Genomic DNA, 57,671 nt, shown 5'->3' on the forward strand with positions numbered 1-57,671 from the left:
TAACTCTTCACCCAACTCAGTACGCTGAAGTGCTTGTGAAGCGTATGGAAGCAGCTGGCGCTGAAGCTTACCTAGTGAACACAGGTTGGAACGGTACTGGTAAACGTATCTCTATCCAAGATACGCGAGGCATCATCGACGCTATCCTAGATGGCTCAATCGACAACGCTGAAACTAAGGTTATCCCTATGTTTAACCTAGAAGTGCCACTAGCGCTGCACGATGTTGACCCAGCGATCCTTGACCCACGCGATACGTACACTGACCCTCTACAATGGGAAAGCAAAGCGAAAGATCTAGCCGAGCGCTTCATCAACAACTTTGATAAGTACACAGACAACGCTGAAGGTAAGTCACTGGTTGCAGCTGGTCCTCAACTGGACTAATCCAACCATCTGCTCGGGCTTAGCCAAAAGCAAACGCCCAATTTAAAATGATATTTTTGTAGCAAGCCCCTCTTTTGAGGGGCTTTTTTGTTGATGCTTGACCCTTTTTGTTCCACTCTGTTTTAAGACTATTGAAATTTAAGGCTTTCAGGGAATGAAAAAGGTATTCATGGTGTTCGGCATTGTGTTGGCTATCGCCGTTGCAACTATCGCAGCGCTGCTATTAAGCCTGCAGACCCAATACCGTGCGGATGTTGCCAACTTTTTTATCAAACATACGATTGAACAACCTGTATTCATTGAAGATGTTGAGTATCAGGCGCCTTATCACATCACCTTAATGGGCATTACCCAAAGCCAACCAGAAAAGCAAACACCTCTGTATATCGACAAGATCGATCTTTGGTTCAGCCCCAGCTCGATGACAGAGGCCAAACTGGTCTTTGAATCTGTTTTGATCAGCGGCCTACAATTAGAGGCAGACGATCTAAAAACACTGACTTCTTTATTTACCCAACCAAACATCAAGCTCCACCAGCTGGCCATCAACAATCTCGACTTTTCGACGCCAGAGTTTAATGCGCGAGGCATCGACCTGCAGATCTCCGCCCCAACGTGGAACAACGATAACTCGCTGCTACCTTATGGAAAAACCCAACTCTCTGCCTCACAACTGTATTGGCAAGGTGAGGCATTCGATAATCTGTTGATTGACCTAGACTTAAAACCTAGCGACAGCACCCTTTATGGTGCTTCGTTTGACTGGCGTGGCGCCAAGATTTCCGGACAAGCAGAGCAGTATCAACAAGATTGGTCGTTGGTGAATGTGACCGTCGATGGCTTACGACTCAATCAGAAACAGACCCAAAACCTACTAAGCAAAGAGTGGGATGTTGCAGGCATTAAGATTAATCACATCAATAGCTTAGATATTCTGCGTAGCGACGTAGAGTGGCAAGATGGCCACCTCGCTGCCTTTGATGCCTCATTAGAAAATATCCAACTGCCTTTTGAAATCTGGAAACAACAGAAAGCCATTTTTTCTCTACAGGCAGAAGGAGTGACCATTGATGATGACATGTTCATCGAGCCAAGCCTCAAGCTCAACCTAGAAGCAAACCGGATTCTGATTGAGGATTTCTATACTCAATTCCTGCAGGGCACTGTTCAGCTCAATGGCGAAGTCGCCCCTAGCAGCATTCAATTGGCGCAGCTCGACCTGCAAGGCATCAAGTGGATTACCGAAAACCAAGATAGCCCTCTACCGGCCGCTCGCCTATTGCCTTGGCTCACACAGCTCCAGAACGTCGAGATTAACCGACTTAATATAGAACGCAGCCAACTTATCCAACTAGCACAAACGCCTTACTGGCAGGTCTCTGGATTACATGTCGAGGGGCATCAAGTTCAACTGCTGCAAGATAGAAAACTGGGCTTGTGGCAAGGGAAGCTGATGGCGAGCGCCAATGATGCCAGCTACCAAAATATTCTCAGCGCACAGCCTGTGGTTGAGATGAATAGCGAACAAGGAAAATGGACGCTGACTCGTCTGTTTGCACCACTCAGGAATGGCTACATTGAAGCCAATGCAACGCTCGATTTTAACCAAATCAGCAAGCCATGGAGCTTAGATATTTCTGCCGATGGGTTACCCATTGCGCCTATGCTGCAGCGACTTGAATTACCACTCGATGCAACCGGCTATGGCGAGTTTGAACTTCAAGCCGCAGGTTTATATGGCGACTCACTGATGCTCGGTTACTCAACCACAGGGCAACTCACTGGCAGCGTTCGCCAGGGTGTGATGACCTTTAACGATAAGCTTTCTGAAACATCGACTGATAACGTGTTTGAAATTCCAGAGCTTAATGCGCATTTTGACCGTGGGCGCTTCACTCTCGAACCGATGCACATTATTGGTACGTCAGCAGCAGAGCAAGGCGAACAAAGGGTTCAAACGCTCAATGGCGAGGCTTCTGGAGAACTCGACTTGCTTAAAGCCGAGCAACACACCCTCTCGATTACCCTATCGGACCCATGTCATCAAATCTCAGGAAAGCTCACCCAAGCTGAGTATTCGGAGATTAACGACTGCCAACAAAAAAGCGCCACTCCACAGGAGTAGCGCTTTTAATCAATATCTTACCAAATCAACGGAGTGCTAGATGTGGGCTATTCGCTCACATTAGAATCTGTCGAGAGTATCTTTTTATAATCAGGGATCAGCATATAGGTTCCCGTAAACTCAACCGCTTCCACATCGCCACTGTTAATGGTCACATGAATGATGATACGAGCTTTTCTGCCAGACGCGAGGCGATCTAAATCGCCACTGATCCCATCCAATGAAGTAGAGGCAACAGGGTTTTGCTCGACTGGGTGACGATAACGAATATTACTGTCTGCCAGCACGATATCACCGGTCAACCCACGCTCTTTCATCAATAGCCAAGTCATACCCCAACCAGTTAAGGTCGCTAAGGTAAAGGCAGATCCTGCAAACATGGTGTTATGAGGGTTCAAGTTAGGATTCAGCTGAGCACTACACTCAAATTGGTAACCCGTGTATTGGTTGATCTTGATGCCCATCTTGTCACTGATCGGGATCTGATGTTCCCAGCGCTGCTGAAGCTCATTACACCACTCAGGCTTGCGTAGAACGTCTGCCATTGGGTCAAGATGCTTAACCATCTGTTGGTGACGCACAGGGCCACGTTGATCGTTAATCTCACCGCGACGTTCAAATTCATTCTTCTCATAGAATGAGATCGCATCTTCACGTGCATTACACACCAAGCGCTTAGCACCCTCTTGGCGAGCCAATGACTCAAGTGCGACTAGAATCAACGAACCCATGCCTTTACTTTGGCGAGATTTCTTCACCGCCATATAGCGGATCTGACCTTCCAGATCTGGGGTGATATACAGACGACCAATCGCCATCGGGCGACCACGACCATCAACAATCATGCGATGGTGACTCATTGGGTCATATTCATCGCGCTCAGAACCTACCGGCATTCGCCAAGGTTCACGGAGCATCTGCCAACGAAAATGGTAATACTTGTTTAGCTGATTTTCGGTGGTTGGTGTTATGAGTTTAAACATGCTTATTCCTTTAAGCCTAAACCTGCAGCCAGAATGTCACTGGGCCATCATTAACCAAAGACACTTTCATGTCGGCTGCGAATCGGCCACGTTCCGTTGGTAACACTGATTCACACTGGTCAGAGAAATAGTTATAAAGACGCTCAGCATCTTCTGGGTGAGCACCACGAGAGAACCCTGCTCGAGTCCCTTTCTTGGTATCGGCCGGCAGAGTGAATTGAGACACCACTAATACCTTACCTTCTACCTGCTTCACGTTGAGGTTCATTTTATCGTCTTCATCTCCAAAGACACGATAAGTGGTCACTCGTTCCATCAAACGTTTGGCTTTGGCTTCGTCGTCACCTTTTTCTACGCCTAACAAAACTAATAAGCCTTGTTCAATCTCACCAACTACTTCGCCATCAACACGGACGGCAGCTTCACTTACTCTCTGGATCAGTGCTATCACTGTTGTTTCCTTGCTCTGTGATTTTGTCGTTATCCGAAGAGTGTACCATTTCTTGCGTGTCACTCCACTGTTCGTGCTCACCCAATGCAGCCGTCACTTCAGCGCCCACCAGCACGATCAACCAACACAAATACACCCAAACAAAAAGAATCGGAATCGCCGCTAAAGCGCCATAGATCAGCTGATAAGAAGGGAATTGAGTAATGTAGGCCGCAAAGCCTTTCTTACTGAGTTCGAACAACAGAGCTGCAACCAGAGAACCTGCCGCTGCGTGAGAAAAATGTATCTTTTTGTTGGGAACCAACAAGTACAAACCGAAGAACGCAAAGAAAGAGAGAATCAAAGGCAGTTTGCGAATTACGGTATTAAAGGCGCCAGATACGACTTCATTTTGTAGCAGACTGAGCGATGTCACATACGAAGTGGCAGCAATACTCGCCCCAACCAAGATCGGCCCAAGTGTTAGCACCATCCAGTACATAGAGAACGACAATACCGCACGTCGCTTCTCATTAACACGCCAGATGTAGTTTAGGTTCTTATCGATATTCGAGATCAACATCAGCGCTGCAATGAATAAGAACACACTACCGACCGCCGTCATTTTTCCAGTATTGGCAACGAACTCTAACAAGGCACCGTGTACGGCATCCCCAGACGCGGGAACAAAGTTTGTAATAACGAAGTTTTGAATCACGATACCAACATCAGCAAAGATGGAGAATGACGACAAGATAGAGAGCAGAACCGTCAACATCGGTACGATCGAGAGCAAAGTAATGTACGCCAAGTAGCCCGCATTCACGTTGACTCTATCATGCGTCATTCGCGCCAAAAGATAGCGAGAAAACTGAATACTGAGTGTGGCGACCTTTTTTATCTTCAACTTGTAACTCCCTTGTAACTCGTTCATAGTCCTAATTAATATTCCGTTACTTAACTATAGGAAACTAGGATGCCTTATTTAATAGTTATAGTCCTCTCTATTTTTACTCTTACTGGATGCCAGTCAGCTTATTACTCCGCCATGGAACAAGTGGGTTACCACAAGCGTGACATTATGGTCGATAGAGTGGAAGACGCTAAAGAGTCGCAGCAGGATGCTCAGGAAGAGTTTACCAGCGCACTTGAAGCCTTGAGTAGCCTGACTAATTTCAGTGGCGGCGACCTTGAAGACATGTACAACCAAATCAACGATAAATACCAAGACAGCGAGAAAGCCGCGCAAAATGTCAGTGACCGGATTGCTGCGATTGAAGATGTGTCGGATGCGCTGTTTGAAGAGTGGCAGAGTGAGTTAGATCTCTACACCAGTGATTCACTGCGCCGCTCGAGCGAGCAAAAGCTTCGTGAAACTAAATTGTCTTACCAAACGATGCTGTCAGCAATGAAGCGCGCCGAGAAGAAAATGGACCCAGTGCTCAATACCCTTCGCGACAACACGCTTTACTTGAAGCACAACCTCAATGCGAGCGCTGTCGGTTCACTGCAAGGTGAGTTTATGAGCTTAGAAAAAGACATCGCGTACGCGATCAAACAGATGAATGCAGCGATTGCCGAGTCGGATAAATTCCTTGCTCAGCTAAATCAGAAGTAACGCCTGAAAAGACAAAACAAGATAAGCCCGTATGAACCCAATCATTATAACTGGCGGCCCTGGTGCCGGAAAAACCACACTGATAAATGCGTTGGCTGGTGCGAGTTACCCCACCTTCGCAGAGTCCTCTCGCCAGTTAATAGAACAGCAAAGTCAGCTTGAAAACGGTATCTTGCCTTGGGTAGACCTTCCCGGCTTTGCTGAGCTTTGTTTAGGTGTGATGAGCGAGCAAAAAGACCAAGCCAATCAACATCCGATTGCCTTTCTCGATCGCGCTATTCCAGACATTTGTGGCTATTTGGCTCAGGCTAACCTAGAGATAGATGCGGCCTACCGAGAAGCAAGCAAAGGCTACCACTCACAAGCCTTGTTCTGTCGCCCTGAGGCTTCAATTTATGTACAAGATGATGTGAGACCTTATCCGTTTGAGGAAGCGCTAGAGATTCACCACGCTTTAGAAAGAGTCTACCAAGAACTTGGCTATGAGGTGGTTGAAGTGCCGTTTATGCCAGTCGAAGAACGGCTTCAATTCGTTGAGCGTTACTTATGTATCAAAAGCTAGATCCCCAACTCGGTCGTTCCTCCCTCTTGAGGATGACGAAATCTCGTTTAACCGTATCTAAACAAACTAAAAAACAAAAGCCCCGAGCAGCTAGGCTACTCGGGGCTTTCTTATCTACTTAGCTAGAAGCTAGTCAGCTGGCAATTAAGCCTTAGCTGGACGTGCTGCACGCTTACGTTCGTTTTCCGTAAGAAGCTTCTTACGGATACGAATGCTTACTGGCGTTACTTCTACTAGTTCGTCTTCGTCGATGAACTCAAGAGCTTGCTCTAGAGTGTGACGGATAGGTGGCGAAAGAACCTGTGCTTCATCAGTACCAGATGCACGAACGTTCGTTAGCTGCTTACCTTTCAGACAGTTTACTGTTAGGTCGTTTGAACGGTTGTGAATACCGATGATTTGACCTTCGTATACTTCATCCGCGTGCTCAGCAAATAGACGACCACGTTCTTGTAGGTTGAATAGTGCGTAAGTCAGAGCTTTACCAGTTGCGTTCGAGATTAGAACACCGTTGTTACGTTGACCGATTACGCCGCCTTTGTGAGGACCGTAGTGATCAAATGAGTGGTAAAGAAGACCAGAACCAGACGTTAGAGTTAGGAACTCAGTTTGGAAACCGATAAGACCACGAGAAGGCATCATGAAGTCCATGCGAACACGGCCTTTGCCATCTGGAGACATATCAGTTAGCTCACCTTTACGTAGACCGATGTTTTCCATGATGCCACCTTGGTGCTCTTCAAGCACGTCGATAGTCACAGTTTCAAACGGTTCAGTTAGGTTGCCATCTTCGTCTTTCTTGATGATAACTTCTGGACGAGATACAGCTAGCTCGAAACCTTCACGACGCATGTTTTCGATCAGGATAGATAGGTGAAGTTCACCACGACCTGAAACACGGAAACGATCTGGGTTATCAGTTTCTTCAACACGTAGTGCAACGTTGTGTACTAGTTCTTTCTCTAGACGCTCAAGGATGTTACGTGAAGTAACGAACTTACCTTCTTTACCCGCGAACGGAGAAGTGTTTACTTGGAACGTCATTGTTACTGTTGGTTCATCAACAGAAAGCGGAGTCATTGCTTCAACATTGTTTACGTCACAGATAGTGTCTGAAATTTTCAGCTCACCAAGACCAGTGATTGCAATGATGTCGCCAGCGTTAGCTTGCTCAACTTCGTGACGGTCAAGACCTAGGTAACCAAGAACTGTACCTACTTTACCGTTACGTTTTTTGCCTTCTGCATTGACGATAGTTACTTGTTGGTTTGGTTTAACAGAACCACGAGTAACACGAGCAACACCGATAACACCTACGTAAGAGCTGTAATCAAGTTGCGAAATTTGCATTTGTAGTGGACCGTCAAGGTCAACTGCAGGCGCGTCTACTGTATCAACAACAGCTTGGAACAATGGTTCCATGTTCTCGCCAGTTTCGCCTTCAGTCATTGTTGCCCAGCCGTTTAGAGCTGAAGCGTAAACAACTGTGAAGTCTAGTTGCTCATCAGTAGCACCTAGGTTGTCGAAAAGGTCGAATACTTGATCCATAACCCAATCAGGACGAGCGCCTGGGCGGTCAATCTTGTTGATTACAACGATTGGCTTAAGACCGTGTGCGAATGCTTTTTGCGTTACGAAACGAGTTTGAGGCATTGGGCCATCAACTGCGTCAACGATAAGCAGAACAGAGTCAACCATAGACATGATACGCTCAACTTCACCACCGAAGTCCGCGTGTCCCGGAGTATCTACGATGTTGATGCGGTAATCATTCCAGTTGATTGCTGTGTTCTTAGCAAGAATGGTAATGCCACGCTCTTTTTCGATGTCATTCGAATCCATGACACGCTCTTCAGCTTCACCACGAGACTCAAGAGTGCCTGACTGTTGTAGCAGTTTATCAACCAAAGTCGTTTTACCGTGGTCAACGTGCGCGATGATCGCGATATTTCTTAACTTATCAATCTGTGGAGTAGACATGGATTCTCGATTCACTCATAAAAGTAGCCGTCACTTATCTCAAAAGTTTGGATAATAACCGCTAGCTTGATTTAAAAAACGGTCAATAATATACCAGATTCTAGACAAAAACCCAGAAATATGTGATCTGAACCAAGGCTTTTTTCTTTATTAGCGATTCATATCCGCTTAACTTTGATTCAGTACAGTGTTGAGCAGCCAAATTCGTAGGACTCTAAAAAAGTATCACCTACGAGTGGCGAGCCAAATCTCCCGCAAAATAACAAAAGTGGATTGACAACTTAGGCAATTCATTGCTGAATGGTGCTCGCTTATGTCTCATATTGGTGCACAGACAAACAGTTGCACCAATAAAGTGCAACTAGAGATCATTTTGGTGCAAAAACCAGATTAAGAAAAATCGCAAAACAAGTAAATCATTGAAATTAATGGAATAATTTTTTTGGCACGTTTTTGGCAGTAGATAAATCAGCATCGATTAATGCACTTATAGACATTAATCAATGCTAGTTTCAACCGAATCGAGCTAATACCGAATTAATAACACTGGAGGTTATCCAAGATGTCAGTAGAAAATGTACTATCCCTGATCCAAGAGAACGAAGTTAAATTTATCGACTTACGTTTTACTGATACAAAAGGTAAAGAGCAGCATATCTCTATTCCTTCTCACCAAGTTGATGCAGACTTCTTCGAAGAAGGCAAAATGTTTGACGGCTCTTCAGTAGCTGGTTGGAAAGGCATTAACGAATCTGACATGGTAATGATGCCAGACGCAGCATCTGCTGTACTGGACCCATTCACAGAAGACGCAACACTAAACATCCGTTGTGACATCCTTGAGCCTGCAACAATGCAAGGCTACGACCGTGACCCACGCTCTATCGCTAAACGTTCTGAAGAGTACCTACGTTCTACAGGTATCGCAGACACAGTTCTAGTTGGTCCAGAGCCAGAATTCTTCCTATTTGACGACGTTAAGTTCTCAAACGACATGTCCGGTTCTTTCTTCAAGATCGATGACGTAGAAGCAGCTTGGAACACAGGTTCTGACTTCGAAGGCGGTAACAAAGGTCACCGTCCTGGCGTTAAAGGCGGTTACTTCCCAGTAGCTCCAGTAGATTCATCTCAAGACATCCGTTCAGCAATGTGTCTAGTAATGGAAGAGATGGGCCTAGTTGTTGAAGCTCACCACCATGAAGTAGCAACTGCGGGTCAAAACGAAATCGCTACTCGCTTCAACACGCTAACAGCGAAAGCTGATGAAACTCAAATCTACAAGTACGTTGTACACAACGTTGCTCACGCATTTGGTAAAACAGCGACATTCATGCCTAAGCCACTAGTTGGTGACAACGGTTCTGGTATGCACGTTCACCAATCTCTAGCAAAAGACGGCGTTAACCTGTTTGCTGGTGATAAGTACGGCGGCCTATCTGAAATGGCTCTTTACTACATCGGTGGTGTAATCAAGCACGCTCGTGCAATCAACGCGTTTGCTAACCCATCAACTAACTCGTACAAGCGTCTTGTACCTGGTTTCGAAGCACCTGTAATGCTTGCTTACTCAGCACGTAACCGTTCTGCTTCTATCCGTATCCCAGTAGTACCAAGCCCTAAAGCACGTCGTATCGAGCTACGTTTTGGTGACCCAGCAGCTAACCCATACCTATGCTACTCAGCAATGCTTATGGCTGGCCTTGACGGCATCAAGAACAAGATTCACCCAGGCGAAGCTATGGATAAAGATCTATACGACCTTCCTGCAGAAGAAGCAGCTGAAATCCCAACAGTTGCAGAATCTCTACAAGAAGCTCTAGCAGCGCTTAGCGAAGACCGTGAGTTCCTAACAGCTGGCGGCGTATTCTCTGACGATTTCATCGATTCTTACATCACTCTGAAATCTGACGACGTACAACGCGTGAACATGGCTACACACCCACTTGAGTTTGAACTGTACTACTCAGTTTAATCTCCTGTAGAGATAAGCCATTTCTTACTGCAACCTTGTAAGAATCGCTGACTAAATATTAGGCTCGCCTCGCAGGCGGGCCTTTTTTATATTCTCCCTCCCCCCGCTTCCTCGTACCATACCTTAGACAAAAGCCCTCAGAGGCTGTCGCGCTAAATACAATAAAACCAACGCCAAACGTGAAATCACCTAGCGGTGAAAAGAGGCTAAAGATATGAAAAACATACTGTTCCTAATCGGGTTAACAGTCGCGCTCTCGTGCTCTGCTCAAACGGTGTATACCTGGATAGATGAAGATGGCGTGCTCCACTTTAGTGATAACCCTAGCGCTCAAGATGCCGAGGCTCTTCGCCTGCCAGATGTGCAAGCTTCAGCACCCGCCCCTAAATTTGAGGCCTCAACTCCGGTTGACGCTGCTGCTTCCTCTACAACTAAAACGGCAACGCCAGCCAAAACTCAGGCAGAAACCGAAACCACAAAGCGCGAGGTTCCTACTCAATTAGCCCTCACCATGTTGACTCCAGTTCATGATCAAACCATTCGTAGTAATCGCGGCTTAATCCCGATTCAGATAGAACTCAACCGAAAGCTTGGTATAGGTGAGCAATTACAATTGATGCTCGATGGCCGTCGATATGGCGCCCCACAGACCCAACCTATTTGGGAATTAAAAGGTATCGATCGAGGTACTCACACCATTGCAATTCAAGCACATAGAAGCGGCAAGCTTATTGCATCTACTAGTCCAGTCACCGTGTATTTACATCGAGCGACGCTCAAGTAGGCCAATGTGTTAAAAGAGGCCAAATAACCTCTACTTTTCACCTAATCGAAGCAGCTTTCAGCGACTCTAATGAATTATCTTTAGCTTCTGGTTGATATGCGCCATACTTGAACTTAGTTGCGCACCAATTTGGTGCAGTGAGAAAAACACCAGTTCAAGGACGAAATAGTGAATCGATCAGCCAAAAGCGACAGCATAGATACACACCATCTTTCCAGCGCCATTCTCGACAATATGGTGACTTCGACATTAATGCTCGATGAGCAATTGTATGTCCGATACGCAAATCCGGCGGCTGAGCAGCTCTTTTCACAGAGCGCACGACGCATCGTTGATCATCCACTGAGCCAACTTATCCAACACGCTTCACTTGATTTGGCGCTTCTGACGCAACCGCTACAAAGTGGCCAGAGCATTACCGACAGTGACGTTACCTTCGTTGTTGATAACCGCCCACTGATGCTTGAAGTCACGGTTAGCCCAATATCTTGGCAGCGAGAGACGCTGTTATTGGTTGAGATGCGCAAGATAGACCAGCAAAGACGCCTTAGCCAAGAGCTCAACCAACATGCACAACAACAAGCGGCTAAGTTGCTGGTCCGCGGGTTAGCACATGAGATCAAAAATCCACTCGGTGGCTTAAGAGGTGCGGCGCAGTTACTTGGGAAAATGCTTCCTGATCAGTCTCTTAATGAATATACGCAGATCATTATTGAGCAAGCCGACCGCTTAAGAGCATTAGTCGACCGTCTGCTTGGCCCACAGAAGCCGGGGACTAAATCAGAAGAGAACCTTCACCAGATACTTGAGAAAGTCAGGCAGCTCGTAGAGCTCGAATCGGGTTCAACGCTCGCCATCGAAAGGGATTACGACCCGAGCCTACCGGACATCTTGATGGATTCGGCACAGGTTGAACAAGCGATGCTCAATATCGTGAGCAATGCAGCGCAGATTCTAAAGACTCAAGATTCTGGCAAAATCACCATTCGCACCAGAACGGTGCATCAAGCAAATATTCACGGGCAGCGACACAAACTCGCAGCTCGTATTGAGATCAGCGATAACGGTCCGGGCATCCCCGATGATTTAAAAGACACGCTGTTTTACCCAATGGTCAGCGGACGAGAAGGTGGAACAGGGCTGGGGCTATCGATTTCTCAAAACCTGATCGATCAACACAATGGGAAAATTGATGTTGAAAGCTGGCCAGGCAACACCACATTCACGATTTATCTACCGATTTAGGTCATAAGAACCTCGCTATTGGACAGCGAGATGAAAGGCTTAGCTCGGTAACACAAAGATTAAGACATCATAAAAACAACAATGATTATCACAATAGATTTGGCTGCAAAGGAATTGAATTATGAGTAAGGGATACGTTTGGGTCGTCGATGACGACAGCTCTATCCGCTGGGTAGTAGAGAAAACACTTTCATCTGCGGATATTAAGTGTGAAACATTTGCTGATGCTGAGAGCGTGTTGCTTGCGCTTGAGCGCGAGACACCGGACGTATTGGTGTCTGACATTCGCATGCCCGGCATTGACGGGATTGAGCTGTTGCATCAGGTTCATCAACGCTCTCCCGACCTGCCCGTGATCATTATGACCGCGCACTCAGACCTTGATGCGGCGGTGAATGCTTATCAAAAAGGCGCCTTTGAATATCTTCCAAAGCCGTTCGATATTGATGAAACACTGACTCTAGTCGAACGAGCGATCGCGCACAGCCAAGAGCAGAAACGCGAACAAGCCAGTGAGGTCGCTGAAGACACCAACGCGCCAGAAATCATCGGTGAAGCACCGGCAATGCAGGAGGTTTTCCGAGCGATTGGCCGTTTGTCTCGCTCATCCATATCCGTGCTGATCAATGGTGAATCGGGTACCGGTAAAGAATTGGTCGCTCACGCTCTGCATCGTCACAGCCCAAGAGCTAAGAAGCCCTTCATTGCCTTGAACATGGCAGCAATCCCCAAAGATCTGATCGAGTCTGAACTGTTTGGCCACGAAAAAGGTGCCTTTACCGGTGCTAACAGCGTTCGCCAAGGACGCTTTGAACAAGCCAACGGCGGCACCCTATTTCTGGATGAGATCGGTGACATGCCACTCGATATCCAAACTCGCTTGTTGCGTGTACTTTCTGATGGTCAGTTCTATCGTGTCGGCGGTCACTCTGCAGTTAAGGTAGACGTTCGTATCGTTGCCGCAACCCACCAAGATCTTGAGCGCTTAGTGCATGAAGGCGACTTCCGTGAAGACCTTTTCCACCGACTCAACGTTATCCGAATCCATATCCCGGCACTTCGCGAACGTAAACAAGACATTGAAAAGCTGACTCATCACTTCCTAGCATCCGCCGCCGAAGAGCTCGGTGTTGAAGTGAAGACACTGCATCCTGAGACCATTTTGAAGCTCAACCAGCTCAATTGGCCGGGTAACGTGCGTCAGCTTGAAAACATTTGTCGTTGGCTTACCGTGATGGCCAGCGGCAGCGAAATTCTTCCTTCAGACCTGCCACCAGAGCTGCTAGAAGAAAAAGTGGTGACCACCTCAGGAACTGGAGATAACTGGCAACAACTGCTCGCTAATTGGGCAAAGTGTGCGCTTGATTCAGGAGAAAAAGAGCTACTAACTTATGCGCTGCCAGAGTTTGAACGTATACTGCTAGAGGCTGCACTCAACCATACCAATGGTCATAAACAGGATGCAGCCAAAGTTTTAGGTTGGGGAAGAAACACTCTAACTCGTAAACTAAAAGAACTGTACTGACCTGATATGACTCTCGATGCAGCTACTTTTTTAACCAAAAAAGTGTCGCTTGGTTTGAATAGTGTCGGTACAATTAAGGTATGCCATCCACTAAAGTTGTAGCTAAAGATGTCTTTGAAAACACAAATTACTTTGAGAACCGCAGTGGTTCTGCCATTCGTGATGATTTTTCTGTTCACTATGGGTGTAATGGTTTTCACTCAAAAGCTAAGCTACAAAGAGATGGTGAGTGATGTTAGTGCACGCCAGCTGACATCACTGACTGACAATGTTCATCAAAGCCTGTCTAATTTTTTAGAAAAGCCATTTCACGCCAACCTCTCGCTCAGCCATAACATCGGCTACCACCATCTTTATCAAGCAGGCAATCTTAGTAAGGTCCAAGACTATATTTTTTATACGTTTTCAGACCATTACACTGCTGTACCTCAACTCGATGCGATCGGCTTTGGTTCTGAAGATGGTAACTACGCCGGTTTCCGCAAAGAAGCCAACAAAGGCTACACCTTGATGGTGCAAGACGAACGCACCAATGATCAGCTGGTCATTTACCGTGGCAGCAAAATTAGTGAAGACATTCGATCGGTGATTTCAGGTTACGATCCTAGAATCCGTCCTTGGTACACACCTATTGCGACACAGAAAAAACCGTTATGGTCACCAATTTATGCCAATGCTGACGAACGTCAAGAAATCACCTTATCTGCTCTAGCGCCTATCTATGATGATAATGAATTCAAAGCCGTCGTAGTCAGCGACATCAAAATCAATACCTTCAATGCGTTTCTCAGAAAGCTCAAAGATAGAACGGATGCCTCTGTTTACATCATCGATAAGCAGCAACGCTTGGTCGCGCACTCAGGCGGAGGCAGTGTCGTTTCATGGGGCACAGGACAAACCAACAAAGGGCAACGCAAACTAGCAACAGAGAGTGCTAATCCAGTCATACGTGAGAGTGCTAGCTACGTAGAGCAATTCCACCTAATCGAGAATTTGGGCGAGCAGCGCTTTAGTTTTAGCCTAGACAACGAACGCTACTTCAACCAAATCACCCCATACGAAGATGAGCACGGGCTCACGTGGTTTATTGGGGTGTCGATCCCTGAAAGCAATCTGCTCGGTGAATTGCCAGAAAATCAAAGAAACAGTTGGTTGCTTGGGCTAGCACTGAGCTGCATTGGGGTCATTGCAGGATTAATTGCCTTTAATCGCGCAACCCAACCCATCACCTCGACAGCGGATGCGGCAAAACGCCTTGCTAAGGGCGATTGGGACGCGAGCATGCCAAAAACAGGGCATATATATGAAACCAGCATGTTGGTCGAGTCATTCAATGAAATGACCAACAACTTAAAGGCTTCGTTTCATGCATTACAGTCTCAACTTACCTATGACTCATTAACCAAGCTATACAGCCGTGAAGGCTTTATTGACGCTGCCAAGAAACACCCCGACAACGAAAAAGGCACACTGTATTTGATTGGTATTGATCGCTTCCGAGACATCAATGACAGCCTAGGTCATTACAATGGCGACCAGCTACTTATCATTGCGGCCGCTCGTTTAAGAGGCACACTGCCATCCGAATACCTACTAGCTCGCACTGGTGGTGATGAGTTTGCCATCTACGCGCCAAACGTAACGCAAAGCGATGATGTTCAGCTGCTGACTAACCGCTTACTTCAAACCTTCGCTTCCCCATTTTCAATGGAATCGGAAAGCGTGGTGATTAAGGTATCGATGGGGATAGTGAATGTCTCGAATCTTCACGACATTACGCTCCTGCTACGCAGCAGCAGCATTGCATTGAGCAATGCGAAACAAGACAAAACCAGTGTCTGTATTTATAGCCTTGAAATGGGCAAAGCATCGAGACATCGCACCAAGATATTAGCGCGGATGAACCGAGCGATTGAGCTTCAACAGTTCGAACCGTTTTATCAGCCTATTATTGATCTGGAATCTGGCTCGACCATAGGAGCAGAAGCTTTAGCTCGCTGGATAACGGATGAAGGGGTGATCTCGCCACTCGAGTTCATTCCTCTCGCGGAAGAGAGCGGGCTCATTGACGATATCGGCAAGCAAATTCTACATAAGTCGTGTCGAGATACTGCCATCGCGATTGAATCAGGAAAGTGGAGCAAGGACTTCTCTATTCACGTTAACCTGTCGGTCGATCAACTGAGTGAAAGTGGCTTTGTGGAACAAGTAAAAGGCACGTTGCGAGACACAAATCTGCCAGCAAGCAACCTGACACTAGAGATCACCGAATCACGCATCGTCGACAACGACCCGACCATCATCGATAACATGCTGACTCTAAAAGCACTAGGGATATCAATTGCGATTGATGACTTTGGTACCGGCTATTCGTCACTGGCTTACTTACACAAACTGCCATTCGACTGCCTTAAGATCGACCGCAGCTTTGTCAGCAAACTTGATAAAGAGAACCTAGATAGCTCCATCGTCGCGGCCATCGTTAACATCACTAAGGGCTTCAAAGTAAGCTTGGTGGCAGAGGGCGTTGAAACACAGCAACAGGCTGAACTTCTCAAGCAGCTGCAGTGCCCGCTTGCTCAAGGCTTCTTATACAGTCGCCCAGTTCCGTTTGACCAATGGCCTACCGACCTCATCAACTCCAAGCAAAGTGCCAAGGTCAAACAAAATACCACTGAGAGTCTCACCTAAACCAGGCAGAAATCGAATGAGTCAGATACAAAAATGCCAGCATGATGCTGGCATTTTTTATTGTTCTATTCTCTATCGAGCGATTAGATAACGCGAGAGAATTGCTGTTGGCGAGCCTTTGCACGTAAGTATTTATCAAAACACATACAGATGTTACGGATCAGCAAGCGGCCACGCAGAGTAACGCGGATTTCTTTATCATCGACTTCAACCAACTCATCGTTGATAAAAGTTTGTAGAAGCTCTAAATCTTCTTTGAAGTAGCGATTAAAGTTAACCGAGAACTCAGATTCGATCATTGTTTTATCAAGCTTGAAGTTACAAATCAGCTGCTTGATCACTTCACGACGTAGAAGGTCGTCACTGTCTAGAGCAACACCTTTCCAAAGTGCATGACGCAGGTCATTCACCTGAGCGTAGTACTTCTTCAGCTCTTTCTGATTTTGTGCGTAAGCATCACCAACCATAGAAATCGCAGAAACACCGAAACCAATTAAGTCAGCTTCACCTTGGGTGGTGTAGCCTTGGAAGTTACGATGCAGAATACCTTCACGCTGTGCTACGGCTAGCTCATCTTCAGGTAGTGCGAAGTGATCCATACCAATGAACTGGTAACCCGCTCCCGTTAGCGTCTCGATGGTATCTTGCAAGATAGCCATTTTCTCTTTCGCTTCAGGTAGATCTTCGTCTTTAATCTTACGCTGCGCCGCAAACAGCTGAGGCATGTGTGCGTAGTTAAATACCGATAAACGGCCCGGCTTCATTTCTAACACTTGCTTCAATGTTTCAGCGAACAAAGCTTGAGTCTGCTTTGGTAGGCCGTAGATCAAATCCAGGTTAGTTGAACGGAAGCCTAGCTCTTTCGCTCGTTTAACCATCGCAATGATGAACTCTTCATCTTGCTCACGGTTAACCAGTTTCTGCACTTCTTTATTGAAGTCTTGCACGCCAATGCTCAGGCGGTTGAAGCCTTCGTTACGCAGGTGGTCAAGTACGTCTAGCTCAATCTCACGCGGGTCAACTTCAATACTGATTTCAGCGTCAGCGGTGAAGTTAAACTCTTCACGCAAAATACTCATCAAACGAGTGATTTGTGTTTTGGTCAAGAACGTTGGCGTACCACCACCGAAGTGCAATTGCGTCACTTCACGGCCATTCAATAAAGAGGCGCGTTGGCGGATTTCATGTTCAATCACATCAAGGTACTCATCCGCTTTATGCGAGTGACGAGTAATGACTTTATTACAACCACAGTAGTAACAAAGCTTGTGGCAGAACGGGATATGCACGTAAAGAGAGAGTGGACGCTCAGGATATTGAGTACACGCCATGTCGTAATCAGCGACGGTAAACGCTTCATGAAACTCCAACGCAGTTGGGTATGAGGTGTAACGAGGTCCCGAATAGTTGTACTTGTTTAAGATCTCTTGATCCCAAACGATTTGCTGATTCGTTGTTACTGGCTTGCTCGACATAGCGGTATTTCCAATTTAGATCCGCGAGAACCTAAGGTCTCTCAAATCATTTTACATACATTAAAATATAGACGGGTTATTTTGCCACACGACCTGTAAGGTCGTTCCAAGACAAAATCAATTTTTTAGACAAAAACTCAGAACTGCTAGCTTGATCACTAACAAAGCGTCGGGATTAACGAGACGCAAAAGGTAAGACGGCTCATTTAACACTATCTATAAAGATAAGGTGTCTCAAGAACACCCTGTATTAAACAAGCCTCTATTTTAAATAGTCTTAGCGACTAGATCATCTGAATGTTGATTTGGTTGTTGAGAGGTTTAACCTTCTCTTGCAACCTTTTCAGATCTTCAATGACCGCATCATTCAAGCGAGTCTCTGCCTTATGGCGCGTGAGATTCTGCTGCATGCGCTCTTTCTTCGTCAGTTCCTGTCTTGCCTCTCCGCGAGCCATATCTTTTACGATATGGTACAGCTCAGAAAGAGCAGGATACTCAGAATCAAAATCGACACGCTCATCACCCTGAACATTATCCATAATGATACACACTCGGATACTGATCTCAGGTAAGTCACATTGCCCTTGAATGCCCGCTAAGCACAAAGTATTTACGTTTTCGTAAATCGTCGCGTTGCGTTTTTCAATGGCTAGTGCTTGATGCTGCTTTTGCAACTCCGTCTGCTTCTTCACTTGAAGTAGAAGGTAACCTGCGTAAGAGCCCAAGCCGAGAATGATAATTCCACCAGCAATTGCTAATAAGGTTACGTTCACTGGCTATTAACCTTTAAAGCTGTCTAAATCGAAATCTTCGAATTGAGATAGCAAGTCTTCGTCAGAGCTCGCTTTCTTCTTAGAGGCAACCGGTGCTTCTTCGAAGATCTCTTCTTCATCGTCTTCTGGCTCTAGTAGACCTAAGCGTCCCATTAGGTGTTCGATACGATCAAGTTTCTCATCAACAAACTTCTGTAGACCAGCACCTAGGTTTTCACCATTTTCGATACGATCTAGGAGTGTGTTCAGTTGAGCGTCATTCTCAAGCATCTCTAACTCTTGTTCGTTAGATAGCTTGCGCTCTTGTTTAGTCGGCTTCTTCGCTGGTTCAACGATCAGCGGAATTTTTTTCTTGCTGCCTAAACGTGGATCACGAGCTTGTGCAGCTTTACGCTGTTTTGCTTCGCTACCATCTGAGTGACGGCTGCCAGACTTAAGGCCTTTACGCTTTTTAACACGCTTACGTTCACGACCTTCAACATCAGATTCACTACGGTTACGAGTAACCATAGGCTCCGGAGCGCCAAGTGCTCCCGGCTTTCTTGATTTCTTACTACGACCCATTACTGCACTTTCCTCAGTAAAATTACATCATTTCCAAAAAATTCTAGTTCGAGCTTATCCCGCTCTGCCAAAAACTGGAATGTTTGACGACTAAAGAAGACGACATGTGTCGGGTCATTCTTGTAGTGCCAACCAGCAAACGCGTCTACGTCTATTACTAGTTTAGTCATAAGACCAATCCAGCCCTTGGGTTTAACTAAATTCAACCATTGCTGCCACACTTTGTCTGGGTGATAAAGATGCTCTATCACCTCCGTGGCAGTCATAAAGTCATACGTTTTTTCCAACACAGAGGGTTCTGGGTGGTAATAGATATCGTACAACTCCATGGTGTGTCCGGCTTCTTCTAACATAATAGATAGCGTAGGGCCTGGGCCACAACCAAAATCCAACCCGTGTGAGTTAGATGAAATTTTGTCTGTTAGTGGATCCGCGATGCGAGATAAAAAGCGGCGATAGCCTGCATCACTAGGATCGTTCTCATGGAGATCATAGTGTGCTTTTTCTTCTTTTGCTTCTAACCTTTGTTCAGGTTTAACAAATACCAGTTCACATTGCTGACACTGCAGATAGGCTCTGCGTTTGTCTTCAAAATAGTGATTCACGCCTTGGTGATGGCATAAGGGACAAGTATACATAGCACATCCTTAAACAGGGATGCGAAACATACCAGAAACTGAGTTTATAGTGGAGAGGTATTGGGTGTTTTTTCATCAAATCAATAAAAAAAGCGATAGGAAAACCTATCGCTCTCTAAATCTGCCTATATCGGCCAAAATTTGCATACTCAACTTGGTACACAAATCTCCATTTGTTATTGGTGCTTTCCATGCCAAATTTGTTTGTTGTTCATCGTCCTGATGAGTTTTGGCTATCCTTTTCTAACACCTTGTTGCTGGGCTGTCCTAGCCTGATCCATTTCTGTCTATACCGTTAGACTAGATGATCATCCATATCTAAGTCAGCTCCTAGCTGATGGCGGTTACTTTACCGTGTTACAAAAAGACTACAAGAGTGCGACTTCACACTTTTGTACACAAATCGATCACACATTGATAAATCAGACATAAACACAAAACGCATTAATAAAACCAATACAAAAGAAAACGCCCCGACCATTACTGATCGGGGCGTCTCTTCAATCTCGCTCGAACGTACATTCCTTTACTCTGGCTAAGAGCAAGAAACCGACAAATTAGTGTAAACCACCAACGTACTTCGATAAGGTATCAATATCAGCGTCTGTTAACTTTTTAGCTACATCACGCATCATCGCATTCATGTCGTTATTACGGTCACCATCGCGGAATTTTTCAAGTTGAGCCTTGATGTAATCTGCGTGCTGACCTGAAATCTTAGGGAAACCAGAAAGTTCGGTACCATTACCACGAGGGCCATGACAAGCAATACACGCCGTTACGCCGCGTTCTGCGTTACCCGCTGTGTAAAGAACCTTACCTTCATCTACTACATTTTCAGGAGTAGAGTTACTAGAGATAGGTAGAGAGGCGTAGTATGCCGCTAGGTCAGCCATATCTTCTTCAGATAAAGGCATCGCCATTGCACCCATTACAGGTTCGTAACGACCTTGCTTACCACCACTTGTCATACCTAGCTTAAGCTCTTTTAACTGCTTCTCTAGATACTTCTCATGTTGACCAGCCAGCTTAGGGTACTGAGTGATCAGGCTGTTGCCGTCAGCACCGTGGCAGGCAACACATGTTTGTGATTTGGCTTTACCAGCTTCAATACTACCTTGAGCCCATACTGAGCAGCTGGCTAAAAGACTCAAAATTAGCGCTAATTTCTTCATGACATTCCATTATAATTATCAAGCTTCCAGTACCACTCTATGTTGCCACTCATGGTACAATAGGCGACCTTATGCCGAGCACGGTTATTTTACACAAATTCACAAAAAAGTAATCAATCGACTACACAAAGTCGAGATGGAGTTAACAGTGAGCGTAAAAATTCATTATCAAAACACGCATTTCATTACCAGTGCACCTGATATTCGTCATTTACCAGAAGACGAAGGGATCGAAATTGCGTTTGCAGGACGCTCCAATGCTGGTAAATCTAGCGCGCTAAATCGCGTTACAAACCAAAAAAGCTTGGCGAAAACCAGTAAAACACCCGGTCGAACTCAGCTAATCAACCTATTTAAGGTAACGGACGGTTGTCATATCGTCGATTTACCTGGATATGGCTTTGCTCAAGTACCACTTGAGATGAAGAAAAAATGGCAGAAGTCGCTAGGTGAATACCTACAACGACGTGAAAGCCTGAAAGGTTTAGTGGTATTGATGGATATCCGTCACCCAATGAAAGACCTTGACCAACAAATGATCTACTGGGCTATCGATAGCCGCATCCCAGTACAGGTTTTGTTAACAAAAGCAGACAAACTGAAAAGTGGTGCGCGTAAAGCACAGCTACTGAAAATCCGTAACGATGCAAAATCTTTCGGTGGTGATGTTGCGGTTGATGTCTTCTCTTCAATGAAGGGCATCGGCGTTGACCAACTGCGTGCCAAGATGGATGAGTGGTTTGCGCCTGCGCTTGCTGATCAAATCATTGATGAGTTAGCAGACGAAGAGCACAACGACTCAGAGTAGTTCCTCTACTTATCGCTATAGGTTAGAGCACTTACAACACGTGATTTAGCCTTATCAATGCCCCTCCTTATATAGGTGGGGTATTTTTTTGCCCAAAAATTAGTGAGTTAAGCATAAGTTTTTAGTGTTAAAAATCGGATTTAGCCACTAAAACCAATAGAAGTGAACCATACTAAAAGACACATCTAAATAATCAGAACAATGAGAAAGGAATACTCATGTGGAAAACACCATTGGCCATCATTGCACTTATGTTGGTCTCACTGACAGGGTTTGCCTCTGAAGCAGAACAAGAACAAGCCCCACTGATCAATGTCGATATGACCTTAGACCTCGATGGCATGGAAAAGTACGCCCAAGATGCGAGTGAGTCTCTTGAGGTGATATCGCAATCTTTGCAGGCGATAGTCAACAACCCCAACCTAAGCGACGACCAGCAACAAGCCCTCAATCAAACCGTTGAAAGTATCAATAAGCTTGCGAGCTCCACCAAGACATCACTCAATCAACTGCCACAAGCCTTAGACCAATCTCGACTCGCCTTTAAACAAACCAGTCAAATGCTGTTGGATGACATTCAGACCAAGATCATCATTGCGCTGGCGGCCGTTATCGCTGTCATTATTATAGCTTTGACCGCTATCTATCTGCTTATCCTGAAACCAATGCAGCAAACCTTGGTAAAAGCGACCAACAATATCTCTTCAATGGCGCAATCCATCCAGATCACCGCCGAAGCTCTGAAATACAGCACCGAGAAGCAACAGAAAATCATGGATTACATTGAGCATTCACCGACTCAATACACTGATAAATAAGGCGTGAGCCATCAATCCTTTATCGATAACTTGTAAAATAAAAGTTATTTCAAGTGATAAAACAATCGACTTAGAGACGGATTTAAATTACCAAAAGCTGATCGAATTCCAGATCTAAGGCAAATCAGGGGCTTATCACTGTGCTTGAGAAAGTGTAATAAAAGGCACTAAAAATGAGAGGTTTTACGGGGGAATGGTAGGTTGGAAATATTTTTCTTTCGCACAAGAAAAAACGCCCCAGTCAAATACTGACTGGGGCGGCTGAATCAGCCTAATCCAATAACGTGAAACAAAAGGTCTGAAAGATAGAACATCTTACCTCTGTACCCTACGAGATTTAATGTACAACAATTGCTCAGAAATGAAAACAACTTTTGTAGTTTTTTTTCATGAATGTTTTATTAAAACACCTAAATTCTTATTACGACTTAACTTTATTTGAGACAAAAAAAAGCCAGTGTTTGTGCACTGGCTCATACTAATTTGCTTATTAAGGTCAAAAACTGATTAGTGGGCTTGATCCCAGTTATCACCGTGGCCAGCTTCCGCCACAAGCGGCACTTCTAGTTCTGCCGCGGATTCCATCAATTGTTGTACTTTACTTTCAATTTCGGCTAAAGCTGACTCTTCCACTTCAAACACCAATTCATCGTGTACTTGCATCAATAGCTTCACACGACCATCGCCTTCGGCTTGAATCCACTCATCGACTAACAACATCGCTTTCTTGATGATATCTGCCGCTGTACCTTGCATTGGCGCGTTGATCGCTGCGCGTTCAGCCGCTTTACGACGCATACCATTACGAGATTGAATTTCAGGAAGGTGCAAACGACGGCCGTAAATGGTTTCAACGAAGCCTTGCTCTGAAGCCGCGCTGCGTGTGTCTTCCATGTACTGCATTACGCCAGGGTAACGTTCAAAGTAAGTGTCCATGTAGTGCTGTGCTTCCCCACGAGGAATACCCAGTTGCTTAGCCAAACCAAAAGCACTCATACCGTAGATAAGACCGAAGTTAACGGCTTTAGCACGACGACGCTGCTCAGTCGTTACCTGCTCAATATCAACACCAATGATCTCAGCAGCCGTTGCCGCGTGAATATCTTTGCCTTGTTGGAATGCTTCCAGAAGCGCTTTATCACCCGACAGGTGCGCCATGATACGCAATTCAATTTGAGAGTAATCGACCGCTAGAATCTTCCAGCCATGTTGTGCAACGAATGCTTGGCGGATACGACGACCTTCTTCATTACGAATTGGGATGTTCTGTAGGTTTGGATCTGTTGAAGACAAACGACCCGTTGCTGTCACCGCTTGGTGATAAGACGTATGAACACGACCCGTTTCAGCGTTGATCATCTTCGGCAGTTTATCTGTGTAGGTAGACTTGAGTTTCGCAAGACCACGATACTCAATGATCAGCTTAGGTAGCGGGTAATCAAGAGCCAGTTCTTGCAGCACTTCTTCGTTGGTTGAAGGTGCACCTGATGGCGTTTTCTTAATAACTGGCAAACCCATTTTCTCAAACAAGATCGCTTGCAGCTGTTTTGGCGAGTTCATGTTGAACTCTTGCTCTGCAATCTCATAGGCTTTCTGTTCTAACTCATCCAGACGAACCGCAATCTCTTGCGATTGAGCGCCCAGCAGCATGTCATCGATGAATACACCAGTACGCTCAATGCGAGACATTACAGGGATCAGGGGTACTTCGATTTCTTCATAGATGGCTTTTAGCTTTTCATCTTGCTCAATATTTTCCATCAAACGGTTATGAAGACGTAAAGTCACGTCAGCATCTTCTGCCGCGTATGGAGACGCCTCACCCAGCTCAATCTGGTTGAAAGTAAGCTGCTTCTTACCTTTACCTGCGATTTGCTCAAATGAGATGCAGCTGTGCTGTAGGAAACGCAGCGCTAGGCTGTCCATATCATGCTTGCCACCTACGCTATTGAAAACGTAAGACGCCAACATGGTGTCGTGTTTGATGCCTTTCATCTCGATACCGTAGCGCGCTAGCACACTCATATCGAACTTAAGGTTCTGACCTACTTTCGCTTGTGCATCATCTTCAAGAATCGGCTTAAGCTGTTCAAGTACCCAATCGCGATCCAGCTGCTGAGGTGCATCTAGGTAATCATGGGCAACCGGCACGTACGCGGCAACGCCTTCTTCAGTCGCGAATGACAGGCCAACGAGGTTCGCCACCATGTAATCTAGGCTGTCGGTTTCAGTATCGAAAGCAAATACTTCAGCCGCTTTCAGTTTCTCTAGCCAAACATTGAATGACGCTTCATCGAGGATGGTTTCGTAGTTGCTGCGATCAATGGTCACGGCAGAGGTGTTCATTTCTACGGTAGAAGTGGTTGATGCCGTATTGCTGCGCACTGCGCCCGACTTTTCATCCGCCTCAACCACACCACTGCCACCTTCAAGTAGCTCGTTCAACCAAGACTTGAAGACCAGTTGACCATATAGCTTAATCAGCTCATCCGTATTTGGTTGTGCTTTTACAAGCGACTCAGGTGTCTCTTCTAACTCGACGTCCAGTTTGATCGTTGCAAGCTCGTAAGACATCTCAGCGTTGTCTTTATTATCAATCAGCTTCTTAGCCATGGTTTTTGAACCACGGAAGCCAAGAGCGGCAATATCATCCAGGTTTTGATACAGCTTTTCGATGCTACCAATGCCTTGCAGCAGAGCCGTCGCTGTCTTGTCACCGACACCCGGAACACCTGGGATGTTATCGACTTTATCGCCCATCAGCGCAAGGTAGTCGATAATAAGCTCTGGCGGAATGCCAAATTTCTCAATCACGCCTTCACGATCCATTACCACGTTGGTCATGGTATTGATCAGAGTAACGTTGTCATCGACAAGCTGCGCCATATCTTTATCGCCAGTACTAATAAGCACAGGCATACCCATCGCAGAAGCTTGAGAAGCCAGCGTACCGATCACGTCATCCGCTTCAACTCCGGGAATAGAGATAAGTGGCAAACCCATTGCACGAATCACATTGTGCAAAGGTTCGATCTGACAACGTAGATCATCCGGCATAGGTGGACGATTAGCCTTGTACTCTGGGTACATGTCATCACGGAACGTCTTTCCTTTTGCATCAAAAATAACCGCAATACGATCAGAAGCAAATTGACGCATCATGCTGCGCAGCATGTTAACTACACCGTAAACCGCGTTAGTCGGGATATCACCATTGCTCATGGTGCCAGGGTAAGCATGAAACGCGCGATATAGGTAAGAAGAGCCATCGATCAGAATCAATGGATTATCAGGAATACGAGCCATAATGTTTGTGTATCCAGTAAGTACAGAAATTATCTGTTAAGAATGCCACGTCTGTTGGTTGGATTCCACGTTGTCGATCTGTATCCGTTCACTCGGTTGTGTTCGTTATAATCGATTTGTTGTTATTTTTTGTTCTTAGACGCAAGCGTTCTGTGGATAACTCTGTTTATATTATTTATCCACCCTGTTGAGAACTACGGTGAACAACTCAAAAAACACCAATAAATAACTGAAAATAAAGAATAATTTTACAGATCGAACAGATGATCAACGATCTTTTCTCGATCTTGCGTTGTGGAAAAGAATGCTGATGGCGTTTTATTCATAAAAATACGTGCCACTAAATATGCATCTTGTTGAAATGGTAGGTATAAAAAAAAGCGACACCCGAAGATGTCGCCTAGCAAAAACCGGTAAAGCCATTCAAATTGAATACCACAGCTTTACCTAAAAGCTATAAATTACACTGGAAGCAATGTGAGCAATGTCGTGTCAAAAAGAACTTAGTACAAGTTCGCGAGAATTCTGTTGGGTAACCAAGTAGATACTTGAGTACTTAACATCCTTGTGAACATTTCCTCATTCCCTAAGACGAAGTTAATAATAATGATTCTCATTTGATAGTCAACAATTAAATGATAATAAATCTCATTTGATTTATAAACCGTTAACAGCAGTGCTTAAATTTGCTTCAAAAAATGGATTCTATGGTCATTAATGTCTTCTTTTTCTTCAAATCTTTCGATTAGGTAACCGTTTCTCAATAACAGGCGCAACATTGCAGGGAACTGGTTACGAGACTTAACCTTTAACTGTCTGTAGCCCTGCTCTTTCACCCACTGTTCCTGAACGTCTAATTGCGCCTGTGCAACGCCTTTGTTCCTCGCGAGCGGTGACACGCCACCAAACCAGCTGTAAAAAGTATCTTGATCCAATTCATAGCCGATCTTAAAGCCAAGCAACACGCCAGCTTCTTCAGCCACTAAGATAAGGCTCTTTTTCCCTGCCAGCCGCTCTGACAGAGAAGCGACACTCTCTTTTTTAGCGAACTCAGAGATCTGCTCGACCACAGACACCACTTCTTCTAAAGAACCTTGACGTACGACAACTGACATCTTATCCATCCTCATAAACGAAAGGGCTGGCACAATGGCCAACCCTTTTACTGATCACTTAAGTGAGCTCTACACGGTTACTTTTCTTTTAAGTGCTCTGCGGCTTGTGCATTGTCTTCTGCAAGCCACTCTGCGACATCTTTAGCGAAGTAAGTAAGAATGCCATCAGCGCCAGCACGCTTAAAGCACAACAGTGATTCCATGACGGTTTCGCGCTCTTTCAGCCAGCCGTTTTGAATCGCCGCTTTGTGCATCGCGTATTCACCAGATACTTGGTAAGCAAACGTAGGCGCTTGCAGTTCGTGCTTAACACGACGAACAATATCAAGGTAAGGCATGCCTGGTTTCACCATCACCATGTCCGCACCTTCATTAAGATCCATCGCGACTTCATGAATCGCTTCATCGCTGTTGGCTGGATCCATCTGGTAGTTCTTCTTGTTACCACCTTTCAGGTTCGAAGCACTGCCAACTGCATCACGGAATGGGCCGTAGTAGCACGATGCATATTTTGCAGAGTACGCCATAATCTGAGTATGAATATGGCCCGCTTCTTCTAACGCTTCACGGATCTTACCAATGCGACCATCCATCATATCCGATGGGGCAACTACGTCAGCACCCGCTTCAGCGTGTGATAATGCTTGCTTGATCAAGACTTCAGTCGTCTCGTCATTCATCACGTAACCATCTTCATCGATGATGCCGTCTTGGCCGTGAGTGGTGAACGGGTCTAGTGCTACGTCAGTAATAACGCCAATGTTTGGCACATGCTCTTTTAGTAAACGTACAGCGCGCTGCACCAAACCTTCTGAGTTATGAGCTTCAGCTGCGCATAAACTTTTAGCATCTTGGTTCACGACTGGAAATAGAGCAATCGCAGGAACACCCAGCTTTGACAGGTAATCTGCTTCCTCAAGCATGTAGTCGATCGACAAGCGTTCAACACCTGGCATTGACTCGACAGGCTCGCGGCGGTCTTTACCCATCAGGATAAACATTGGGTAGATTAGATCATCCACAGACAATTGATTTTCTGCCATTAGGCGACGGCTAAAGTCGTGCTTACGCATACGGCGCATACGGCGACCTGGGAATTGACCTTGAATTGAAACAGACACTAGATTCTCCTTGCCTAGTCTAAGCACCGAAATACTTAGATATGAAAAGTGCTAAATACAGGCAAAAGCATATCACTGATGGCTCAGGACGCTAGCAGTAAAATATGAAACCCACTCAAAAATAGGGATAAATGGCAAAAAATGACCTTCTCCTCACACTGCCGTATACTCATGACAACTCAGTAAAGACCGCTTTCAGGACAAAACAATGATCGACACCCATGCTCATATTTACGCTAGCGAATTCGATGAAGACCGCGAACAAGTTGTGCAGCGCGCACTGGCTCAAGGGATTGATACCATTCTATTGCCGAACATCGATTTAGAATCTATCGAACCAATGTTAGCAACGGAAGCGCAGTTTCCTGATGTGTGCCGTTCAATGATGGGCTTACACCCTTGTTATGTGGATGCGAATATCGAGCAAACCCTCAAAACCATTCGAGCTTGGTTTGATAAGCATGACTTTATCGCCGTGGGTGAGATTGGTATCGACTTGTACTGGGATAAAACCTTCAAGGCTGAACAAGAGATGGCGTTTGTGACTCAACTGCAGTGGGCAAAAGAGCTTGATCTACCTGTGGTGATCCACACTCGTGATTCCATTGAAGAGACACTTGCCCTACTTCGTAAAGAACAAGATGGCAGCTTACGCGGGGTATTCCACTGCTTTGGTAGCAGCTTAGAGGAAGCTCAAGCGATCAACGAGCTAGGCTTTCATTTAGGTTTAGGCGGCGTTTCGACCTTTAAGAACTCTGGGATGGACAAGGTGATCCCACATCTCGATATGGATTACGTCATTCTAGAGACAGATTGCCCATACTTGGCACCAACACCGAATCGCGGTAAACGCAATGAACCAGCCTACACAGAATTAGTAGCAAAACGCATCGCCGAATTACGCGGAATTACCCTTGAAGAAGTCGAAAACATAACCACCAAAAATGCTAAGGCATTGTTTAATTTATGACAAATCTATTAATAAGTAATTATTACGGATTTTTCCTGAATTTATTTGAGAAAGCTAAGTGACATGTATAGTATCAACCACCTGCATATAGAGGTAGTTGATTATGTGTGACCATTCACAACACTTACAACGTCAACATCGAACCCTATGGCATAAAATTTTGGGCATCAAAGAGCTCTATATATGTCAGAACTGTGGCTATCAGTTAAAGATTCGATAAACAGACATAATAAAAAAGCGGCCCTAGGCCGCTTTTTTATTATGTGATTTTTACTGAAGCATTCCGAATCAAGATTCAGCTTCTTCCTCTTCATCCGCATCTGGCTTACGCGTATAAAAGCGTGCGAAAAACAGACCAATCTCAAACAGAATACACATTGGAATCGCCAACAGTGTTTGCGAGATCATATCTGGTGGTGTCAGCATCATACCGATGATGAAAGCACCCACCACAATGTAAGGACGCTTTTCAGACAGAGATTGAGGCGTTGTTGCCCCCGTCCAACACAACAAGATAATCGCAACAGGCACTTCAAAGGCAATACCAAAAGCAAAGAACAGCGCGAGTACAAAATCAAGATAGCTTGAGATGTCGGTTGCGAACTCTACTCCCCCTAATGATATGGCCGTAAAAAAGCCAAATACTAACGGGAATACAATAAAGTAAGCGAACGCCACACCACAGTAAAACAGCAATGAACTTGAAGCCAATAGCGGCATGATCAAGCGTTTTTCATGCTTGTATAAACCCGGAGCAACAAAAGCCCACACCTGATACAAAATAAACGGAACCGCGAGGAATATAGACGCGATCAAGGTTAATTTCAGCGGTGTGAAAAATGGCGATGCAACATCGGTTGCGATCATCGTCGCCCCTTCCGGTAGACGATCTACCAAAGGTGCTGATACGAATTCATAAATATCATTAGCAAAATAAATTAGCCCGACAAATATCACTAGCACCGCGACAATCGCACGTAGTAGGCGATTACGTAGTTCTAGAAGGTGGCTAATTAAAGGCTGTGTCTGCTCAGTCGAAGACATGTCAAACCTCTTAAACAGGAAGATCGAAAAGGAGCCGCGCGTGTATCTATCCAGTTGAATTGGTATCCACTTGAATAGTTATTTACTTGAATAGATATCTATTTAAACATCTAGCGAATCAAGTATCCGGCGACTCCTCCTTGCGAGACTATTCGGCTTTCTTATCTGACGGTGCTGAAGCTTCACTGTTGACCTGAATGGTTTCAGATTCCACAGTTTCCATGACACTAGGTTTAGTCTCACTTGGCTTATCAGACTCAGGCTTAGCATACGGACGTTGAACCTCAGCAGCGGCCTGCTTGAGTTCATCGACTGACGCTTTAAGGTCTGGAGATAAATCTTCCATACCCATTTTTTCCGCCTTGCGTAGGTTTTCTTGCAGCTCTTGCACCTTAAGCTCATGAGAAAGTTCATCTTTCACACTGTTTGCCATGCTTTTCGCTTGTCCAACAAACTTGGAAATACTGCGAATCGCCACGGGCAAACGCTCAGGCCCTAAAACCACTAACCCAACGACAGATATTAATACCAGTTCCCAAAAACCGATATCAAACACGATTTACGCCTGCTCTTTGTCTTTCTTTGTTTCAGCAGTTGTTTCAGCGTGAGCTTCTGTCTTCTGCTGTTCAATATTCTTTGGTTCGAAGTCTGCATCTTTCTTATCTGCAGGCTTGTCTTCATCGCTCATCGCTTTTTTGAAGCCTTTAACCGCTGAACCTAAGTCACCACCCATACCGCGCAGTTTCTTTGTTCCGAATAGCAAAATTACAATTACAGCAATGATTAGAAGTTGCCAAATACTGATACCACCCATTGTCATTGTCCTCGGGTCTGTCTACACATAAAAATATTAAGAGAGTCTACTGTCTAACGACGGTAAGCTCGCCAACTAAGCAACCAAAATGTGACACCTGCGATGCCACAGCCCATAGATAGCTGCTCATAAGGGCTTGAAACTAATATTGCGGAGCATACGACTAAAGTGGCTCCAACGCCAAACAAAAACTTTCCAGTTGCTTGCTGACGCTTACTATCTCGGTAACCTTGATAAAGCTGATCCATTCTGTGGTTCATCGCTTTACCTTGGCGCAAGCTGTCATAAAGTAGCTCTGGCAGCTCTGGCAGTTTTTCTGCCCAGAATGGCGCACGCTCTTTTACTGCGTTGATCACAGCTTGCGGCCCCACCTGATTCATCATCCAGGTTTCAAGGAAAGGCTTCGCCGTTGCCCACAAATCAAGTTGCGGATACAGCTGACGGCCTAGGCCTTCGACATACAACAAGGTCTTTTGCAGAAGCACCAACTGAGGTTGAACCTCCATGTTGAAACGTCTTGCTGTATTAAATAAGTTTAGCAACACATGGCCAAATGAGATCTCGCCAAGTGGTTTTGCAAAGATTGGCTCACACACCATACGGATCGCGAACTCAAAATCATTGACGTTAGTGTCGTGTGGCACCCACCCCGAATCAACGTGTAGCTCAGCAACTTTACGGTAATCTCGATTGAAGAAAGCCAACAAGTTCTCTGCTAAATAGCGCTTATCTTCGCTATTGAGCGTACCAACAATGCCACAATCCAAACCAATCCACTGAGGGTTATCTGGATTCTCTGGGTTAACAAATACGTTGCCCGGGTGCATGTCTGCATGGAAAAAGCTATCTCGGAATACTTGGGTGAAGAATACCGTCACACCGCGTTCCGCGAGCAATTTCATGTTGGTGTCGTTGGCTTCTAGCGTCTCAATATCGGAGACTTGAATACCATAGATTCGCTCTGACACCATCAGGGTTTCGCTGCTTAGATCAGGGATAACCTCTGGAACATACAGCTCTTCACTGCCTTCAAAATTACGTCGTAGTTGAATGGCATTGGCCGCCTCACGGCGCAGGTCGAGTTCATCAAGTAACGTTTTCTCGTACTCGTGAACCACTTCAACCGGTTTCAAACGACGTGCTTCAGGAAGCGACTTAGCGACTATACGCGCCATTCGGTGCATCAGTTTTAGATCTGCGTCAATCACCGGGCGAATATCAGGTCGAATTACCTTCAGAACAATCTCACGACCGCTCTCTTTAAGCTTTGCGGTATGCACCTGAGCGATAGAAGCAGAAGCCAGTGGCTCGATATCAAAGTCGGTAAACCAGTTGTCTAAACTGCCACCCAACGCCTTTTCCATATCTTGCTTCGCCAGTTGACCATCAAACGGCGCAACTTGGTCCTGCAACAACGCCAACTGATCGGCGATATGAGGAGGGAACAGATCACGACGTGTCGACATCATCTGTCCAAACTTGATCCACACTGGACCAAGTTCTTGCAGCGCAAGGCGCAAGCGATGACCCAACTCTTTATCTTGATGCTTGTTCTTAAGCCAAAACAGTGACTTTCGCGCCAACAAAGGAGCTTTAGTCAGTTGGTGTTCCGGCATCAACTCATCAAGGCCGTATTCCAACTGTACCTTGATAATATGATAAAGACGTTTCAGTTCTGCTGGGGTCATGCTTTCTCCAACAGAGCGTTCAACTTAGCTTCAAGACGAGCAGCGGAGCTTTTTACGTCATCAACTTGGTCGCAAAAGTGCGCAACTTCTAACGGTGCAGGTGCGATCTTCCACTCTTCAGTCAGAACCTGAGCAACATGGTTTTGATGCTTAGTCGCCTGTTTTGCTACAAAGCCACCGACGTTTTTAACGCCTTGCACCAAGGTATGCGCAACCACATCACCCGTTACGCGCGATAACCACTCTTCCAAATCAGGCTTGCAGTCTGTCATCAGTTGAGCGAATTTCTGAGCCAGTTGAATATCACCTTCTAAGATCAGCTTATCTTGCTTGATCAGCTTGGTGATGTTCGATTGCTCACGCAGTTCAGGTAACACCGATAGGTTCAAAGATAGGTAGCAGTCAGGCTGCCCTTCGTATTCTGACAACACATCAATCTGTTGGCTGAAAACGAAAGTGAGTGTTTTATTCAACTCTTTCAAATTGACTTGAATGATCTGCCCCTTTAAACGAGACAAACGACGAACCAGTGCTGGATCATCGTTCACGAAAGTATTTAAAGAGGTTTCAATAACCGCGGTTACCAATGGATCAAATGGCATGACTGTCCTTACCTTTGAAAACGGATAAGCCTTAACCTATCCGTACTATCTTTATTCTTATTGTTTAGCACGCTCAGCGAGCCTGCTACCAAGCTCGACTAGAACTTGTAACCGCGGTGCAGCGCAACAATGCCGCCCGTTAGGTTGAAGTATTTTGTATTTTCAAAGCCCGCTTCTTGCATCATTCCTTCCAAAGTCTCTTGATTTGGGTGCATACGAATAGATTCTGCAAGGTAACGGTAGCTGTCTGCATCGTTAGCAATCAACTCACCCATTTTTGGCAACAGGTGGAAAGAGTATGCGTCGTAAACCTTTGATAGTGGCTCAAGCACTGGCTTAGAAAACTCAAGAACCAACAGACGGCCACCCGGCTTAAGTACGCGGTACATAGAACGCAGCGCTTGGTCTTTATCGGTTACGTTACGCAGACAGAAGCTGATCGTAATGCAATCGAAGTAGTTATCTGGGAATGGCAACTCTTCAGCGTTCGCTTGTACGTAGTGTACGTTGCCAACAATGCCGCTATCACGCAGCTTATCACGGCCAACATTCAGCATTGAGTTGTTGATATCAGCAAGAACCACGTGGCCTTTTTCACCAACGATACGCGAGAATTTCGCAGTAAGGTCGCCAGTACCACCACCAAGATCTAGGATACGCTGACCAGGGCGAACGCCACTGCAATCAATCGTGAATCGCTTCCACAAGCGGTGAACACCACCCGACATTAAGTCATTCATGATGTCGTATTTAGCGGCTACAGAGTGAAATACCTCTGCTACTTTCGCGACTTTTTCGTCTTTTGCGACTGTTTCGAAACCAAAGTGTGTGGTTTCTGACTCTACTGCTGAATTTGTCTGCACGCTTGTGTCCATAATGCTGTTATCTACCATGGTAAGTTCTCATCGACAGCACGCTCCGTGTTTAGAGGCGCTGCGGCCGATTAGTTTACTTTATCCTCAGCGGGTTGTCTTTCTACTAAGGAGGCATTTTCTGAAAAAGCCTCATTTTGCGCCATTTCGGCCAAACCAATCGAGATCGGTTTCTTCACTTCAACACCCAATTGCTTGAAGCTTTCGGCCTGACGAATCACGTTGCCTCGCCCTGTGACTAGCTTATTCATCGCCCCTTGATAACTTTGGTTTGCTCTATCAAGTGAGCTGCCAAGGCCTTCCATATCATCAACAAACAGGCGCAGCTTGTCGTAAAGCTTGCTCGCACGTTCTGCGATAACCTGTGCGTTCTGGTTCTGTCTGTCGTTACGCCACAGGTTATCAATGGTACGCAGTGCCACCAGCAAAGTGGTTGGGCTGACCAAGATGATATTTTGCTCCATCGCATCTTTCACCAAGCTAGGATCCGCCTGAATCGCCACTTGGAATGCTGGTTCAACCGGGATAAACATCAACACGTAATCCAGACTCTGTATGCCTTTGAGCTGATGATAATCTTTCTGGCTCAAGCCTTTGATGTGCGCTCGCAGTGACACCAAGTGATCGCGCAATGCAGCATCGCGTTGCTGATCGGTTTCGGCATTGAAATAGCGTTCAAATGCCACCAACGCCATTTTTGAATCGACCACCACTTGCTTGTCTTGTGGCAGATGCACAATCACATCCGGTTGATAACGCTTGCCCGCATCGTTTTGCAGGTTCACTTGCGTTTGGTATTCGTGGCCTTCGCGCAGTCCTGATTCAGCAAGCACGCGAGCCAGCACCACCTCGCCCCAGTTACCTTGTTGTTTGTTGTCACCCTTTAGCGCTTGAGTCAGGTTCACCGCTTCACGCGTCATACTCTCATTAAGACGCTGCAGGTTTTTAAGCTCATGCACCAAAGTATGACGCTCTTTGGCTTCTTGGCTGAAGCTGTCGTTCACTTGTTTCTTAAAGCCTTCCAACTGCTCTCTTAGTGGAGACAACAAACCTTCTAGGCTCTGCTTATTCTGCTGATCGACCTTGGCGGTTTTGGTTTCAAACAGTTGGTTCGCTAACAATTCAAACTGCTGCTTAAGTCGTGATTCAGCTTGCTCTAGCAACTGCAGCTTTTCGCTATTGGCGAGGTTTTCTTGGTCATGCCTTGCTTCTTGCTCGCGCAGCTCGGCTTCTAATTCAGACTTATGATCTTTAAGCACATTGATCTCATCAGCGTACTGCTGGCGCTCTTGCTTTACCGCCTCAAAGTAGCGCAGTTTTTCCATTGCAGCCATCACCTTACCGTGCGCCTGCTTGAGCTCGAATGCCGCTTTGTCTCGGTCATCATCTAACTCATCGAGCTCTTGTTGCGCCTCTGCGAGTGATACTTTGAGCTGAGCTTGCTGAGATTCATGCAACAAACGATCGGACTCTAGCTGCTGCTCGAGCAATCGCTGCTGAAAAGAGAGCTTCTGTTTAATCCACCAACCCACGACACCGCCGCTGACGAGCGCGCCAGAAATAGCAGCAATAAGCGGTGCTTGATGTTCGATAATCCATTGCATGATAATGATTTAGCCTAATTTGAAATAACTCATTAAATGGTATTTTGATACTGGATAAATGTCCAGTTTGCCGTATTAAAATTCGACAGATAGACTAGGCGCTCCGTATTCTGTCCCATCAAATTAGAATGAGTTGCCATGAACGAACGTCGTGCCTTGGGCTTTGGCCTTTCCGCAGTACTGCTGTGGTCAACGGTCGCTACTGCTTTTAAGCTGACCCTTGCTGAGTTTTCACCGATTCAAATGCTGACCATTGCCAGTATTGTGTCGTCGATTGCGCTGATCGCAGTCTGCGCCTTTCAAGGTAAGCTCTCTCAGCTGAGTACAACGTTCCTTTCAAACCCTTGGTATTACCTGCTGCTCGGCTTGGTTAACCCATTGGCTTATTACCTGATTCTATTCAAAGCCTACGACCTGCTGCCCGCTTCTCAAGCTCAAGCCATCAACTACAGCTGGGCTATCACGCTAACCTTAATGGCGGCGGTTTTTCTGGGGCAAAAGATTCGTAAGCAAGATTGGATTGCGTGTACCTTCAGCTATGCGGGTGTGGTAGTTATTGCCACCAAAGGCGATGTGCTAGGAATGCAGTTCGATAGTCCACTTGGTGTGGCTCTGGCGCTGCTTTCTACTCTGCTTTGGGCGGGATATTGGATTCTCAACACCAAAAACAAGGCTGACCCAGTGGTTGGCGTGCTGCTTGGTTTCTTAGTGGCATTACCATTTGCGATCGGTTTAACCCTTTACGAAGGTGAAAGCTTTAGCCAAATCACAGCGAAGGGTTGGATGGCGGTGACTTACGTTGGTCTGTTCGAGATGGGCATTACCTTTGTGTTGTGGCTATCAGCACTCAAGCTAACCAACAATACGGCGCGTATCAGCAACCTGATTTTTGCGTCACCGTTTATCTCACTGATGCTACTTTCAACCATCATTGGCGAAGAGATTCACCCTGCAACACTGTTTGGTTTGGTACTGATCATTGCTGGCTTGGTGATTCAACAGATCAAGTTTTCAAAAAACAAAGCTGCGTAAATAAGCGCTAAAAGATCCAATTGAGCACGAAAAGCCATCGATAAAGTCGAATCTAGAGCTAGAACACAATGTTAGATACAAAAATGGCGAGTCGTATGACTCGCCATTTTTATATAATTTAAAATCTAGTGAGTAAGCTAAAAGCTTAAACCCACTGACCTGCTGCAAAGCCAGAACTCCAACACCATTGGAAATTATAGCCGCCTAACCAACCGGTTACGTCCATCACTTCACCAATGAAATAGAGGCCAGACACGCTCTTACATTCCATGGTTTTTGAAGATAGGTGATTGGTGTCCACGCCACCTAGAGTTACTTCGGCAGTACGGTAACCTTCGGTGCCGTTTGGCGCGATTTTCCAGTTTTCTAGATGCTCTACAATGTCATTCAGCTGTTTTTCATTGAACTGCTTGAGCGGCTTGTCTTCCAGCTCTTTGCGGTCAATCAACACTTCAACAAAACGCTTCGGCAGTGCTTTCGCCAAGGTGTTTTTCAGGCTCTGATTTGGGTGCTTCTCGCGAGAGTTAGCCAGCAGTTCAGCCACATCGACTTCAGGTACTAGATTAATCGAAACCGACTGACCCGCCTTCCAGAAAGAAGAGATTTGCAGTACCGAAGGACCCGATAGGCCGCGGTGAGTAAACAGCAACGCTTCTTTGAACAAGGTTCCGTCTTGCGCGGTGATCTCAGCAGGAATCGCGATTCCTGAAAGCTCAGCGAAATCTTCTTTATCTTCTTTATGCAGAGTAAATGGTACTAAGCCTGCGGTAGTTGGCATCACAGACAAACCAAATTGCTCGGCAATCTTGTAGCCAAATGGCGTTGCGCCCAGCTTAGGCATCGACAAACCACCTGTCGCCACAACCAGTGAGTCACACTCAACTTCGTCGGTATTGAGGTGCATCTTGAAGCCAGCGTCTGTTTTTTCGATGGAGTGAACATCACAACGGTAGCGTTGTTCGACTTTCGCCTGCTTACACTCTTCAAGCAACATGCTCACGATGTCTTTTGCAGTGTGGTCATTCACACAGAACAATTGGCCGTGGTCTCGCTCTTCGAACTCAATACCGTACTTGCTCACCATCGAGATAAAATCCCAGTTGGTGTATTGAGATAAGGCTGACTTCACGAAGTGAGGGTTGTTACATAGGAAGTTGTTGGCTGAAACATCATAGTTAGTGAAGTTACAACGGCCGCCACCTGAGATTAAAATTTTTCTGCCTGGTTTCTTTGCATGATCAACCACCAGCACTCGTCGGCCACGTTTACCAGCTTCCGCAGCACACATTAAGCCCGCGGCGCCCGCACCAATTACGATTACATCAAACTTTTCACTCATTGGGGTTCTGCTTTCTTCACTTTTGCACCTCGAGTACGCCCTGTTCTCGAAATGCCATCAATAAAAAAGGATGTGCATAAACAGCACATCCTTACTAATTGCTCGCTATTCTAGCGGCAATTTTAAACTTTGCAATTGATGTTCAATTGTACAATTTGCAGACAGCAGCAAAACCACTACTTGGCTTAGCGAACCAACAACCGAAGCTTTACACCAAAACCTAAACTCTACTTCACACGTACTAAATAACTTAGACGATGAAAGAAGACAGCAAGGTTACACCTAGCAGAGCGGAAGAGAGTATGAATAACTGTCTTACGCGATCGCACTTCGAAGTAAAAACTTCGTCATGATGATGGTGATACTCTTTGCTTTTGATGTAACTGAACAGGCGAACCTGTTTGGTCATATTGCCATGGGTTGTGAAAAAACCGCCTCCGTCTACTTGTTGATAAAGTAGAGGATGCGCTTCTCGCATAATATAAATGAGCGTTCTTAGCGCAGTAAAGTAACGCGCCCAGTTCACGCAAGTCACAACCATTAGTGCAAATAGAATAGTGTCGCCGCTGATCATCCTTTCCTCCCTACATCTTCATAAGAAAACTCAAAAGAAAAAGATAATCAGTGTCTTTTTCGTACTACCTAAACGGCAGGAGCTTCCATAATTGAAGATGAACCATCTTTTGCCAATTGCGCTAGGTCTTTATCAATAAAAAACAGTGCTTTACCGTCTTCACCAACAAGCTCTAGCTTATCCAATACACCTTTAAACAACTTCTCTTCTTCGTGTTGCTCTGCAACGTACCATTGCAGGAAGTTAAAGGTTGAGTAGTCTTGTGTGCTGAAAGCAACGTGAGCCAGTTTGTTGATCTTTTCAGTAATCATCTGCTCATGTTCATAAGTTTCACGGAACACTGCACCAAGGCTTTCGAATTCGTGTTTCGGTGCTTCAATCGAACCCAGAATTGGCATTGCACCGGTTTCGCTTACGTAAGTGAAAAGACGCTGCATATGTTCCATTTCTTCTACTGCATGAACACGCAGAAACTCTGCTGCACCTTCAAATCCTTTGTCTTCACACCAAGCACTCATTTGTAAGTATAGATTGGATGAGAAAAATTCTAGGTTAATTTGATCATTCAGTTGCTCAACCATAGTTTTTGACAGCATTTAAGACTCCTAATTACATCCTCAATTTTCTCTACTATATCACTATTTAATGAATATCTCGCAGGCCATTAGTTAACCAATATTTCGAGCTGTCATTACGCAAGACAGTGGATATGAGATCACTTCAGCAAAAAAAACCATCGCATAGTGCTAATCTTAAATCAGACAATGAATAAAGGAGGTAGCGATATGAGTTACAAACATATTTTGGTCGCGGTCGATTTATCAGAAGACAGCAAATTAATTGTGGATAAAGCGGTAGCATTGGCTAAGCCATTGGAAGCCAAAGTCTCTTTTATCCATATCGATATTAACTACGCAGAGCTGTATACCGGCCTGATTGATATCAACATGGCCGAAACCCAGCACAACGCGATGGAAGCGTCTCGTATTCAGCTGCAAAATTTTGCGGAGCACGCCCAATACCCGATCACCCATACCCTAGTAGGCAGTGGTGATTTGAGTCATGAGCTGTGTGACACCATCAACGAGTTCAATGTTGATCTCGTGGTTTGCGGTCACCATCAAGACTTCTGGAGCAAGCTGCTCTCTTCAACACGCCAACTGATCAACGCCTCTCCGGTTGATATGCTGGTCGTGCCTCTAAGAGATTCAGAAGACTAATGATTTAAGGTTAGGTAACATACAGCTCATATCTTATTAACGAAGTTTTACTATGAGCTATTTAGCTGGTGTTACCCTCCTATGGGCCTTCTCCTTTAGCCTGATCGGCGTTTACCTTGCGGGTCAGGTTGATTCTTGGTTCTCTGTTTTAATGCGTGTTGCCCTTGCTGGCGTCGTATTTCTTCCTTTCCTAAAGTTTCGCGGCGTATCGCGTAAGCTGATCGCTAAATTGATGGCAATTGGTGGTATCCAGCTTGGCCTGATGTACTGCTTCTACTATCAGTCTTTCTTACTGCTATCCGTTCCTGAAGTCCTTTTGTTTACTGTCTTTACCCCAATTTACGTCACGCTTATTTATGACTTTCTCAAAGGGCAATTCTCTCCGTGGTACCTAGTGACAGCGGCAATTGCGGTATTGGGCGCGGTATTCATTAAGTTCGCAGGTATTAACGAAAACTTTTTAGTCGGCTTCCTCGTCGTGCAAGGCGCGAACCTGTGCTTTGCTATTGGTCAGGTGGGCTACAAGGTGGTGATGGAGAAGGAATCGACCGAGTTGCCTCAGCGAACCGTATTTGGTTACTTCTACTTAGGGGCGCTATGTGTCGCGTCAGTGGCTTTCATGCTACTAGGCAACCCAGAGAAACTGCCCACCACCACACTTCAATGGGGAATCCTGATCTACCTTGGCTTGATTGCGTCGGGGCTGGGTTACTTTATGTGGAATAAAGGCGCGTGCATGGTGAATGCTGGCGCGCTGGCAGTGATGAACAATGCCTTGGTTCCTGCTGGTCTGGTGGTGAATATCCTGATTTGGAACAGAGATGTCGATTTGGTTCGCTTGTCTATTGGTGGCGCCGTTATCTTATTCTCTTTATTCGTCAATGAGACGTGGGTGAAGAAGCGCGTAGCAAGATCCGCAAGCAACGCTTAGCTGATTTGAACGAGCTACATGAGTCAGCTCGGATAACCCCAAAAAGCAAAAGAGCGACCTAAGGTCGCTCTTTTTAAATCATCGCTGTAGCAATAAACCATTCAAATCAACTTCAGTGGATTTGATTGTGGCTCACTACCTGAGTCTTGGTTTCAGTGAAGGCAACATCATCAAGTTGTAGGTTGATTCGTTCCAATTCACTTTCCAGCTTCTGACTTTTCTTAAACAGCTTTTGCTGCTTCTTAATCATCTTCGCCAGTTTCTTATTGTACTTCTCTTGTTTCTTAGCCGCTTTCTTCGCTTGTTTGAGTTCAGCTTTCTCATCACCGCTCGCCTTCGCCATCAGTTTTTTCAGCTTGGCTTTTTTCTGTGCGGCTTCTTTTTTGGCAAGCTCAGGGGCCATATCAGCGGCGGCTGGATCGAACATTTGTACGCTCGGTTCAATTGCCTCGTTGATTTCCGCAAGCGACAGTTCTGGTGCAGGTAATGTTTCCGCTAGCAGGCCGCATGCGACTTTCTCTTCAACGGGTTTGTTTTGACAACCAAGAGGTGGAATTGCGGTGGGTTTGCATAGATTCGCTTGATCCGCCGAAGAACGCGCGCAAGAACGACACACGAACTTAGGTTCAGTCACCAAGCTGTGGATCTCGCCCAAGTGTTCGGTGATATCTCGACGGTTTAACTTACAAAAGCGTTTAGCCATGCTTCAACTCCAGCTAAGAATAATAATGATTCTTAGTTAGATATACATCTGTAACGCGACTATCGCAAGTGTTAAATGGCAATTTATCGTATTTATGACGGGAAATTTTCTTAGCGTGTATCTAAGTTATTGATGCTTCAATTAAGTCATTGATGCTTTCACATAGACGTCAAAACGGTTCTTTTTGGTTTCGATCGCCATGCTCGGTTTTTGCTCGTCTAACCAAGCTGCGTAATCCGGTCTTTTAACCACAACTCGCTTCGATGCCAACTTCATCGCTGGCTCAAATAGGCCATCAGCATCCAGATCGGCACCCACCAAAGATTGGAATACGCGCATCTCTTTTTTGACCAGAGCCGATTTCTTTTTGTTCTCTGGGTGTGGGTACATTGGGTCGAGGTACACCACGTCTGGCTGTTCGAAGTCAGGATCGTTGCTGAGCTTATCCAACGCATCGTGACTGGATGCGTGAATCAGCTTCATACGCTCACTTACCCAACCACCGATGTCTGGGTCTTGTTGCGCTCGCTGCAAGCCATCATCAAGCAGTGCAGCCACAACTGGATGACGCTCGACCATTTGCACCTTACAACCTAGAGAAGCCAACACAAACGCATCGCGCCCTAAGCCTGCAGTACCATCAAGAATAGTTGGCGTTGCGCCTTTGTTTAAACCAGCTGCTTTGGCAATCGCCTGACCTTTACCACCGCCAAACTTACGTCGGTGACCAACAGCGCCTCCCACTAAATCAACAAAGATAGCGCCAAGCTTAGGCTCATCGACTTTACGTAGCTCAAGTCGCTCACTAGTCAGTACCAAAGCAAAATCGCTGCTTTCATCATGAGATAAGTTCCAGCGGGTCGCTAAGTCATTCAAATGATCGATTTGGGTAGCATCTTCGCAAATCAGTTGTAGTTGCAAGGTCGTCTCCAACAGACAGTAGTATTCAAAACAAAAGAGGCAACCAGTTTACCTGATTGCCTCAACAATACATATTAGCGGTGAAAAGTATTCTCAGCTAAAGTCGGCTTACCTAAACCAATGGCTCTGTCTCTCGCTCTTGTCTTAACTCTTCAACAAGCTCTGCGAGTGGCTTAGGTCGCCCTATGATGTAGCCCTGCGCGTAGTTCACACCCAGTTCGATAAGCTTGTCGATAATCTGGGTATTTTCAACGAACTCAGCCACGGTGTGCTTGCCCATCTGCTTGGCAAGATCATTGATCGAGCGAACCATCACATGGTCCATCTCATTCACATCAATATCACGTACAAACAAGCCATCGATCTTCACAATATCGACAGGCAGCTTTTTCAGATAGCCAAATGACGATAGCCCTGAGCCAAAATCATCCAATGCAATCATGCAGCCAAGCTCTTTGATTCGAGTGAAGAACTTGATCGCCTGCTTCATGTTACTCATGGCCGCTGTTTCGGTGATCTCTAAACAAATCTTATGACACGGTATCGATGAATCGCTCAGGCTATCTATCAAAAATTCGACAAACTCACGGTTACCCATCGAGTGACCGGAAAGATTGATTGAACACATCCCCAGTTCCTCAATAACCTCAGGGCGTTGCTCCAACCAACCCAAGGTTTGACTGACGACTTGGCGGTCAATCAAATGCGCGATGTTATAACGCTCTGAGGCTGGCATGAAGATCCCCGGGGAGATGTATTCCCCTTGGATGTTCTTGATGCGGACCAAGATTTCAAAGTGCATTTTATCGCTGTCTTCATCTAGGCCAAGAATTCGCTGCGCAAACAACTCTAAGCGATCGTTAGCCAAGGCCTCATGCACTAGGTTAACGCACTCCATCTCAAGATGGCGACGACGCAGGTCTTCATCATCTTGATGGTAAAGATGATAGCGATTGCGACCTTCTTCTTTAGCGGCATGACAAGCTGCATCCGCCTGAGCGTGCACCATCTGTGGTGAAGCTGCTGTATGGTCGATCAATCGAATACCGATAGAGCACGTCAGGTTGAGTCGAATATCATCCCACAAGAATGGATTCTCACTCATCATCGAGATAATACTGCGACACACATTCACCGCATCTCGTTCAGTACAGTCTTTCATCAGCACAGCAAACTCATCACCACCCATTCGCGCTAACACCGCATTGTAAGGCAGTACGTCTTCTAGCAGTTTGGCGCTAAACAAGATCGCAGCATCACCCGCTTCATGTCCTGCGGTATCGTTCAGCACTTTCAGCTGATCCAAATCTAGGAACAACATTGCGTGAGTTCGCATGTGGCTCTCAACCTCTTTCAGCGCCTTTTGCAGCTCTTGCTCAAAGTGGTTGCGGTTAAAGGTGTCAGTCAGTAGGTCATAGCGAGCCTGATACTCTAGCTTTTCAGAAAGCTCGTGCGTTTCGGTGATGTCTTCACCCACAATCAACAGCTGATCAGACTCCACCAACGGGCGGATATTTTCACGAATCCAGCTCTTGCTGCCGTCGGCATGGCGATATTCGATATCACGACGCCACACACCACGAATCTTATGCTGAGGTTGCAGCAAGATATGACGAGGAATCATCGCGTTCTCATCAACATAGAATTCTCTAGGGCGATGGCCCAACAACTGATCGAGAGGGTATCCCAAAAGCTCTTCGGCAAACTGGTTCACTTGTTGAATGCGATTATTGCCATCGAGCGTAATCATCATCACCGGCTGTTTGTCGTAATACAGCTTCAAGTTTGCTTCACGTTGGAACAGCTTATTCTCAGCAAGCTTACGTGAGGTCACGTCGCGCGCCTCAAAGAGAAACTGAATGTCTTCGTCTTCACTGCCCGGCATCGGCTTCAATGAAATATCCAACACCATCGCACCGCGATCTCGACACCACACCTCGGCTTCAAATCGTAAGGCTGGGTGCTCACTTTTTGCGATGAAATATTCGGCTAGCACTTCTCGCGCAGAACTTTCCCAATGTTGGTGTTGTTGCAGCGGCGTTCCCAGTTTATAGCCTTGATTATAAAGCAGCTCATGTAACTTGCTGTTACTCGACAGCAGCACGCCACCCTTATCAATGATGCCCATAAATTGCAGGCTCTGATCAAATATCGACTCCAACAGTCGTTGGCTTTGGCGACTTGCACGTTCGCTCTTCTTCAGACGGTTAAGGTAATACACCAACACCGCGATAACACACGACATGCTCAAGAACATTAAACCGATGGTGCGAATTTCATCGCGATAGCGCATTAAGAATGACTTCGGCTTATTGAGGAAGGTTACTGAGGCTTCATTCTCTGCACCCAAATCCCAACGTGAGATCTGTTGGTAATCGAGTTTGATTTCTGGCGCGCCAGCAACCACCAATGGCAATGGAGCCTTAGGATTGTTCAGCACGCTCAACAGCACGCGCCCCGTGTCTCGACCTTGCGTTTCTCCACTGTGGATCACGCCACCAATCGCACCAAACCCAAGTCCTAAATCATGCACAATATACAATGGCATCTGAGTTTTTTTGTTGAGCTGACGCCAGTCTTCTTTGCTGCTGACCCGACCATTGATGTCGCGGTAGTAGGCCCAGAACAACAAGCTTTTAGTTAGATCAGCGCGTTGCGCGAACGTCATCAGTTCTTGATAAGAATCAGGCGTATATTGCTCCACCATCCCAGAAAACTCAGGGCGTTTTTGTAGAAATAAATCCACTTGAGCGCGAATCGCTTCACCCGTTACCGAGTGATCGGTAACCACGTAAACTTTTTTAACCGTCGATTGAAGTCGATTGATCAGCTCAATATTGCTCGCCATATCAATATCTTCAGTGATACCGGTTGCGTGCAAGCCTTCAATCATTTGCGGAGAAAAATTGTTGATGCCACCAAAAATAACGGGCGTGCCATTGAGTTCGGGCGCTAAGCGTTTCATCAGATTGAGGGCGTTATTATCACTGACGACTACAGCGGCAAACTCTTCATGCGACAGCTTAGTGCGGTATAGCTGATAAATTCGCTCTAAGTATTCAGCGTTTTGAGTTCGCTTGGTATCGAGATAAACAACCCGGTAAGATAACCCATCGCGATCGAGCTCATCAGATAGTCCTTTATGGAAATCATCTGTCCAGAAAAAGCCTTGATGATAAGAGTGAATAACCAACACATCTTTTGCCTGAGCTGAAGCAAAAACACTCCAACACATCACAATAAAAAATAACGAAAATCGCACTGAATTCACCCTAACCCTATAGTTACTGCTAATATTATCACCCTTGGCTATGATGTGTACTCAAGCCGGTATGTTTTTCATTCAACCTAAGGATTATGCATGTCCACAACCACAGCTCGTCTAGATGATCTAGACCGTGCCATTCTCAAAACCTTGATGGAAGATGCACGAACTCCTTACGCTGAAATGGCAAAGCAGTTCGATGTCAGCCCTGCGACGATTCACGTTCGCATCGAAAAGATGAGATCGGCAGACATTATCGAGCGAACGGAAGTTGTGGTAAACACCAAAAAACTGGGTTACGACGTGTGTTGCTTTATTGGCATCAACCTTAATGCTGCCAAAGATTACCACTCGGCGATCGCTAAGCTGAATGCCTTAGACGAAGTGGTTGAGGCGTACTACACCACTGGTGCTTACAATATCTTTGTAAAGCTGATGTGTAAGTCGATAGAAGAGCTGCAGTTTGTATTGATCGATAAGCTGCAAGCGATCGATGAAGTTCAGTCGACAGAGACACTGATTTCATTGCAGAACCCTATCAACCGCAATGTGAATCCATAACATTGATTCGCCTTGCTTGGCATAACGCACAGACAAAAAAAGAGCCTCTAACTAGAGGCTCTTTTCGCAATAAACTAGATAGTTACCGTGATTATGCGTTGATTCCCGCGTGGCGCAGCATTGCGTCGATTTGTGGCTCACGACCACGGAAGCGTTTGAACAGCTCCATTGGCTCTTCACTGCCACCCATTTCAAGGATGTTGTTCAGGAAGCGATTACCCGTTTCAGTGTTGAAGATACCCTCTTCTTCAAATGCTGAGAACGCATCTGCCGATAGCACTTCTGCCCACAGGTAGCTGTAGTAGCCCGCGCTGTAACCACCAGCAAAGATATGACCAAAGCTGTGTGAGAAACGGTTCCAATCTAGGCTTGGCAGTACCGACACCTTAGACTTAACATCCGCTAGCGTTTCTAGTACGCGAGCACCCACTTCAGGGTCGTATTCTGTGTGTAGCGTGAAATCGAACAAACCAAGCTCTAGCTGACGCAGGATAAACATCGCAGATTGGAAGTTCTTCGCCGCTAGCATCTTCTCTAGCATCTCTTTTGGTAGCGCTTCACCCGTTTCGAAGTGACCAGAGATGAACGACAGCGCTTCTTCTTCCCAACACCAGTTTTCTAGGAACTGACTTGGTAATTCAACCGCATCCCAAGGCACGCCATTGATACCCGCAACTGCGCCCGCTTCTACTTGCGTCAGCATGTGGTGGATACCGTGACCGAATTCGTGGAACAAGGTCACCACTTCATCGTGAGTAAACAGTGCTGGCTTATCACCAACTGGCTTATTGAAGTTACACGTTAGGTAAGCAACCGGGGTCTGTAGCTCGCCAGATTCGGTAATGCGACGACCACGACAGTCATCCATCCAAGCGCCACCACGTTTGTGTTCACGTGCGTATAGATCTAGGTAGAAGCTACCACGCAGTGTTCCAGTCGCATCAAAGATATCAAAGAAGCGCACTGACTCATGCCAAGTGTCTACGCCTTGACGCTCTGTTACCGACATACCAAACACGCGGTTCAGTACCTCAAACAGACCTGAAACCACATTAGATTCTGGGAAGTAAGGACGAAGCTCTTCATCAGAGATCTCGAACAGTTTCTGTTTTTGTTTCTCACTGTAGTAAGCGATGTCCCACAGGTTTAGCTCAGAGACACCAAATTCTTTCTCAGCAAACTGGCGTAGCTCTTCAACTTCTCGCTCACCTTGCGGTTTGGCTTTTACTGCTAGGTCGTTTAGGAAGCCAAGCACTTGGTCTGGCGTTTCTGCCATCTTAGTCGACAGTGATTTTTCGCTGTAAGTACTGAAACCAAGCATGCGCGCGATCTCGTGGCGCAGCTTAAGTTGCTCGGTGATGATCTCAGTGTTGTCCCACTTACCTGCGTTTGGACCGCGATCTGAAGCGCGCGTTACGTACGCTTCATAAAGCTCTTTACGCAGTTCTTGGTTATCACAGTAGGTCATCACAGGTAGGTATGATGGGATATCTAAAGTCAGTAGGTAGCCTTCTTGCTCTTTAGACTCAGCCGCCGCTTGAGCTGCCGCCAGTGCTGATTCAGGCATACCTGCCAGCTCAGCTACGTCTGTGATCTGCTTGCTCCAACCCATGGTTGCATCAAGCACGTTATTTGAGAATTGAGAGCCTAACTCAGACTGGCGCTTGCTGATCTCGCCGTAACGATGCTGTTCATCTGCAGGTAAGCCAATGCCCGACAATTCAAAGTCGCGCAGTGCGTCGGTAATAGTTTTTTGTTGAGCTCGGTTCAGTGCAGAGAATGCTTCACTCGCCTTGACCGCTTTATACGCTTCGAACAAGCCTTTGTGTTGGCCAACCCAAGTGCCGTATTCAGATAGCACAGGTAAGCAGCTCTCATACGCTTCACGCAGTTCGTCACTGTTCACGACAGAGTTCATATGGCTTACAGGTGACCAAATGCGACCTAAACGATCATCCACTTCTTCAATTGGAGCAACTAGGTTGTCCCAGCTTGGTGAAGTATTACCTTCAAGTACTTGTTCTATCTTGTTGCGACACGCTTCAATCACTTGCTCAACTGCAGGCTTTACGTGCTCTGGCTTGATCTGTGAAAACGGAGGTAAGTCCGTGAAGGTTAATAGCGGATTAGACATATAAACATTCCTTTGGCTTTAGAGACTTTCGTCTTTTTTGTAATGAGGTCGTCTTACAGTCATCAGGCTAAAGTTCGCCCTAAAAAATCACCTGCGAATAGTTATTAAATAGTGCCCATAAAGGCAAATTTCAATAGTAGAACCAATAACTAACTGCAGATAGCTGACGACTGTCCCTGAATTGTTCGAGAATTTATGGTCCATTGAGGGTTATAATAGTCTGATTAACCCCACCTACACTAACCACACTCTAATTCGAGAGTGTTACGAGAGTTTAATTTGTTAAGTTATCGCCACAGCTTCCACGCAGGTAACCATGCCGACGTAGTAAAGCATATCGTACAGAGCCTTATTCTTAATTCTTTGAAACAAAAGGATAAGCCTTTTGTTTATCATGACACTCACTCTGGTGTAGGTCGTTACGACTTAACGCATGAATGGTCTGAAAAAACCGGTGAATACAAGCAAGGTATTGCTCGTGTGTGGGAGCAAACAGACCTTCCTGAAGACATTCAAAGCTACCTTGAGTCTATTTCCATTCTCAATAATGGCGAGAAACTGCGTTACTACCCGGGTTCTCCACGTGTTGCACGTGCACACCTGCGTGACCAAGACCGCATGGTACTGACTGAGCTTCACCCAGCCGATCACCCGCTGCTTGAGCAAGAGTTCCACCGTGATCGTCAGGTATCTATCTACAAAGAAGATGGTTTTAAGCGCTTAAAGGGCAGCCTGCCACCAAAAGAACGTCGTGGTTTAGTACTGATCGACCCGCCTTACGAGCTGGCAAAAGAGTACCGTGATGTCGTGACTGCAATCGCTCAAAGCCACAAGCGCTGGGCAACCGGTATCTACGCAATTTGGTACCCGGTAGTAAATCGCTGTGATATCGAAGATATGATCGAAGGTCTCGAAGGCTTAGGCATCAACAAGATTCTACAAATCGAACTTGGCGTATCACCAGACACCAACGAGCGTGGCATGACGGCATCAGGCATGATCGTGATTAACCCGCCTTGGAAGCTAGAAAGCCAAATGAAAGAGATTCTTCCATTCTTGAAGGAAGCAATTGCGCCAGCGACCGGTCACTTCAAAGTAGAGTGGATCGTACCCGAGTAATCTCGAACTTAACGTCATGCTCTGACAAATATTAAGCAGATTGTGACGTACACGAATAAATTTTAAACAGGGAGATTGAGTTCAACCGATCTGCCCTCAATATAATAATTAGACAATTTAAGAATCTATAGGACGTAGGTGTTCAGTGCGCTCACTGTACCCACAGCCTTCAATAAATGGAGAAAGTAATGGCGACTCATTTTGATTACATCTGTATCGGCGGCGGTTCAGGCGGCATCGCATCAGCAAACCGCGCAGCAATGCACGGTGCAAAGGTTGCACTTATCGAAGCTCAAGACCTTGGTGGTACTTGTGTAAACGTTGGTTGTGTTCCTAAAAAGGTAATGTGGCACGGCGCTCAAGTTGCTGAAGCGATCAACCTATACTCTGAAGATTACGGCTTCGACGTTGAAGTAAAAAGCTTTAACTGGAGCAAGCTGATTGAAAACCGCCAAGCGTACATTGGTCGTATCCACCAATCTTACGACCGCGTACTAGGTAACAACAAAGTAAACGTAATCAAAGGCTTTGCTAAGTTCGTTGATGAAAAGACAGTTGAAGTGAACGGTGAACACTACACAGCAGATCACATCCTGATCGCGGTAGGTGGTCGTCCAACAATTCCAAACATCCCAGGTGCAGAATACGGCATCGACTCAAATGGCTTCTTCGACCTAATGGAGCAACCAAAACGCGTTGCGGTTATCGGTGCTGGCTACATCGCAGTTGAGATCGCAGGTGTACTAAGCGCACTAGGCACAGAAACACACTTGTTCTGTCGTAAAGAATCTCCACTACGTAGCTTCGATCCAATGATCATCGAAACGCTAGTAGAAGTAATGGAAGCAGAAGGTCCAACACTTCACACGCACTCAGTGCCTAAAGAAGTTGTGAAAGAAGCGGATGGCACACTGACTCTACACCTAGAGAACGGCAACACTCAAAACGTTGACCACCTAATCTGGGCGATCGGTCGCCACCCAGCAACTGACGCTATCAACCTAGCATCAACTGGCGTTGCAACTAACGACCGTGGCTACATCAAAGTAGACGAGTTCCAAGCAACTAATGTTCCTGGCATCTACTGTGTTGGCGACATCATGGAAGGCGGTATCGAGCTAACTCCTGTTGCTGTTAAAGCAGGTCGTCAGCTTTCTGAACGTCTATTCAACGGTCAAACCAACGCAAAAATGGACTACAAGCTAGTGCCTACTGTTGTATTCAGCCACCCACCTATCGGCACGATCGGTCTTACGACCCAAGAAGCTGAAGAGAAGTACGGCAAAGACAACATCAAGGTTTACACATCGGGCTTCACTGCGATGTACACAGCAGTAACCAAGCACCGTCAACCTTGTAAGATGAAGCTAGTATGTACTGGCGAAGAAGAGACTGTCGTTGGCCTACACGGCATCGGCTTCACGGTTGATGAAATGATTCAAGGCTTCGGCGTTGCAATGAAGATGGGCGCAACCAAAGCAGACTTCGACTCTGTTGTGGCAATTCACCCAACGGGCAGCGAAGAGTTTGTTACCATGCGTTAATCGCAGATCATAAGATTAAAGATAGAAGCAGGCTTAGGCCTGCTTTTTATTAACCAGCTTGAACAAAAAAAGAACGCACAAAGCACTGATATATAAAAAATTATAAAAGATTGTCAAATCTCAGCAAAATCTATAGCTCGTACTTATAGAATCCCGTTCATAATAATTCTTGAACAAGCGACAATGTCAGTAGCCAACACCCATATAACCGATCTTTTTTATCAATTATTGGACCTATCTGAGGCAGAAAAAACAAAATATCTAAAAGAATTAAAAGCACACCAAGTCGATCTATATGACAAGATTTATCCCTTTATCTGCACCTCAGAGCTAGAGCCTATTACACATATATTTGGTGTAGGCGCCCTCCAAGCTACAAACAAAAAAGCGACTTATTCTGATACATACATTGATAAGTACCACCTGTCTTACGAAATAGGTCGTGGAGGTATTGGTGTTGTCTATGCTGCTACTCGAGTGGATAAGACATTCCATCAAGATCTTGCCATAAAACTCATTCAACCCGCTTTATCTCACCTCATAGATAAAGAGTATCTGTTTCAAGAAGCACAAGCGCTTGCGACGTTGAATCACCCATATATAACCAAGGTGATCGATGGAGGGACACATGAAGGGTCTGTTTATATTGTAATGGAACACATAAAAGGTTGTACCCTTAGTGAATACCTTGCTACGTATGCATTAAACAAAACAAAGAAGCTCAATCTATTTTTAAAGATATGCGCTGCTATCTCACACGCACACAAACACCAAGTTCTGCATACCGATTTAAAGCCAGAAAATATATTAATCGATTGTGAAGGTCACCCGAAGATACTCGACTTTAATTTAATGAGAGGAATCAGTGACCAATTATCTGCTTTCCCAATCACAATCAATGCCTACAGTCATGACTACGCTAGTCCAGAGCAAATCAGCGGAAGCCCTCCCACAGTCCAATGCGATATTTACGCTCTAGGAAAGATCTTAAAATTCATGTTTCCTAAACTACCGATAAGTCAGGGGGATCTAAACTGCATAATTCAAAAAGCGACACGACGCCACGCCTTACTGCGCTATTCGAGCACCAATGAACTCTATAACGACATTACGCAGCTGATCGCTTGTCGTCCAATCTCCGCATATCAAGACCAACCATTTTATTCCGCTCTGAAGCTATGCCAACGCCGTCCAATTCAATGCGCCTTATCTACTGTGCTCATTTGGTGTGGTGTAGGTTTCTACACGCCTTTGATCAAAAAAAACCAACAACTTCAGATAGAAAAGCGCGCTTCAGAAAGAGTCACAAGGCAATTTGTCCGAACGCTTTCTCAAATAAAAGAGAGCCCTAAGTCGAAAGTATCGATCAATACAGTACTAAAACATACCCATAAAGCGGTTTTAGGCGATCCTGGTATACCAAAAAAAACAAAGATGAAACTGTTACGAATCATTGCCCCACAAACAACTAGGACAGAATCAACAAAAGGAAACTGCTAACCATGAGTAACCAACTGACTGATATAGAGTCGATCATCAGAGATTGGAAAGCGGGGCATAAATGGGCAGAACAGAAACTCTATCGCTTCGCTTACGCCCACCTCTACGATCTCGCTCAAAAAGAGAGAAAAAGGAGCACGACCAAGCATGAGCAAAAGTGTTGGGTCTCTTGGAATAGCATCAACAACACAACGGCGTTAGTTCACGATGCTTACCTAAAGCTCTCTTTTGCTGATACTCAATCAATAAAAGACACTCGTGATTTTCTGTTAATAGCAGCAAAAATCATGCGACAAATACTCATCGATAACGCTCGACGTCAACAAGCACAGAAACGCCAACTCCCCACAAAAGTTCCCCCTCAAGAAGAAAGGCATTTCGAGCAGCTAATTATTATGGATAAGGCTGTTGACCACTTTACTTTGAATTACCCAAGGCAATCACAAGCATTCAAACTGAAATACCTTATGGGGCTTCAAACTCAAGAAATTAGCCAGCTACTAACCTGTAGCGACAGCCTAATTGAAAAGGATTTAAAGTTTTCTCGCTGTTGGTTAACGAGGAAAATAAACACGCAGCACAACCCAATTTATTGAAAATAATTTACGGTATTTCACTCAAATTTCGTGTCTTGTGAAATCCATTCTACAAAGGTAAAAACGCCACAGATCTTAATTAACCTAAAAATAATTACTCTTCAGAGTAAGGATAAAAAATGAAAAAGGTAACGTTATTAGCGGCTGCGGTGGCACTAGGCTTAACAGGTTGTGGGAGTGATAGCCCCCATACGAGTAATACCCCTGGCAATGATGGTACTCCTCCTGGCGGCAATTCAGGTGATAAATCGAGTAGTATTGTAGTAAAGGGGTTTGATGGCTACTTCCATAACGCCGTAGTGTTTGCTGATGTGGACGACAACGGGAAACTGAATCTAGACATCGATACTGTGTTCGGTCTAACAGACGAAAACGGTGAATTAACACTACCGAAAAATACAGAGGTCAAACACAGCCTAGGTTTACAAACACTCCGTCCTGGCGATGTAACTCCAGAGCTGGCTCAGAAACTGAGTACTCTTCCTGACAATACAAAATCACTGGATAAACTGTTAGATCTATATACAAGAGATATGGACCTTCCGGACCAACCTATGTCCAACGCTGTCGTACTGCGCACACCAAAGGTTGATGGCAGTGAAGGTGTCGTTATATCTCCAATTACCGATCTAGTCGCTATCGAGATGCGCAAAAATAACAGCACACTTGAAGCTGCCGTATCAGCAGTAAGTAGCAACCTTGGGGGCACAGAAGAAGCACCGATTGATCTTTTCTCTGACTTTGTCGAAGACTCTAAGAGCAACCTGCAGAGTGCTCGACTTCATAAAACTGCGCAGATCCTTACGGAGTCAAAAGCGAAAAACCCTTCAGAATACGAAAAACAAATTGAGATAATCACGGACACGGCTACTGAAAAATCAGAAGAAATCGTTACAGAAGACAATATGGGCGATGAGAACCTGGTAAACGACAGGCCAATCATTGATCCAACTGAGCCAGAGACCGCTATTCGCAACTTTAAGTTGTTAGTTAATCCATCAGCAGCATCAGCGATCCAGAAACAGATCCATACACTCAAAATTACCGAAACAGATACTGTTTTAGAAACAATTGAAGTACCAAACAATCTTTTTGAAGATAAGTATTCAGTAGACGGTGCTCTAACTCCGGTAAGGCCTAGCGTTAAAATTGATGGAGAAGGAGAGATCACTGCTGAGCTTGACGAAACTGGTACTACGTTAACACTATCAAGTTCAGGCTCATTGGAGAATCCGCAACGCAGTTACACAATTACGTTTGAAGCTGAAGACAAGGATACACAAGATGAAGATGCGAAAGTAACCAGTACACTGCGTACTACTTTTTCATTCAATGTTGATCTACTCAACACACCTCCAAGCGTTGTGGATGCGGAAGAAACACGAATCCAGACTGAAATTGTATCTACATGGAATCTAATCCAAGGTGCCCAGTTTACCGGAGAGATCCCAGTAGATACGTTGTTTGAAGATCGTGAAGATTCTCACCTAACATACACAACAAATATCGACAGTGCGGTTCCTGGTCTTAAATCTGAGTACGATTCAGTATCTGGCGTAATTCACATAACGGGTTACCCAACAAAGGTTAATAGCAACAAGGTAAACTTCACCATTCATGCTGATGATGGTCACACTTCCACCTTCTTAGCGTCTGCACCAGCGAACTTTACCGCGCCTCCTATTCAAGCTGGCAGCATCAGTATTAATGAAGAGTTAGAAGCAGATATACAAGCACAAATTACGACGCAATGGTCACTGACTGTTGGTAAAGACTTTGAAGAAGCTTTCAGCGTTGCAAATCTTTTTAGCTCAAAGGTTTCGGGCGATATTGAATACTACGCTCACTATGCTCCACATGATAATGAAACGCCAAGCAACCCGATTCCGGGAGTCTCAGTAAATGTTGATAGCTCGGGCTTAGTAACATTAAGTGGACGCCCAACATCAGAGACCAATAATGTTGTTCTGTATATCGCACAAGGGATCAACTTCTCTGGTGGTGAGGAGAACGATATTGAATCAGAAATGGTAACGTTTAGATTGCCTAACGTTCAGCCAGGAGATGTTACACCTCCCACAACATCTATCGAAGACCAATATTTGTATCAATCAGCACTAGAAAACTACAATGATGAAGGTACAGGCTTAGCTTGTGAGGTTCGATATTTCGATTCAGAAACACAAACGCTCTACGCATACACTCGTACTCAAGACAGCTTTACTTCTTGCCCTGAGATTAATACTTCGTCGTCTCCTGCTAACAACAATAATTTTGAGTCACTTGGTTCATACACTATTGATGCTAGTGGGGGGTATGTACTTAATATCAATGATGGTGATGAATCATTCACTATTCGCTATAGTGCTCAAAAGTACCAAGACTACTTTGTGTTCCAAAATACAGAAACTTTCGACTATTCAATTGACGACAAAGTAGAAAGTATGACTTTTGAGGAAATGCACCCTGCCTATACTACTCCACAACAGTTGAATGCCTTAATATCTCAACGCATTACTGATGGCGTTACTGATGACGTATGGGTTGAAGGTACTCTTCATTATATTGACCAAAATGGCAACATTAATGATATGGATGTTGACGCAGCTATGAATGATGTAGATGACAATTGCACTGATACTAACATGTGTGAGAGTGGTGTATCAGATGCAGACATTTACCTTAAAATGAGCTGTGAAGAAGTAAAAGCAAACTACACATTCGACGTGTACTCAATGTCGGGAACACCGTTTTCCTGGGAAGTGCAGTACTTTGATTCTGCGAAAAATAACAGCTGTGGTATCGATTTTACTTCTATCACTCCAATCACGAGCGGTATTAGAACCATTCATGGTGAAGTGAAAGAAGAAAAACTTGGTAAATTTGCAGACATCCTGTTTAGTTTCGCAAGATAAAGTTGAATTAGTTCAACATATAATTTAACTAACATTAAGCCTTGTCGCTCTCGACAAGGCTTTTTTATGCGTACGATCTGAACCTTCAGCGGAAATTCCGCGTACGAAAAACAAACCAACACTAAAAGAGCGGAGCTCATTATGAATCTACTAATTGAATCATTTGAAGGCGGGATCTACTTGGCTTACCAAGTTATTGGCGAGCAAAAGCAATTAATTAAAGATGACCACCAGCATCCTATGAAGTTTTTGAGTGTTAACCAAGCACGCGATCACTTTAGCGACCAAGGTGTCGCATCAGCTATGCTGGTTCATAACAGCGCCTACGACGAAATGTGTGGTGAACACTGTGGTAGCACACAACCTTTCGAGATTGATTTGAAGTGGAGTTAAATCAACCTCAAATCAATCGCGATAAAAATTGAAAGGCTTGCATCAATGCAAGCCTTTCTTATGGGATTGACTTTCCCTTTTAACCACTTAGATTAGCGCGATGTCCGTTTAAGTCTTCGTTTAATGTTCTGCTCTTTCACTACAAAGTCGAACAGCGGAGCGAACAGGTTGGCGAACAAGATAGCCAGCATAATGCCCTCTGGATAAGCAGGATTGAGCACTCGGATACCGACCGTCATAACACCAATCAAGATCCCGTAAGCCCACTTACTCTGATTGGTAAACGCGGCAGATACAGGGTCTGTTGCCATGAAGAAGGTACCAAACGCTACACCACCCAACACAAAGTGCCAGTAGAACGGCATCGAAAACATCGTGTTGGTTTCTGACCCTATCCAATTCATCAAGCTAGATGTCACAACGAGACCAATAATCACACCGGCGACAATGCGCCAAGAAGCTATCTTCATCGCTATCAGAATCAACCCCGTCAGCATGATAAGCAGTGACGACACCTCACCCATCGAACCTGGAATATTACCGATAAAGGCATCCATCCAAGTGATCGCCTCGCCAGTCATGTTATTGATCAGTGACGTGCTGCCGCCTTCATACCATTGACTCAGTGGTGTCGCGCCTGAATAGCCGTCAGCGGCAACCCACACAAGCCCACCCGACATGTTGGCTGGATAGGCGAAATAGAGAAACGCGCGGCCTGCAAGGGCTGGGTTCAAGAAGTTTCGTCCTGTACCACCGAACAGCTCTTTGGCGACAACGATACCAAAGGTGATACCTAAAGCGGCTTGCCAAAGCGGGATGGTTGGCGGGAGGATGAGTGCAAACAGCACAGAGCTAACAAAAAAGCCTTCATTAACTTCGTGCTTACGTACAACGGCAAACAACACCTCCCAAAAACCACCGACCACAAACACCGTGGCATAAACGGGTAGAAAATAGAGTGCACCAAGCAACATCTGACTTGCCCAGCCACTTGCCATCAATGACTGCGCATCACCAAATGCCCACGACAGACGCCAGCTACTCTCGATAACCGAGGCAAGTTCATTTAATTGATAACTGGAGGTTAGTGCGAGGACGCTTTGGTGTCCGACGTTATACATCCCCCAGAACATTGCCGGGAAGGTCGCCAACCACACCAGAATCATGATGCGCTTTAGGTCAATGCTGTCACGAACATGGGTTATGCCGCGATTTACGTTGCCGGGTGTATAAAAT

The 57,671-nt window shown here is 45.5% G+C and carries 48 protein-coding genes and 1 pseudogene (1 of these 49 running past the window's edge); 22 read left to right on the forward strand and 27 right to left on the reverse strand.

What is annotated here, in order from left to right; translation table 11 throughout:
- Together AB4512_RS11680 and AB4512_RS11685 are read left to right on the forward strand one after the other, a co-directional pair.
- Positions 1–386, forward strand: a 386-nt coding sequence (locus AB4512_RS11680) for a phosphoenolpyruvate carboxykinase (ATP) (protein ID WP_372174938.1), incomplete at its 5' end; no start/stop codon positions are given.
- Positions 387–540: 154 nt separating this feature from the next.
- Positions 541–2,511, forward strand: a complete 1,971-nt coding sequence (locus AB4512_RS11685; protein WP_137002239.1) for an AsmA family protein — start codon at positions 541–543, stop codon at positions 2,509–2,511.
- Between the two features lie 47 nt (positions 2,512–2,558).
- On the opposite strand, the gene AB4512_RS11690 is transcribed toward AB4512_RS11685, so the two are convergent.
- The 3 genes from AB4512_RS11690 to AB4512_RS11700 are packed head-to-tail and all read right to left on the reverse strand — an operon-like array spanning position 2,559 to position 4,858.
- Positions 2,559–3,494, reverse strand: coding sequence for a bifunctional GNAT family N-acetyltransferase/hotdog fold thioesterase (locus tag AB4512_RS11690; protein ID WP_102394592.1), 936 nt, complete (start codon positions 3,492–3,494; stop codon positions 2,559–2,561).
- A 16-nt stretch (positions 3,495–3,510) separates the two neighbouring features.
- Positions 3,511–3,945, reverse strand: coding sequence for a D-aminoacyl-tRNA deacylase (dtd, locus tag AB4512_RS11695; RefSeq protein WP_004735590.1), 435 nt, complete (start codon positions 3,943–3,945; stop codon positions 3,511–3,513).
- A complete protein-coding gene (locus tag AB4512_RS11700; protein ID WP_136974393.1) occupies positions 3,917–4,858 on the reverse strand; it encodes a virulence factor BrkB family protein in 942 nt (313 codons plus the stop codon). Before AB4512_RS11700 ends, dtd begins: the two co-directional genes overlap by 29 nt.
- 42 nt (positions 4,859–4,900) lie before the next feature.
- On the opposite strand from AB4512_RS11700, the gene AB4512_RS11705 reads away from it, so the two are divergent.
- Positions 4,901–5,542 (forward strand): DUF2959 domain-containing protein, encoded by a 642-nt coding sequence (locus AB4512_RS11705; protein ID WP_029235366.1) that lies wholly within the window; start codon positions 4,901–4,903, stop codon positions 5,540–5,542.
- A 31-nt stretch (positions 5,543–5,573) separates the two neighbouring features.
- On the forward strand, positions 5,574–6,104 hold the full coding sequence (locus AB4512_RS11710) for an AAA family ATPase (protein ID WP_136977390.1): 531 nt from the start codon (positions 5,574–5,576) through the stop codon (positions 6,102–6,104).
- Positions 6,105–6,248: 144 nt separating this feature from the next.
- On the opposite strand, the gene typA is transcribed toward AB4512_RS11710, so the two are convergent.
- Entirely contained in the window at positions 6,249–8,084 is a 1,836-nt protein-coding gene (gene typA / locus AB4512_RS11715) for a translational GTPase TypA (protein WP_017059220.1), read from the reverse strand.
- Positions 8,085–8,646: 562 nt separating this feature from the next.
- Between typA and glnA the strand changes: the two genes are divergently transcribed.
- The 5 genes from glnA (at position 8,647) to AB4512_RS11740 (ending at position 16,301) form a co-directional block, all read left to right on the forward strand.
- Positions 8,647–10,056, forward strand: a complete 1,410-nt coding sequence (gene glnA, locus AB4512_RS11720) for a glutamate--ammonia ligase (RefSeq protein ID WP_017059221.1) — start codon at positions 8,647–8,649, stop codon at positions 10,054–10,056.
- A 214-nt stretch (positions 10,057–10,270) separates the two neighbouring features.
- Positions 10,271–10,840: a DUF4124 domain-containing protein gene (locus AB4512_RS11725; protein WP_017059222.1), complete on the forward strand. Its 570-nt coding sequence runs from the start codon at positions 10,271–10,273 to the stop codon at positions 10,838–10,840.
- A 168-nt stretch (positions 10,841–11,008) separates the two neighbouring features.
- The gene (gene glnL / locus AB4512_RS11730; protein WP_019826501.1) at positions 11,009–12,085 is read left to right on the forward strand and encodes a nitrogen regulation protein NR(II); all 1,077 of its coding nucleotides are present in this window, start codon (positions 11,009–11,011) and stop codon (positions 12,083–12,085) included.
- 121 nt (positions 12,086–12,206) lie between these two features.
- A complete protein-coding gene (glnG, locus tag AB4512_RS11735) occupies positions 12,207–13,610 on the forward strand; it encodes a nitrogen regulation protein NR(I) (RefSeq protein WP_048661285.1) in 1,404 nt (467 codons plus the stop codon).
- A 108-nt stretch (positions 13,611–13,718) separates the two neighbouring features.
- Entirely contained in the window at positions 13,719–16,301 is a 2,583-nt protein-coding gene (locus tag AB4512_RS11740; RefSeq protein WP_372174939.1) for an EAL domain-containing protein, read from the forward strand.
- An 83-nt stretch (positions 16,302–16,384) separates the two neighbouring features.
- Here AB4512_RS11740 and hemN read toward each other — a convergent pair whose 3' ends face one another.
- The 5 genes from hemN to AB4512_RS11765 form a co-directional block, all read right to left on the reverse strand.
- Positions 16,385–17,776, reverse strand: coding sequence for an oxygen-independent coproporphyrinogen III oxidase (gene hemN, locus AB4512_RS11745; protein ID WP_017065810.1), 1,392 nt, complete (start codon positions 17,774–17,776; stop codon positions 16,385–16,387).
- A gap of 284 nt (positions 17,777–18,060) precedes the next feature.
- A complete protein-coding gene (locus AB4512_RS11750) occupies positions 18,061–18,549 on the reverse strand; it encodes a DUF2489 domain-containing protein (protein ID WP_017060164.1) in 489 nt (162 codons plus the stop codon).
- Between the two features lie 6 nt (positions 18,550–18,555).
- Positions 18,556–19,113, reverse strand: a complete 558-nt coding sequence (gene yihI / locus AB4512_RS11755) for a Der GTPase-activating protein YihI (protein ID WP_017060163.1) — start codon at positions 19,111–19,113, stop codon at positions 18,556–18,558.
- Positions 19,113–19,751, reverse strand: coding sequence for a class I SAM-dependent methyltransferase (locus AB4512_RS11760; RefSeq protein WP_010433503.1), 639 nt, complete (start codon positions 19,749–19,751; stop codon positions 19,113–19,115). The genes yihI and AB4512_RS11760 overlap by 1 nt, the downstream gene beginning before the upstream one ends.
- A 557-nt stretch (positions 19,752–20,308) precedes the next feature.
- Entirely contained in the window at positions 20,309–20,926 is a 618-nt protein-coding gene (locus AB4512_RS11765; protein ID WP_012602993.1) for a cytochrome c, read from the reverse strand.
- 148 nt (positions 20,927–21,074) lie between these two features.
- On the opposite strand from AB4512_RS11765, the gene yihA reads away from it, so the two are divergent.
- Both yihA and AB4512_RS11775 read left to right on the forward strand, forming a co-directional pair.
- The gene (gene yihA, locus AB4512_RS11770) at positions 21,075–21,734 is read left to right on the forward strand and encodes a ribosome biogenesis GTP-binding protein YihA/YsxC (protein WP_017060162.1); all 660 of its coding nucleotides are present in this window, start codon (positions 21,075–21,077) and stop codon (positions 21,732–21,734) included.
- A 218-nt stretch (positions 21,735–21,952) separates the two neighbouring features.
- Positions 21,953–22,552, forward strand: a complete 600-nt coding sequence (locus AB4512_RS11775) for a GTP-binding protein (protein ID WP_017060161.1) — start codon at positions 21,953–21,955, stop codon at positions 22,550–22,552.
- Positions 22,553–23,059: 507 nt separating this feature from the next.
- On the opposite strand, the gene polA is transcribed toward AB4512_RS11775, so the two are convergent.
- The 3 genes from polA to hemB form a co-directional block, all read right to left on the reverse strand.
- Positions 23,060–25,858, reverse strand: a complete 2,799-nt coding sequence (gene polA, locus AB4512_RS11780) for a DNA polymerase I (RefSeq protein ID WP_372174940.1) — start codon at positions 25,856–25,858, stop codon at positions 23,060–23,062.
- A 680-nt stretch (positions 25,859–26,538) separates the two neighbouring features.
- On the reverse strand, positions 26,539–26,973 hold the full coding sequence (locus tag AB4512_RS11785) for a GNAT family N-acetyltransferase (protein ID WP_372100111.1): 435 nt from the start codon (positions 26,971–26,973) through the stop codon (positions 26,539–26,541).
- 77 nt (positions 26,974–27,050) lie between these two features.
- Complete coding sequence (hemB, locus tag AB4512_RS11790) at positions 27,051–28,094, reverse strand: porphobilinogen synthase (RefSeq protein WP_017060158.1); 1,044 nt, start codon at positions 28,092–28,094, stop codon at positions 27,051–27,053.
- A 208-nt stretch (positions 28,095–28,302) separates the two neighbouring features.
- On the opposite strand from hemB, the gene AB4512_RS11795 reads away from it, so the two are divergent.
- Complete coding sequence (locus AB4512_RS11795; protein WP_017063053.1) at positions 28,303–29,064, forward strand: TatD family hydrolase; 762 nt, start codon at positions 28,303–28,305, stop codon at positions 29,062–29,064.
- 288 nt (positions 29,065–29,352) lie between these two features.
- Here the strand turns inward: AB4512_RS11795 and tatC are convergent, their stop codons facing one another.
- The 7 genes from tatC to rmuC form a co-directional block, all read right to left on the reverse strand.
- The gene (gene tatC / locus AB4512_RS11800; protein ID WP_017060156.1) at positions 29,353–30,108 is read right to left on the reverse strand and encodes a twin-arginine translocase subunit TatC; all 756 of its coding nucleotides are present in this window, start codon (positions 30,106–30,108) and stop codon (positions 29,353–29,355) included.
- Positions 30,109–30,256: 148 nt separating this feature from the next.
- Positions 30,257–30,664 carry a Sec-independent protein translocase protein TatB gene (tatB, locus tag AB4512_RS11805; protein WP_017060155.1) on the reverse strand — a complete coding sequence of 136 codons (408 nt, stop codon included), beginning with the start codon at positions 30,662–30,664 and terminating at the stop codon, positions 30,257–30,259.
- Positions 30,665–30,667: 3 nt separating this feature from the next.
- Positions 30,668–30,922, reverse strand: coding sequence for a Sec-independent protein translocase subunit TatA (tatA, locus tag AB4512_RS11810; RefSeq protein ID WP_017060154.1), 255 nt, complete (start codon positions 30,920–30,922; stop codon positions 30,668–30,670).
- Positions 30,923–30,975: 53 nt separating this feature from the next.
- Positions 30,976–32,610: a ubiquinone biosynthesis regulatory protein kinase UbiB gene (gene ubiB / locus AB4512_RS11815; protein ID WP_372174941.1), complete on the reverse strand. Its 1,635-nt coding sequence runs from the start codon at positions 32,608–32,610 to the stop codon at positions 30,976–30,978.
- Positions 32,607–33,212 carry an SCP2 domain-containing protein gene (locus AB4512_RS11820; protein ID WP_017063051.1) on the reverse strand — a complete coding sequence of 202 codons (606 nt, stop codon included), beginning with the start codon at positions 33,210–33,212 and terminating at the stop codon, positions 32,607–32,609. Before AB4512_RS11820 ends, ubiB begins: the two co-directional genes overlap by 4 nt.
- A 98-nt stretch (positions 33,213–33,310) precedes the next feature.
- Entirely contained in the window at positions 33,311–34,090 is a 780-nt protein-coding gene (ubiE, locus tag AB4512_RS11825) for a bifunctional demethylmenaquinone methyltransferase/2-methoxy-6-polyprenyl-1,4-benzoquinol methylase UbiE (RefSeq protein WP_026012235.1), read from the reverse strand.
- Between the two features lie 65 nt (positions 34,091–34,155).
- A complete protein-coding gene (rmuC, locus tag AB4512_RS11830; RefSeq protein WP_372174942.1) occupies positions 34,156–35,688 on the reverse strand; it encodes a DNA recombination protein RmuC in 1,533 nt (510 codons plus the stop codon).
- A gap of 138 nt (positions 35,689–35,826) precedes the next feature.
- Here rmuC and AB4512_RS11835 point away from each other — a divergent pair, with 138 nt between their 5' ends.
- A complete protein-coding gene (locus AB4512_RS11835) occupies positions 35,827–36,720 on the forward strand; it encodes a DMT family transporter (RefSeq protein WP_048607574.1) in 894 nt (297 codons plus the stop codon).
- Between the two features lie 145 nt (positions 36,721–36,865).
- Here AB4512_RS11835 and AB4512_RS11840 read toward each other — a convergent pair whose 3' ends face one another.
- The 3 genes from AB4512_RS11840 to ftnA form a co-directional block, all read right to left on the reverse strand.
- Complete coding sequence (locus AB4512_RS11840; protein ID WP_102394319.1) at positions 36,866–38,059, reverse strand: NAD(P)/FAD-dependent oxidoreductase; 1,194 nt, start codon at positions 38,057–38,059, stop codon at positions 36,866–36,868.
- 250 nt (positions 38,060–38,309) lie between these two features.
- Entirely contained in the window at positions 38,310–38,633 is a 324-nt protein-coding gene (uspB, locus tag AB4512_RS11845; protein WP_009848060.1) for a universal stress protein UspB, read from the reverse strand.
- 68 nt (positions 38,634–38,701) lie between these two features.
- Positions 38,702–39,229, reverse strand: coding sequence for a non-heme ferritin (gene ftnA, locus AB4512_RS11850; RefSeq protein WP_017070096.1), 528 nt, complete (start codon positions 39,227–39,229; stop codon positions 38,702–38,704).
- 189 nt (positions 39,230–39,418) lie between these two features.
- Between ftnA and uspA the strand changes: the two genes are divergently transcribed.
- Positions 39,419–39,853 (forward strand): universal stress protein UspA, encoded by a 435-nt coding sequence (gene uspA, locus AB4512_RS11855; protein WP_017060149.1) that lies wholly within the window; start codon positions 39,419–39,421, stop codon positions 39,851–39,853.
- A 52-nt stretch (positions 39,854–39,905) separates the two neighbouring features.
- Entirely contained in the window at positions 39,906–40,784 is an 879-nt protein-coding gene (locus AB4512_RS11860; protein WP_017060148.1) for a carboxylate/amino acid/amine transporter, read from the forward strand.
- Between the two features lie 112 nt (positions 40,785–40,896).
- Here the strand turns inward: AB4512_RS11860 and AB4512_RS11865 are convergent, their stop codons facing one another.
- From AB4512_RS11865 to AB4512_RS11875, 3 genes are all read right to left on the reverse strand, one after another.
- Entirely contained in the window at positions 40,897–41,487 is a 591-nt protein-coding gene (locus tag AB4512_RS11865; protein WP_017060147.1) for a hypothetical protein, read from the reverse strand.
- 141 nt (positions 41,488–41,628) lie between these two features.
- Positions 41,629–42,408 carry a class I SAM-dependent methyltransferase gene (locus AB4512_RS11870; protein WP_017060146.1) on the reverse strand — a complete coding sequence of 260 codons (780 nt, stop codon included), beginning with the start codon at positions 42,406–42,408 and terminating at the stop codon, positions 41,629–41,631.
- 112 nt (positions 42,409–42,520) lie between these two features.
- Complete coding sequence (locus AB4512_RS11875) at positions 42,521–45,643, reverse strand: EAL domain-containing protein (protein WP_372051201.1); 3,123 nt, start codon at positions 45,641–45,643, stop codon at positions 42,521–42,523.
- Between the two features lie 126 nt (positions 45,644–45,769).
- Between AB4512_RS11875 and asnC the strand changes: the two genes are divergently transcribed.
- A complete protein-coding gene (gene asnC / locus AB4512_RS11880) occupies positions 45,770–46,234 on the forward strand; it encodes a transcriptional regulator AsnC (protein WP_008218581.1) in 465 nt (154 codons plus the stop codon).
- 91 nt (positions 46,235–46,325) lie between these two features.
- On the opposite strand, the gene prlC is transcribed toward asnC, so the two are convergent.
- Positions 46,326–48,368 carry an oligopeptidase A gene (prlC, locus tag AB4512_RS11885; protein ID WP_017060144.1) on the reverse strand — a complete coding sequence of 681 codons (2,043 nt, stop codon included), beginning with the start codon at positions 48,366–48,368 and terminating at the stop codon, positions 46,326–46,328.
- Positions 48,369–48,647: 279 nt separating this feature from the next.
- On the opposite strand from prlC, the gene AB4512_RS11890 reads away from it, so the two are divergent.
- The 6 genes and pseudogenes from AB4512_RS11890 to AB4512_RS11915 all read left to right on the forward strand — a co-directional run.
- On the forward strand, positions 48,648–49,487 hold the full coding sequence (locus tag AB4512_RS11890) for a 23S rRNA (adenine(2030)-N(6))-methyltransferase RlmJ (protein WP_017060143.1): 840 nt from the start codon (positions 48,648–48,650) through the stop codon (positions 49,485–49,487).
- Positions 49,488–49,675: 188 nt separating this feature from the next.
- Positions 49,676–51,031: a glutathione-disulfide reductase gene (gene gorA, locus AB4512_RS11895; protein WP_372174943.1), complete on the forward strand. Its 1,356-nt coding sequence runs from the start codon at positions 49,676–49,678 to the stop codon at positions 51,029–51,031.
- A 183-nt stretch (positions 51,032–51,214) separates the two neighbouring features.
- Positions 51,215–52,531 (forward strand): serine/threonine-protein kinase, encoded by a 1,317-nt coding sequence (locus AB4512_RS11900; RefSeq protein WP_372174944.1) that lies wholly within the window; start codon positions 51,215–51,217, stop codon positions 52,529–52,531.
- A gap of 2 nt (positions 52,532–52,533) precedes the next feature.
- On the forward strand, positions 52,534–53,127 hold the full coding sequence (locus AB4512_RS11905) for an ECF-type sigma factor (protein WP_017060140.1): 594 nt from the start codon (positions 52,534–52,536) through the stop codon (positions 53,125–53,127).
- Between the two features lie 119 nt (positions 53,128–53,246).
- A complete protein-coding gene (locus AB4512_RS11910; protein WP_017060139.1) occupies positions 53,247–56,042 on the forward strand; it encodes a hypothetical protein in 2,796 nt (931 codons plus the stop codon).
- A gap of 132 nt (positions 56,043–56,174) precedes the next feature.
- Positions 56,175–56,435, forward strand: a pseudogene (locus AB4512_RS11915) (DUF6482 family protein); the annotation flags it as partial.
- 92 nt (positions 56,436–56,527) lie between these two features.
- Here AB4512_RS11915 and AB4512_RS11920 read toward each other — a convergent pair.
- Positions 56,528–57,671: the 3' portion of an NADH:ubiquinone reductase (Na(+)-transporting) subunit B gene (locus AB4512_RS11920; RefSeq protein ID WP_372058882.1), read on the reverse strand. Its footprint extends 98 nt past the window's final position; 1,144 of the gene's 1,242 nt are visible here — the last part of the coding sequence; its start codon lies beyond the right edge, outside the window; the stop codon is at positions 56,528–56,530.

Source organism: Vibrio sp. 10N.222.52.B7 (genome assembly GCF_041474275.1).
In the GTDB taxonomy this organism is placed as follows: domain Bacteria; phylum Pseudomonadota; class Gammaproteobacteria; order Enterobacterales; family Vibrionaceae; genus Vibrio; species Vibrio crassostreae_C.

What these genes read in the sequence shown, in the direction of transcription:
- AB4512_RS11795 (WP_017063053.1), top strand. Translation starts at nt 28,303, where the DNA reads ATGATCGACACCCATGCTCATATTTACGCTAGCGAATTCGATGAAGAC.
- tatC (WP_017060156.1), bottom strand. Translation starts at nt 30,108, where the DNA reads ATGTCTTCGACTGAGCAGACACAGCCTTTAATTAGCCACCTTCTAGAA.
- AB4512_RS11740 (WP_372174939.1), top strand. Translation starts at nt 13,719, where the DNA reads ATGTCTTTGAAAACACAAATTACTTTGAGAACCGCAGTGGTTCTGCCA.
- AB4512_RS11860 (WP_017060148.1), top strand. Translation starts at nt 39,906, where the DNA reads ATGAGCTATTTAGCTGGTGTTACCCTCCTATGGGCCTTCTCCTTTAGC.
- AB4512_RS11765 (WP_012602993.1), bottom strand. Translation starts at nt 20,926, where the DNA reads ATGAAGAAATTAGCGCTAATTTTGAGTCTTTTAGCCAGCTGCTCAGTA.
- AB4512_RS11705 (WP_029235366.1), top strand. Translation starts at nt 4,901, where the DNA reads ATGCCTTATTTAATAGTTATAGTCCTCTCTATTTTTACTCTTACTGGA.
- AB4512_RS11835 (WP_048607574.1), top strand. Translation starts at nt 35,827, where the DNA reads ATGAACGAACGTCGTGCCTTGGGCTTTGGCCTTTCCGCAGTACTGCTG.
- AB4512_RS11775 (WP_017060161.1), top strand. Translation starts at nt 21,953, where the DNA reads ATGTGGAAAACACCATTGGCCATCATTGCACTTATGTTGGTCTCACTG.
- AB4512_RS11840 (WP_102394319.1), bottom strand. Translation starts at nt 38,059, where the DNA reads ATGAGTGAAAAGTTTGATGTAATCGTAATTGGTGCGGGCGCCGCGGGC.
- AB4512_RS11725 (WP_017059222.1), top strand. Translation starts at nt 10,271, where the DNA reads ATGAAAAACATACTGTTCCTAATCGGGTTAACAGTCGCGCTCTCGTGC.
- AB4512_RS11910 (WP_017060139.1), top strand. Translation starts at nt 53,247, where the DNA reads ATGAAAAAGGTAACGTTATTAGCGGCTGCGGTGGCACTAGGCTTAACA.
- asnC (WP_008218581.1), top strand. Translation starts at nt 45,770, where the DNA reads ATGTCCACAACCACAGCTCGTCTAGATGATCTAGACCGTGCCATTCTC.
- AB4512_RS11690 (WP_102394592.1), bottom strand. Translation starts at nt 3,494, where the DNA reads ATGTTTAAACTCATAACACCAACCACCGAAAATCAGCTAAACAAGTAT.
- AB4512_RS11685 (WP_137002239.1), top strand. Translation starts at nt 541, where the DNA reads ATGAAAAAGGTATTCATGGTGTTCGGCATTGTGTTGGCTATCGCCGTT.
- tatA (WP_017060154.1), bottom strand. Translation starts at nt 30,922, where the DNA reads ATGGGTGGTATCAGTATTTGGCAACTTCTAATCATTGCTGTAATTGTA.
- AB4512_RS11700 (WP_136974393.1), bottom strand. Translation starts at nt 4,858, where the DNA reads ATGAACGAGTTACAAGGGAGTTACAAGTTGAAGATAAAAAAGGTCGCC.
- gorA (WP_372174943.1), top strand. Translation starts at nt 49,676, where the DNA reads ATGGCGACTCATTTTGATTACATCTGTATCGGCGGCGGTTCAGGCGGC.
- prlC (WP_017060144.1), bottom strand. Translation starts at nt 48,368, where the DNA reads ATGTCTAATCCGCTATTAACCTTCACGGACTTACCTCCGTTTTCACAG.
- AB4512_RS11875 (WP_372051201.1), bottom strand. Translation starts at nt 45,643, where the DNA reads ATGTGTTGGAGTGTTTTTGCTTCAGCTCAGGCAAAAGATGTGTTGGTT.
- hemN (WP_017065810.1), bottom strand. Translation starts at nt 17,776, where the DNA reads ATGTCGAGCAAGCCAGTAACAACGAATCAGCAAATCGTTTGGGATCAA.
- uspA (WP_017060149.1), top strand. Translation starts at nt 39,419, where the DNA reads ATGAGTTACAAACATATTTTGGTCGCGGTCGATTTATCAGAAGACAGC.
- polA (WP_372174940.1), bottom strand. Translation starts at nt 25,858, where the DNA reads ATGGCTCGTATTCCTGATAATCCATTGATTCTGATCGATGGCTCTTCT.
- ubiB (WP_372174941.1), bottom strand. Translation starts at nt 32,610, where the DNA reads ATGACCCCAGCAGAACTGAAACGTCTTTATCATATTATCAAGGTACAG.
- AB4512_RS11820 (WP_017063051.1), bottom strand. Translation starts at nt 33,212, where the DNA reads ATGCCATTTGATCCATTGGTAACCGCGGTTATTGAAACCTCTTTAAAT.
- AB4512_RS11785 (WP_372100111.1), bottom strand. Translation starts at nt 26,973, where the DNA reads ATGTCAGTTGTCGTACGTCAAGGTTCTTTAGAAGAAGTGGTGTCTGTG.
- AB4512_RS11905 (WP_017060140.1), top strand. Translation starts at nt 52,534, where the DNA reads ATGAGTAACCAACTGACTGATATAGAGTCGATCATCAGAGATTGGAAA.
- AB4512_RS11710 (WP_136977390.1), top strand. Translation starts at nt 5,574, where the DNA reads ATGAACCCAATCATTATAACTGGCGGCCCTGGTGCCGGAAAAACCACA.
- glnG (WP_048661285.1), top strand. Translation starts at nt 12,207, where the DNA reads ATGAGTAAGGGATACGTTTGGGTCGTCGATGACGACAGCTCTATCCGC.
- uspB (WP_009848060.1), bottom strand. Translation starts at nt 38,633, where the DNA reads ATGATCAGCGGCGACACTATTCTATTTGCACTAATGGTTGTGACTTGC.
- AB4512_RS11760 (WP_010433503.1), bottom strand. Translation starts at nt 19,751, where the DNA reads ATGTATACTTGTCCCTTATGCCATCACCAAGGCGTGAATCACTATTTT.
- rmuC (WP_372174942.1), bottom strand. Translation starts at nt 35,688, where the DNA reads ATGCAATGGATTATCGAACATCAAGCACCGCTTATTGCTGCTATTTCT.
- ftnA (WP_017070096.1), bottom strand. Translation starts at nt 39,229, where the DNA reads ATGCTGTCAAAAACTATGGTTGAGCAACTGAATGATCAAATTAACCTA.
- AB4512_RS11900 (WP_372174944.1), top strand. Translation starts at nt 51,215, where the DNA reads ATGTCAGTAGCCAACACCCATATAACCGATCTTTTTTATCAATTATTG.
- typA (WP_017059220.1), bottom strand. Translation starts at nt 8,084, where the DNA reads ATGTCTACTCCACAGATTGATAAGTTAAGAAATATCGCGATCATCGCG.
- yihI (WP_017060163.1), bottom strand. Translation starts at nt 19,113, where the DNA reads ATGGGTCGTAGTAAGAAATCAAGAAAGCCGGGAGCACTTGGCGCTCCG.
- glnA (WP_017059221.1), top strand. Translation starts at nt 8,647, where the DNA reads ATGTCAGTAGAAAATGTACTATCCCTGATCCAAGAGAACGAAGTTAAA.
- AB4512_RS11865 (WP_017060147.1), bottom strand. Translation starts at nt 41,487, where the DNA reads ATGGCTAAACGCTTTTGTAAGTTAAACCGTCGAGATATCACCGAACAC.